This is a genomic window from Enterococcus sp. HY326, from assembly GCF_026157065.1.
Classification (GTDB): domain Bacteria; phylum Bacillota; class Bacilli; order Lactobacillales; family Enterococcaceae; genus HY326.
Genome location: NZ_JANLGQ010000001.1, coordinates 746,199 through 803,869, shown reverse-complemented (window position 1 = coordinate 803,869; position 57,671 = coordinate 746,199). Strand labels below are relative to the sequence as shown.

At 41.1% G+C, this 57,671-nt stretch carries 50 protein-coding genes, 1 pseudogene and 1 riboswitch (2 of these 52 cut by a window edge); of the genes and pseudogenes, 33 read left to right on the top strand and 18 right to left on the bottom strand.

What is annotated here, in order from left to right; genetic code table 11:
• Window positions 1-365, bottom strand: partial view of an endonuclease/exonuclease/phosphatase family protein gene (locus ORH16_RS03870; RefSeq protein WP_265456391.1) — the beginning only. 442 nt of this gene lie to the left of the window's left edge; only the first 365 of its 807 coding nucleotides appear in the window; it begins with the start codon at window positions 363-365; its stop codon lies beyond the left edge, outside the window.
• A 163-nt stretch (window positions 366-528) separates the two neighbouring features.
• Between ORH16_RS03870 and ORH16_RS03865 the strand changes: the two genes are divergently transcribed.
• Entirely contained in the window at window positions 529-1,584 is a 1,056-nt protein-coding gene (locus tag ORH16_RS03865; protein WP_265456389.1) for a P1 family peptidase, read from the top strand.
• 9 nt (window positions 1,585-1,593) lie between these two features.
• A complete protein-coding gene (locus tag ORH16_RS03860) occupies window positions 1,594-2,385 on the top strand; it encodes a serine hydrolase (RefSeq protein WP_265456387.1) in 792 nt (263 codons plus the stop codon).
• A 199-nt stretch (window positions 2,386-2,584) separates the two neighbouring features.
• Here the strand turns inward: ORH16_RS03860 and ORH16_RS03855 are convergent, their stop codons facing one another.
• From ORH16_RS03855 to rpsD, 4 genes are all read right to left on the bottom strand, one after another.
• Entirely contained in the window at window positions 2,585-4,105 is a 1,521-nt protein-coding gene (locus ORH16_RS03855; protein WP_265456385.1) for an ABC-F family ATP-binding cassette domain-containing protein, read from the bottom strand.
• A gap of 309 nt (window positions 4,106-4,414) precedes the next feature.
• The gene (locus ORH16_RS03850) at window positions 4,415-5,263 is read right to left on the bottom strand and encodes an aldo/keto reductase (protein ID WP_265456384.1); all 849 of its coding nucleotides are present in this window, start codon (window positions 5,261-5,263) and stop codon (window positions 4,415-4,417) included.
• A gap of 81 nt (window positions 5,264-5,344) precedes the next feature.
• Window positions 5,345-5,818: a GNAT family N-acetyltransferase gene (locus tag ORH16_RS03845; protein ID WP_265456382.1), complete on the bottom strand. Its 474-nt coding sequence runs from the start codon at window positions 5,816-5,818 to the stop codon at window positions 5,345-5,347.
• A 233-nt stretch (window positions 5,819-6,051) separates the two neighbouring features.
• Window positions 6,052-6,663, bottom strand: a complete 612-nt coding sequence (gene rpsD, locus ORH16_RS03840; protein ID WP_265456380.1) for a 30S ribosomal protein S4 — start codon at window positions 6,661-6,663, stop codon at window positions 6,052-6,054.
• 517 nt (window positions 6,664-7,180) lie between these two features.
• Here rpsD and ORH16_RS03835 point away from each other — a divergent pair.
• The 11 genes and pseudogenes from ORH16_RS03835 (at window position 7,181) to ORH16_RS03785 (ending at window position 17,950) form a co-directional block, all read left to right on the top strand.
• On the top strand, window positions 7,181-7,687 hold the full coding sequence (locus ORH16_RS03835; RefSeq protein ID WP_265456378.1) for a DNA-3-methyladenine glycosylase I: 507 nt from the start codon (window positions 7,181-7,183) through the stop codon (window positions 7,685-7,687).
• A gap of 214 nt (window positions 7,688-7,901) precedes the next feature.
• On the top strand, window positions 7,902-8,699 hold the full coding sequence (locus tag ORH16_RS03830; protein ID WP_265456376.1) for a formate/nitrite transporter family protein: 798 nt from the start codon (window positions 7,902-7,904) through the stop codon (window positions 8,697-8,699).
• Window positions 8,700-8,781: 82 nt separating this feature from the next.
• Window positions 8,782-9,423 carry a DNA alkylation repair protein gene (locus tag ORH16_RS03825; protein ID WP_265456375.1) on the top strand — a complete coding sequence of 214 codons (642 nt, stop codon included), beginning with the start codon at window positions 8,782-8,784 and terminating at the stop codon, window positions 9,421-9,423.
• A 31-nt stretch (window positions 9,424-9,454) separates the two neighbouring features.
• The gene (locus ORH16_RS03820; RefSeq protein WP_265456373.1) at window positions 9,455-10,231 is read left to right on the top strand and encodes a Cof-type HAD-IIB family hydrolase; all 777 of its coding nucleotides are present in this window, start codon (window positions 9,455-9,457) and stop codon (window positions 10,229-10,231) included.
• Between the two features lie 162 nt (window positions 10,232-10,393).
• Window positions 10,394-10,864 carry a DUF2975 domain-containing protein gene (locus ORH16_RS03815; RefSeq protein ID WP_265456371.1) on the top strand — a complete coding sequence of 157 codons (471 nt, stop codon included), beginning with the start codon at window positions 10,394-10,396 and terminating at the stop codon, window positions 10,862-10,864.
• A 10-nt stretch (window positions 10,865-10,874) separates the two neighbouring features.
• Window positions 10,875-11,078 carry a helix-turn-helix domain-containing protein gene (locus ORH16_RS03810; protein WP_265456370.1) on the top strand — a complete coding sequence of 68 codons (204 nt, stop codon included), beginning with the start codon at window positions 10,875-10,877 and terminating at the stop codon, window positions 11,076-11,078.
• Between the two features lie 185 nt (window positions 11,079-11,263).
• Window positions 11,264-12,061, top strand: coding sequence for a TIGR00282 family metallophosphoesterase (locus ORH16_RS03805; RefSeq protein WP_265456368.1), 798 nt, complete (start codon window positions 11,264-11,266; stop codon window positions 12,059-12,061).
• 19 nt (window positions 12,062-12,080) lie between these two features.
• Window positions 12,081-12,443, top strand: coding sequence for a YlbF family regulator (locus ORH16_RS03800; protein ID WP_265456367.1), 363 nt, complete (start codon window positions 12,081-12,083; stop codon window positions 12,441-12,443).
• A gap of 25 nt (window positions 12,444-12,468) precedes the next feature.
• Window positions 12,469-15,033: a DNA mismatch repair protein MutS gene (mutS, locus tag ORH16_RS03795; protein ID WP_265456365.1), complete on the top strand. Its 2,565-nt coding sequence runs from the start codon at window positions 12,469-12,471 to the stop codon at window positions 15,031-15,033.
• A 195-nt stretch (window positions 15,034-15,228) separates the two neighbouring features.
• The gene (mutL, locus tag ORH16_RS03790; RefSeq protein WP_265456363.1) at window positions 15,229-17,382 is read left to right on the top strand and encodes a DNA mismatch repair endonuclease MutL; all 2,154 of its coding nucleotides are present in this window, start codon (window positions 15,229-15,231) and stop codon (window positions 17,380-17,382) included.
• 14 nt (window positions 17,383-17,396) lie between these two features.
• Window positions 17,397-17,950, top strand: a pseudogene (locus ORH16_RS03785) (Maf family protein).
• A 45-nt stretch (window positions 17,951-17,995) separates the two neighbouring features.
• Here the strand turns inward: ORH16_RS03785 and treP are convergent.
• A complete protein-coding gene (gene treP, locus ORH16_RS03780) occupies window positions 17,996-20,008 on the bottom strand; it encodes a PTS system trehalose-specific EIIBC component (RefSeq protein WP_265456361.1) in 2,013 nt (670 codons plus the stop codon).
• A 336-nt stretch (window positions 20,009-20,344) separates the two neighbouring features.
• On the opposite strand from treP, the gene ORH16_RS03775 reads away from it, so the two are divergent.
• The 9 genes from ORH16_RS03775 (at window position 20,345) to ORH16_RS03735 (ending at window position 28,191) form a co-directional block, all read left to right on the top strand.
• Window positions 20,345-22,963 carry a glycoside hydrolase family 65 protein gene (locus ORH16_RS03775; protein ID WP_265456359.1) on the top strand — a complete coding sequence of 873 codons (2,619 nt, stop codon included), beginning with the start codon at window positions 20,345-20,347 and terminating at the stop codon, window positions 22,961-22,963.
• A gap of 16 nt (window positions 22,964-22,979) precedes the next feature.
• Entirely contained in the window at window positions 22,980-23,630 is a 651-nt protein-coding gene (gene pgmB / locus ORH16_RS03770; protein WP_265456357.1) for a beta-phosphoglucomutase, read from the top strand.
• A 17-nt stretch (window positions 23,631-23,647) separates the two neighbouring features.
• Window positions 23,648-24,361 carry a trehalose operon repressor gene (gene treR / locus ORH16_RS03765; protein WP_265456356.1) on the top strand — a complete coding sequence of 238 codons (714 nt, stop codon included), beginning with the start codon at window positions 23,648-23,650 and terminating at the stop codon, window positions 24,359-24,361.
• Between the two features lie 74 nt (window positions 24,362-24,435).
• Entirely contained in the window at window positions 24,436-24,879 is a 444-nt protein-coding gene (msrB, locus tag ORH16_RS03760; RefSeq protein ID WP_265456354.1) for a peptide-methionine (R)-S-oxide reductase MsrB, read from the top strand.
• Window positions 24,880-25,044: 165 nt separating this feature from the next.
• Window positions 25,045-25,647 (top strand): Holliday junction branch migration protein RuvA, encoded by a 603-nt coding sequence (gene ruvA / locus ORH16_RS03755; RefSeq protein ID WP_265456353.1) that lies wholly within the window; start codon window positions 25,045-25,047, stop codon window positions 25,645-25,647.
• Window positions 25,648-25,666: 19 nt separating this feature from the next.
• On the top strand, window positions 25,667-26,665 hold the full coding sequence (gene ruvB, locus ORH16_RS03750; protein WP_265456352.1) for a Holliday junction branch migration DNA helicase RuvB: 999 nt from the start codon (window positions 25,667-25,669) through the stop codon (window positions 26,663-26,665).
• Between the two features lie 14 nt (window positions 26,666-26,679).
• Window positions 26,680-27,264 (top strand): TetR/AcrR family transcriptional regulator, encoded by a 585-nt coding sequence (locus ORH16_RS03745; protein WP_265456350.1) that lies wholly within the window; start codon window positions 26,680-26,682, stop codon window positions 27,262-27,264.
• Window positions 27,261-27,722 (top strand): low molecular weight protein-tyrosine-phosphatase, encoded by a 462-nt coding sequence (locus ORH16_RS03740; protein WP_265456348.1) that lies wholly within the window; start codon window positions 27,261-27,263, stop codon window positions 27,720-27,722. Before ORH16_RS03745 ends, ORH16_RS03740 begins: the two co-directional genes overlap by 4 nt.
• Window positions 27,723-27,831: 109 nt before the next feature.
• Window positions 27,832-28,191 carry a hypothetical protein gene (locus ORH16_RS03735; protein WP_265456346.1) on the top strand — a complete coding sequence of 120 codons (360 nt, stop codon included), beginning with the start codon at window positions 27,832-27,834 and terminating at the stop codon, window positions 28,189-28,191.
• A 247-nt stretch (window positions 28,192-28,438) separates the two neighbouring features.
• Here the strand turns inward: ORH16_RS03735 and ORH16_RS03730 are convergent, their stop codons facing one another.
• Window positions 28,439-29,320: a LysR family transcriptional regulator gene (locus ORH16_RS03730; RefSeq protein WP_265456345.1), complete on the bottom strand. Its 882-nt coding sequence runs from the start codon at window positions 29,318-29,320 to the stop codon at window positions 28,439-28,441.
• A gap of 161 nt (window positions 29,321-29,481) precedes the next feature.
• Here ORH16_RS03730 and ORH16_RS03725 point away from each other — a divergent pair, with 161 nt between their 5' ends.
• The gene (locus ORH16_RS03725) at window positions 29,482-31,146 is read left to right on the top strand and encodes a malolactic enzyme (protein WP_265456343.1); all 1,665 of its coding nucleotides are present in this window, start codon (window positions 29,482-29,484) and stop codon (window positions 31,144-31,146) included.
• A 241-nt stretch (window positions 31,147-31,387) separates the two neighbouring features.
• Window positions 31,388-32,710 carry a 2-hydroxycarboxylate transporter family protein gene (locus ORH16_RS03720; RefSeq protein ID WP_416207830.1) on the top strand — a complete coding sequence of 441 codons (1,323 nt, stop codon included), beginning with the start codon at window positions 31,388-31,390 and terminating at the stop codon, window positions 32,708-32,710.
• Window positions 32,711-32,848: 138 nt separating this feature from the next.
• Here ORH16_RS03720 and ORH16_RS03715 read toward each other — a convergent pair whose 3' ends face one another.
• The 3 genes from ORH16_RS03715 to ORH16_RS03705 form a co-directional block, all read right to left on the bottom strand.
• Window positions 32,849-34,297: a glycoside hydrolase family 1 protein gene (locus ORH16_RS03715; RefSeq protein ID WP_265456341.1), complete on the bottom strand. Its 1,449-nt coding sequence runs from the start codon at window positions 34,295-34,297 to the stop codon at window positions 32,849-32,851.
• 25 nt (window positions 34,298-34,322) lie between these two features.
• On the bottom strand, window positions 34,323-36,203 hold the full coding sequence (locus tag ORH16_RS03710) for a beta-glucoside-specific PTS transporter subunit IIABC (RefSeq protein ID WP_265456339.1): 1,881 nt from the start codon (window positions 36,201-36,203) through the stop codon (window positions 34,323-34,325).
• Window positions 36,204-36,382: 179 nt separating this feature from the next.
• The gene (locus ORH16_RS03705; protein WP_265456337.1) at window positions 36,383-37,228 is read right to left on the bottom strand and encodes a PRD domain-containing protein; all 846 of its coding nucleotides are present in this window, start codon (window positions 37,226-37,228) and stop codon (window positions 36,383-36,385) included.
• A gap of 419 nt (window positions 37,229-37,647) precedes the next feature.
• Here ORH16_RS03705 and ORH16_RS03700 point away from each other — a divergent pair, with 419 nt between their 5' ends.
• The 4 genes from ORH16_RS03700 (at window position 37,648) to ORH16_RS03685 (ending at window position 44,498) form a co-directional block, all read left to right on the top strand.
• Window positions 37,648-39,138 (top strand): glycoside hydrolase family 1 protein, encoded by a 1,491-nt coding sequence (locus tag ORH16_RS03700; RefSeq protein ID WP_265456335.1) that lies wholly within the window; start codon window positions 37,648-37,650, stop codon window positions 39,136-39,138.
• A 186-nt stretch (window positions 39,139-39,324) separates the two neighbouring features.
• Entirely contained in the window at window positions 39,325-41,079 is a 1,755-nt protein-coding gene (locus tag ORH16_RS03695; RefSeq protein WP_265456333.1) for an HTH domain-containing protein, read from the top strand.
• 113 nt (window positions 41,080-41,192) lie between these two features.
• Entirely contained in the window at window positions 41,193-43,028 is a 1,836-nt protein-coding gene (locus ORH16_RS03690; protein WP_265456332.1) for a beta-glucoside-specific PTS transporter subunit IIABC, read from the top strand.
• A 12-nt stretch (window positions 43,029-43,040) separates the two neighbouring features.
• A complete protein-coding gene (locus ORH16_RS03685; protein WP_265456330.1) occupies window positions 43,041-44,498 on the top strand; it encodes a glycoside hydrolase family 1 protein in 1,458 nt (485 codons plus the stop codon).
• 118 nt (window positions 44,499-44,616) lie between these two features.
• On the opposite strand, the gene ORH16_RS03680 is transcribed toward ORH16_RS03685, so the two are convergent.
• From ORH16_RS03680 to ORH16_RS03670, 3 genes are all read right to left on the bottom strand, one after another.
• The gene (locus ORH16_RS03680) at window positions 44,617-45,858 is read right to left on the bottom strand and encodes a multidrug efflux MFS transporter (RefSeq protein WP_265456328.1); all 1,242 of its coding nucleotides are present in this window, start codon (window positions 45,856-45,858) and stop codon (window positions 44,617-44,619) included.
• A gap of 246 nt (window positions 45,859-46,104) precedes the next feature.
• Entirely contained in the window at window positions 46,105-46,983 is an 879-nt protein-coding gene (locus ORH16_RS03675; protein ID WP_265456326.1) for an alpha/beta hydrolase, read from the bottom strand.
• A gap of 186 nt (window positions 46,984-47,169) precedes the next feature.
• Window positions 47,170-48,090, bottom strand: a complete 921-nt coding sequence (locus ORH16_RS03670; protein WP_265456325.1) for an SDR family oxidoreductase — start codon at window positions 48,088-48,090, stop codon at window positions 47,170-47,172.
• Between the two features lie 239 nt (window positions 48,091-48,329).
• On the opposite strand from ORH16_RS03670, the gene thiD reads away from it, so the two are divergent.
• Complete coding sequence (thiD, locus tag ORH16_RS03665) at window positions 48,330-49,145, top strand: bifunctional hydroxymethylpyrimidine kinase/phosphomethylpyrimidine kinase (RefSeq protein WP_265456323.1); 816 nt, start codon at window positions 48,330-48,332, stop codon at window positions 49,143-49,145.
• Window positions 49,146-49,301: 156 nt separating this feature from the next.
• Window positions 49,302-50,189 carry a cation diffusion facilitator family transporter gene (locus ORH16_RS03660; RefSeq protein ID WP_265456321.1) on the top strand — a complete coding sequence of 296 codons (888 nt, stop codon included), beginning with the start codon at window positions 49,302-49,304 and terminating at the stop codon, window positions 50,187-50,189.
• A 48-nt stretch (window positions 50,190-50,237) separates the two neighbouring features.
• Here ORH16_RS03660 and ORH16_RS03655 read toward each other — a convergent pair whose 3' ends face one another.
• From ORH16_RS03655 to ORH16_RS03635, 5 genes are all read right to left on the bottom strand, one after another.
• The gene (locus ORH16_RS03655; RefSeq protein WP_265456319.1) at window positions 50,238-51,773 is read right to left on the bottom strand and encodes a helix-turn-helix domain-containing protein; all 1,536 of its coding nucleotides are present in this window, start codon (window positions 51,771-51,773) and stop codon (window positions 50,238-50,240) included.
• 69 nt (window positions 51,774-51,842) lie between these two features.
• Entirely contained in the window at window positions 51,843-53,198 is a 1,356-nt protein-coding gene (gene brnQ / locus ORH16_RS03650) for a branched-chain amino acid transport system II carrier protein (protein WP_265456317.1), read from the bottom strand.
• A gap of 178 nt (window positions 53,199-53,376) precedes the next feature.
• A complete protein-coding gene (locus ORH16_RS03645; RefSeq protein ID WP_265456315.1) occupies window positions 53,377-54,114 on the bottom strand; it encodes an amino acid ABC transporter ATP-binding protein in 738 nt (245 codons plus the stop codon).
• Between the two features lie 48 nt (window positions 54,115-54,162).
• Window positions 54,163-55,764, bottom strand: a complete 1,602-nt coding sequence (locus ORH16_RS03640; RefSeq protein ID WP_265456314.1) for an ABC transporter permease subunit — start codon at window positions 55,762-55,764, stop codon at window positions 54,163-54,165.
• An 81-nt stretch (window positions 55,765-55,845) separates the two neighbouring features.
• Window positions 55,846-56,018, bottom strand: a riboswitch (Lysine riboswitch).
• A gap of 156 nt (window positions 56,019-56,174) precedes the next feature.
• Window positions 56,175-56,483, bottom strand: coding sequence for a hypothetical protein (locus tag ORH16_RS03635; protein WP_265456313.1), 309 nt, complete (start codon window positions 56,481-56,483; stop codon window positions 56,175-56,177).
• Window positions 56,484-56,641: 158 nt separating this feature from the next.
• Between ORH16_RS03635 and ORH16_RS03630 the strand changes: the two genes are divergently transcribed.
• The 3 genes in view from ORH16_RS03630 to ORH16_RS03620 are tightly spaced (at most 19 nt apart) and all read left to right on the top strand, a layout consistent with a single transcriptional unit that may run on beyond the window.
• Complete coding sequence (locus ORH16_RS03630; protein WP_265456311.1) at window positions 56,642-57,340, top strand: NAD-dependent protein deacylase; 699 nt, start codon at window positions 56,642-56,644, stop codon at window positions 57,338-57,340.
• 19 nt (window positions 57,341-57,359) lie between these two features.
• Entirely contained in the window at window positions 57,360-57,638 is a 279-nt protein-coding gene (locus ORH16_RS03625; RefSeq protein WP_265456309.1) for a chorismate mutase, read from the top strand.
• A 2-nt stretch (window positions 57,639-57,640) separates the two neighbouring features.
• Window positions 57,641-57,671 carry the start of a transcription repressor NadR gene (locus tag ORH16_RS03620; protein WP_265456308.1) on the top strand. The gene runs 488 nt beyond the window's last position, so only the first 31 of its 519 coding nucleotides appear in the window; its start codon is at window positions 57,641-57,643; its stop codon lies beyond the right edge, outside the window.

Genomic DNA, 57,671 nt, shown 5'->3' with positions numbered 1-57,671 from the left:
AGGGCTTTGCGGCGGCGATGGTCAGCAAAGGCATAGTCGTTGGAAATTAAAATTTCTTTAGTTTGATTCACCGGCTGGCGGGAAAGAATGGCGAGCCCTTCATCATATTTATTAAAACCTAAATGCACTGGCACCCAGTGATACTCATAGAAAAGCTCTTTTTCAGCCAGGGCTTTAACTAAAAGCCCGCCAAAATTATCGGCCTTCAACTCTGTAGTCTGATTGTCATTTGTCCACAGCTGATTGACTTCCTGTAAAGCAATCAGGTCATAGGCTTCAGTAGCGATTTTCTCCGCTAAATAGGTCAACTTTTCCTGCTGATTTTCCTCCAACCAGCTGTGGGTGTTTAATGTCAGTAATTTCATTGATTTCCTCCGAAATAATGGGTTACACTAATTATACCAAATGTCAGAAGAAAAGAATTTTGAAATTTGCAGCGACTTTGCATTCGTGAGAGCTGATTTTTTTTTGAAAATCATATTCTAAGCTAGTCTGCGCCTAAAATTTTTTTGTAAAGAAGGAAATCATATGAAGCCATTAAACAATTTAATTACTGATGTGCCGGGGGTGAAAGTGGGCCATCAAACGATTTTGAATTCACAATTCAAAACGGGTGTCACAGCAATTTTGCCCCATACGGACAATCTTTTTTTAGAAAAATTACCGGCGACGGTTCATGTGATCAATGGCTTTGGTAAAAGTGCGGGATTGTTGCAGGTGGCGGAAATGGGCGTCTTGGAATCGCCGATTATTTTAACAAATACTTTTGGCGTCGGTACTAGTATGAATGCCTTGATTCGTCGAGCTTTAGCAGAAAATCCAGAGATTGGCGAGAGCACCGGCAGTTTTAATCCGTTGGTTTTTGAATGTAATGACAGTGTCCTCAATAATTTGCGGGGCTTGGCGATTGAAGAAGAGGATGTCACAAAAGCCTTATCAAAGGCGAGCAGTGATTTTTCTTTAGGTGCTAAAGGAGCAGGCACCGGGATGACCTGCTATGGCTTGAAAGGGGGCATTGGTTCTGCGTCCCAAGCGTTAGTGATTGATGGGCAGGAGTTCATCCTTGGCTGTCTTGTTTTAACTAATTTTGGTCAGATGAAAAATTTAGTGGTGGAACATTATCCAATTGGTCAAGAGTTGGCAGCTTTTTTTGAAGCACAACAGCAGGCAGAAAAGGGCAGTGTGATTGTAATTTTAGCAACTGACCTACCGTTAAGCAGTCGCCAGCTGAAAAGGATTAGTAAACGAGCCTCAGTTGGTATTACCCGCAGTGGTTCGTTTATCGGAAACGGCAGTGGTGAAGTGGTCTGCAGCTTTTCGACAGCTCATCGGCTGCAGCATTTTGAAAAAGCTGCGCTGATAACAAGAAGTGCCTTTAATGAAAATTATCTGGATAGCGTGTTCGCAGCAGTTGCTGATGTGGTGGAGGAAGCCGTGCTACGTTCGTTAATTCACGGAGAAACGATGGTGGATCGCCAAGGGGTACCTGTTTGGAATCTAATAGAAGCGATTGAAGAGCTGCAGAAAGCTAATTTTTCAGCAGCTAGATTTGCACTGTTAAATAAATTAAATAAATTGAAATAGGTGATGACAATGGAAAAAGCGTTGCAGACAGCAATTGCAAACTTAATTGCAACATATCAAGCCGAGCTGGAAATTGGCCTTTGGTTGGGGGATACTTCTGGTACAATCTATGATTTCCAAGGAGAAAAATTTTTTTCAGCCGCCAGCATGATTAAGCTACCTATTTATTTGCGTTATCTGGAAGCTTTTCGAGACGATGAGTTGAGTTCCGAAAAAGAAATTTTAGTTGAGGCAGAAAAAATTGTTGGCGGTGCCGGCTATCTGCAACTGCTGCCAACTAAAAAACATTGGCAGCTACAGGAATTAATGACAGCCATGATTGCCGTTTCGGATAATACGGCCACGAATCTTTTATTGGAAATCGCCGGACTAGAGTCAATGCAAACTTGGCTGCAAGCATTTTCCGGCATCCAATTGCAGCGTTTTTTGATGCGACCACTTCCCAGAAAAGAAAATCGCATGACGGCAACGGCAGCTGGCCAAATGCTACGGCGAATTTATCAATTCTCTGATAATCAAGCGCAGCAAGCAGGCGACCTCCAGCCTTTCTTAAAGCAGCAATTTCGAGAAGGGCTGCCGGGATTATTGGACGAGCAGGAAATTGTTGGCCTCAATATTTACAATAAAACCGGTCGTTTAGATAGAATCGAACATGACGCCGCCTGCTTTGACTATCAAGGGCAGCCAGTGTTTATCGCAGCCTTTACCCGTGATTTAACGGGACGGGGTCAAGGAATTATGTTTTTGCGGCAGCTAGGAGAGCTGGTCTTTAAAAACTATTTTGCTGATAAATCCAAATAGCTTTTACTGCGAGAAAAAGCCCATCAGCGGGGACTGATGGGCCAAGGAGTGAATGGAAGTCAGGGAACAATTAGGCTTCACTGACCAGCAGCTTGACGATACTGCATTTTGGGAAGCGTCAAGCTGCTCATGTTTTTGGGATAAGTATATCTTAGCGGAAAAATGTGAACTGTTTATGACACAATCTAAGAGACCACTATTAGCCTAAATCAATAATTCGGTCAACGAAGTCTTCATAAAATTGACTTTCATGGGAGACGACAATCAGCGTGCCGGCATATTTTTCCAATGCCTCCATCAGATTGACCTTAGTTTCTTGGTCGATGTGATTGGTGGGCTCATCTAGCATTAAGAAATTACTTTTAATCATCGTCATTTCAGCGATTTTAACTTTTGTCTGCTCGCCGCCGCTGAGAAATTTTAAGCCCTGCATCGCTAACTCGTTGGCTAGCCCAGCCCGGGATAACTGCCGTCGCAAGTCTTTGGTGGTCGCTTTTGGATAAATGTTGCTGAGATATTGCAGCGGAGTCTCCAATGGATTTTCCCACGCTAAATCTTGAGCGAAATAATCAATTTCCGTATGTTGAGGAAATTGAAATTCCCCTTTTAAGGGTTTAATTTGACCCAGTAAGGTTTTAATCAGCGTTGATTTACCAATACCATTAAAACCCCTTAAAGCAATTTTTTCCCCATAGCGAATCGTTAAATTAATCGGTGGCAATAGCGGCTTTTGATAGCCGATTTCCAGCTTGTCGGTTTCTAAAGCCAAAGTTGTGACAATCGGCTGATAAGGAAACTCGATATGAGGTTTCGGCGAATCACTCGGTGGTGTTAAGCGCTCGATTTTGGCCAATTGTTTTTCGCGACTCTTGGCCATCGTGGAGCGGGAGCCGGCTTTATACTTACGGATATAAGCCTCTGTTTTTTTGATATGATCCTGTTGGGCTTCGTATTGCCGTAAATACGTTTGTTGCTGCAATTCCTTTTGTTTTAGCGCTTGTTCAAGATTGCCGGTATATTTGGAGAGCTTGCCAAACTCAATATCAAAAATATGCGTGGTGATTTCATTGAGAAAATGTCGATCATGGGAAACCACGAGAAAGGTGCCGTCAAAATTTTTCAAAAATTCTGTCAGCCAAGCCACATGGTCATCGTCCAAGTGGTTAGTGGGCTCATCTAAAATCAAAATCTCTGGTTTTTCTAAAAGCATTTTTGCCAAAATTAATTTAGAACGCTGACCGCCACTGAGATTTTTTAATTGGGTATCCATGCCCAATACCTGCAAGCCCAAGCCATTGGCCAACTCATCGATCAAGAGATCCATCTGATAAAATTCTCCTTGATCCAATTCGTTTTGCAGCTTGCCGGCTTGATTGAGCAAATCATCCTCAAGGCTTTCTGCATAAGTAGCGTAAAGTTCAGCAATCTTAGCTTCTTTTTTAAAATCCTCGGCATAAGCCAGCTGTAAAAATTCTTTGATTGTCAGCTGCTCATCAACTTCAACATATTGGTCCAAATAGCCAAGGCGGGCTTTCCTTTGGAGGACAACCTGCCCGTCATCCGGCAATTGCTCGCCGGTGATAATTTTAATCAGGGTACTCTTACCTACACCGTTACGGCCCACCAGACCGACGTGTTCTCCGCGATTAATCTGCCCGTTTATTTTTTCATATAAGACTTTATCTCCAAATTGTTGGGTAATATCCACTAGTTTTAACATTTTTTATTTCCTGCTTTCATTTTTTTCTCGCAAAAAAGCTGCAGACAGTCATTGTCTACAGCTTTTAAAGTATATATTTCGTCATCGAAAGGCTGGCAAAACAAATAAACCTCTAACCAGGCTTCGATGAAGAAGGACTTTTCGCTCTTAACAATGCTTCATCTTTCAGTTGTTAAGAGCTGTTTTTCTCACGAATTTAAAGTAATAGTGTTTCATAGTTATTCCTCATTTCTCTGAGAAATTATAACACGGAGAAAATAAATGGTCAAAGTAAATGAAAAAAAGTTATGAAAATTTGAAAATTTTTCTTTAGAGCATAGCTAAAGGTTGTTTTTGGGTCGGTTTCGGAAAGAGTTCATCCAAGATAGCGAGTTCTGCCGCCGCTAACTTGACGGCGCCTGCCGCTAGATTGGCTTTGACATGCATTTCATTGCTGGATTGGGGAATCGCTAAGGTAGTACCATCGCGAATCACCCATGCTAATAGAATTTGAAAGATTGAGGCTTGGTGCTGCTCCGCAATTTTTTGCAATTGTGGCTGTTGAGTAAACTGGTTGCCTAAAGAATCTCCTTGAGCAACCGGTGAATAGGCAATTAAAGGCACGTTTTGCTTTCGCAACCATGGTAATAAATCAAACTCAATTCCTCGCTCGCCTAGGTTGTACAAAACTTGATTAGCCGCACAATTTTGACCACCGGGCACCTGCCATAATTCCTCCATATCGTCTGTGTCGAAATTGGAAACACCCCAAGCCTTAATTTTTCCGGCTTGCTTAGCTGCTTCCATAGCGGCAACTGTTTCTGCTAAAGGAATCGTACCCCGCCAATGGAGCAGATATAAATCTAGATAATCTGTCTCTAGGCGCTCTAAGCTCTGGTCCAAGCTTTTTGGCAACTCCGTCAATGAGGCGTTCCAAGGATAAACTTTTGAGATTAGGTAGACTTTTTCTCGAGGGAAATTTTGCAGGGCTTCACCGACTAAACGTTCTGAGTTTCCTTCTCCGTACATTTCAGCTGTGTCAATTACCGCAGCGCCACTGTCTAAACCACTACGCAAAGCGGTTAGTTCAGTTTGCCGCCTCTTGAAATCGTCTCCCATGTGCCACGTTCCCATGCCAATTGCTGGCAAAGTTCGCTGATTAAGTATCAAATTTTGCATTCTCTTTCCTCCTTATGGTTGCTGTTTTTAGTGTATCAAAGGGTGAGCCGGCTTTGACAGCAACTTGTCTTAGCCTGAAAATTATAAAGGCAATGTCATTAATAAAAGCTGACCGTATTCAGTGGTTAACGGTGGGAGGGTTTCAGTGAAGCCATGTTTTTGATAAAGCTTAATAGCCTTGCCGTTTTTAGAATTAACTCCCAAGATTAGTTCTTCAGCTGTAGGAAAATGTTCTCTGGTGAAGGCAGGTAAAAGTTTTAGGCTAGCATCTGCATAACCTTGTCCTTGAAAACGGCTGTCAGTGGAATAGCTTCGCAATAAAACAGCTTGCTGATTATCGGTGTAAATTTGCGGGCCAGGCCAGCTATGCAAAATCATAAACGTCGGAAAATTTCCTTGATCTTCTAAAAAAACAGGCAGACGGCTATCGTCAGCAGTCGCTTTTTCAATAGCATCTAAAGGTAGACCTGAAAAAATTAATTGTTCAGGGGGCAGGTGATAGTCGGCAATTTTTTCTGTCGGCACTAAAGCTGGCGTATAAGCGATTAATTTCATGGAAAGCTCCTTTAGGTGTATTTTTTTTCTTAAATTATGGGAGTTAGCTCTCATAAGATTCAAGTTTAAAAGCTGCTGAAGCTAGCTGTGAGGTGTGCCAGATTGTATTCACGAAACTAGCTTTAATCAGATTAGTTGCAGCAGGATTCTATTGGAGTCTTATTTGAGAGCCGAGTTAAATAAAAAAGCACAACCATCGAAATGATTGTGCTTGAATTGAATAGAACCAGAAATTATAATTTTTGGTTGTAGTATTCAACGACTAGAGATTCGTCAACTTCAGGAGTTAATTCGTCACGTTCTGGTAAACGCATGAATGAACCAGTTAAAGTATCGGCATCAAAAGTTACGAAAGCTGGGCGGCCTAAAGTCGCTTCAACAGCTTCAGCGATAACTGTTAATTTTTGAGATTTTTCACGGATTGAAATCACTTGACCTACTTCAACGTGGTATGAAGGGATATCAACGCGTTTACCATCAACTAAAACGTGGCCATGGTTGACTAATTGACGTGCTTGACGACGAGTAGTTGCTAAACCAAGACGGAAAACAACATTGTCTAAACGTTGTTCAAGTAAGATCATGAAGTTAACCCCATGTTTACCTTCTTTGATTTTGCTAGCTTTGATAAACAACGTACGGAATTGGCGTTCGTTCATGCCATACATATGACGTAGTTTTTGTTTTTCAGTTAATTGCATGCCGTATTCAGATTTTTTGCCACGGCTGTTTGGTCCGTGTTGACCTGGTGCATACGGGCGACGTGCTAATTCTTTACCAGAACCTGATAAAGAGATGCCTAAACGGCGAGATAATTTCCAAGATGGTCCAGTATAACGAGACATTAATAAATTCCTCCAAAAATTTAGTGTTGGAGTAAAATAATCTGAGGACTTCGCATTCGTGCAGTTTGTTCTTCAATCTTCGCCTTTTGCAGCCGCGGTTACACAATTGAACCCATGGACTTTCGTCGGGGCAACAAACTGGGGACGAGGTACTAATTCTCTGCTGCTTATTTTACACAAAATCTAGTATAGCTTAATTTCAACGCTAAAGTCAATCAAAAATTCAGCAAATGCTGGCTGTTTTATATATAATCATCCCAATTAATGCAGAAGCCGTAAACTCATCAACTATTTTAATAATTAGTCATCGTATAAGGTGCCAAGAGAAAGGTATCAGCACCGTCTTTGAGATCTTCTTTAGTCAGATTCAGCACCTTATCTAAAGAGGTAACCTTCTTTTGATTGAAGGGAACGACTTTTTTTGGGGGCCATGCTTTGACTTTCCTTTCGTGGAAAAGATTTTCTTTCATTATAAAATGAATTAGAATAATGGTACAGTTTTTTAAGGAGAAATGTGATGGAAAAATATGCATGGTATTCAAAACGCTTCGGTCAACCGGCTAAAGATGATGAGGAACTTTTTTTATTGCTGACAGTCGGCGTCTTTCAAGCTGGCCTTTCTTGGCAGGCAGCGGCGGGAAAGCGGGAGGCTTTTTTGCGAAATTTTGCCCAGCTGGATATTCAAAAAGTCGCTGGCTTTTTTCCGGAGGATATTGAAAAAATCATGGGTGATCCAGAAATGATTCATAATCCCCGCAAAATTCGTGCCGTGATTGCTAACGCACGGGCTATTTTGGCGCTGCGGCCTGAATTTGACAGCTTTCAAGACTATCTCTGGCATTTTACTGGTGGCGAGCCAGTGATTGAAAACTATCGGGCAATTGATAAAATTCCCAATACTCATCCTTTGGCAACGAAAATTGCCAAAGATATGAAGCGACGGGGCTTTCAATTTGTCGGACCGATTTTAACCTGCATGTTTTTAAAGGCGGGGGGCTTTATTCAAGATGAGGTTAGCGGGTGAAAAAGCTGACTGAAATCTGATGATTTTATTAGAAGAACTGAGTGAAATTTTCAAAACCTTTCATTAACCCTTTACAAACGAGCGGTCACCGATTAAAATGTGAAAGGATGTTTTTAAGCTCAAATTGAATTTTTGCAGCGTCACTCTTGGATAACCCATAAAAAGCAGCGGATTTCAGCAGCGTTTGAAGACCAGCTGTATAAGGAGAAAAAATATGAACCCCGTATCGCCCCTCTTTGAGAAGATTGATTCTTCCATCGAAAAAAAAGTTGATTTATTTCAAAATGATTTTGCCCGTTATTGCTTGCGTGCAGTCTTTGCCTGTCTCTTTTTAGGTTTAGGAACTGCTGTGGCGTTTTACATTGCAATGAACGGTGAAGCCATCGCCCCTGGACTTGGCAAAATGCTGTATGCCTTTATGTTCAGCTGGTCGTTGGTGATGATTTTATATATGAATGCTGAGTTGGGCACCTCTAACATGTTGTATATGACAGTTGGAGTCTTTCGCAAAAAGATTTCTGCTTCTTTGGCATTGAAAATTCTTTTTACTTGTATTTTCTTTAATCTGATTGGCGGTGTAATCGTCGGCTTTTTAGTGGCGCAAACAGGCCCTTTTCAACACTTAGCCAGCGACAGCTATTTCTTCCATTCAATTTCGTCTAAATTAGGTAAAGAAACGATTCAAATTATTGTAGAAGGAATTTTTGCGAATATCGTCGTGAACACAGCTGTGTTAATTAGTATGCGGATGAAGGACGACGCCGGTAAATTAGGCGCCATCATCTTTATTATCTTCATCTTTGCTTATTTAGGCTATGAGCACGTTATCGCTAATTTCCCGGCCTTTAGCTTGGCTATCTTCACTTCCGGTGGCGTTTTAGAAAACCTTTCAGTGGTCAATGTGCTCCACAACCTGATTTTCGCTTTAATCGGTAATTATATCGGTGGCGGATTGGTGATGGGATTAGGCTTTGCCTGGTTGAATAAATCAAAAACCAATTATTTAGATTAATTTAGTTAAGACTTGGAGCTTGCCCCAAGTCTTTTTTTCGTTCACTCTGTTGACTTTTTGACATCTTAAGGAGGCAATTATATTGGAAAAACTTGTTTTTGAAAAGGACGAGGCACAAGCCCTGCCGATGGCTAAGTATATGAAAAATTTATTTCCCTTTGCCGGTGTTGCTGCGCCGAAACGAAAAAAACTTGAGGGGCCTTTTCTAAAGGCCAGTAAACAATTGACCAATCAAGAATTGCTGATACTGATTGCTGAAACATATCGACAAGAGGAACGGGAGTATCAGTATTACGCCATTGATTTAGCTTTAGCGAATCTGAAGCGGCTGACAGTTGCTGATTTAAAAACGCTGCTGCCTTTATTAGCTGAAAAAACTTGGTGGGACAGCATCGATGCATGGCGTAAAGTCTATGGAGATTGGGGCAAAGGCAATCTTGCTGAGCTAGAGTTGATTTTTAACTGGTTTTACAAACATGAAAATTTCTGGTATCGTCGAGTGGGGATTAACCTGCAGCTACTATATAAAGAACAAACAAACTTAACATTATTAACGCAGGCGATACTGGCAGATCAAGCAACCGATGAATTTTTTATCCAAAAAGCGATTGGCTGGTCTTTGCGAGATCTCAGTAAGACCAATCCCCAGTGGGTCCACAATTTTTTGAACGAACAGCAATTGAGTCCCTTGGCTGTCCGTGAAGGCAGCAAATACTTAAAATAAAATTTGAGACATAAAAGGAGAACATACTTCCGTGACACGAAAACTTTTTGCATTTGATATCGACGGCACCTTGCTTAACAGCCAAAAACAACCCCTCGACAGCACCAGAGAAGCCTTAGCTGAACTGCACCGCCAAGGCCACTTGGTTTTGGTTGCCACCGGCCGCAGCCGCTATTTGGCCCAAAATGTGATTCGTGATTTAGGCTTCACGAATTATATTATCTGCAATGGCGCTGGCGCTTTTTTAGATCATCAACAGATTTACAAACATCTACTGGATCAAGAGGCGTTGGAGCGTTTAGTTCAATTTATGTCGGAAAAAGAAATCGGCACTTCCTTTGTCGGCTTGGACGAAAGCCGTAGCTACCAAATTTTCAATCCTACTGAGATGGAAGCTGCGATGAATTCCTTTGGCTCAACGACACCGGAACTTGCGCCGGATTATTTAAAAAATGGCGAAATCTATCAAGCCTTGGCTTTTTATGAAACAGCTCGGGACGGCGAATTTGACGAACTATTTCCAGAATTTCGCTTTGTCCGTTGGCACCCTTATAGTGTCGATATCGTGCCGAACACTGGCTCGAAGGCGCAAACCATTGCTTACATGGCGGAGCGTTTAGGAATTGCTCCGGCTGATGTGATTGCCTTTGGTGACGGCAATAACGACAAAGAAATGTTAAAGGCCGCTGGCGTTGGCGTGGCGATGGGAAATGCCGATGAAGATGTACAGGTGGTAGCCGACTTGGTGACGGCAACAAATGATGACGACGGCATTGCTAAAGCGTTGAAAACTTTAGCATTACTATAATATATCACCGCTAGAAACTTTCAATAAAATAAAAATGCTACTTGAGAAATGTTTGGCTCAAGTGGCATTTTTTGTTTAAAAAAGTTTAAACATATCGAAAAACGATAAATAAATATTGAAAAACATGATAAACTGCCTTTACAAATTAATTGAGGTGAGTAAATGAAATTCAAATATCTAGTTTTAAATTTAGCATTGGTTGTAGTGGGAGTTGTGGCAGCACTTTTTTGTGGGCTGTTGTCTGTGCAAGTATTTACTGGCGGCGCAATTCAAGCGCCTGTTTCAACCGGCTCACTGCTGATTAGCGTGTATCTCAGTTTTTTTGCAGGCGTCTATGTGCTAATCAAGCTGCATCAAATTCTGCAGCTGATTCAAACTGATGCAGTGTTTACAGAAAAAATTATTCCATTGGTTAAAAAAATTCGACGGGGGATTTTGACTGTCAGCTGCCTGTTTTTAGGTAGCCTGCCTTTTTTCTATCAAGCAGCGCAAAGTGAAGATGCACCAGGCCTTGTATTGATCGGCATAGGGATAGTAGCGATTCCCTTTGTGATTTATCTGTTTTCCGCCATTGCTGAAGAATTATTTTTAAAGGCTTTGAGCTTGAAGACAGAGCAAGACTTTACGATATGAGGTGGCAAAAATGGCAATTCAAGTAAACCTCGATGTAATGTTGGCGAAAAGAAAAATGAGTGTCACAGAATTATCAGAAGCAGTGGGAATTACAATGGCCAATCTTTCTATTTTGAAGAATGGCAAAGCTAAGGCGATTCGTTTCAGCACCTTAGAAAAATTATGTGAAGTTTTAGAGTGTCAGCCGGGGGATTTGTTGGAATACGAAAAGTGACTCTTGTGGTGTTTGTGAGTTTTTATCACAGATGTAGATTTTACCAAAATCTTTCTTTTATCCGCAAAAACTACTATAATAGGAAAAGGTGAAAAAGGGATAGCGGTTCTTTTTTCAATCATCAAATGAGGATGGTTTCGTTGTATTTTCTGAAGCGTTTCGTTTGAAGGAGAAGGGGAAGCATTTTGCGAATATTATTTATTGGTGATGTCGTCGGCGCACTTGGTCGCCAGACGCTAACCACCTATCTACCCAAGTTGAAACAGAAATATCATCCACAGGTAACGATTGCCAACGGAGAGAATGCGGCGTCAGGTCGGGGCATTACGGAAAAAATTTATAAAAAATTTTTGCAAGACGGCGTCGATGTGGTGACGTTGGGTAATCACACTTGGGACAATAAAAATATTTTTGAATTCATTGATAGTGCTAAAAAGATGGTGCGGCCAGCCAATTTTCCTGAAGCGGTGCCCGGTATGGGCATGGTGTTTGTCAATGTCAACGGTGTGGAATTAGCTGTTATGAATTTGCAGGCCCGTTCTTTTATGGTGGATTTAGATGACCCGTTTAAAAAGGCTCAGGAATTAGTCGCAGAAGCCCGCAAAAGGACCTCCTTGATTTTTCTTGATTTCCACGGAGAAACGACTAGTGAAAAACAAGCGATGGGTTGGTTTTTAGATGGCAAAATTTCTGCGTTAGTTGGAACCCACACCCATGTGCAAACCAATGATGCCCGCATTTTACCACAGGGCACAGCCTTCTTGAGTGATGTCGGCATGACTGGTCCTTATGATGCCATTTTAGGCATGAAAAAAGAACCAATTATTGAAAAATTTCTGACGGCCTTGCCGCAACGCTTTGAAGTGGTTGAAGAAGGCCGCAGCATAATGGGCTGCTGTGTGATTGATTTAGATGACAACACCGGCAAAGCGAAAAAAATTACCCCTATCCAAATTTCCGAGGACCATCCTTTTACAGAATAATGGAGAGAAAGAAGTTCAAATGTTAGAAGACAAAGCCCTGCAAGCAGAGTTAGATAAGTTGACGGCCCTGATTGAGGAAAACGAAATTATTATTCGCTTTCGCCAAATTGAAAAACGGGTCAATGATAACCAGCAGCTAGCCAAGCTGGTGGAAGAGATTAAAGAAGCACAAAAAGCTGCCGTTCAATATGAACATTATGACAAGCCAGAAGCCAAAAGACAGGCGGTTGCTTTAGCCGACCAGCTGACTGCGGAGTTTGACAATCATCCCCTGGTGATTGCCTACCGGGAGCAATTGGTGGAGGCTAATGATTTATTGCAGCACTTAACCCATAAAATTCAAAAATCCGTCAATGATGCTCTTGAGGAGTCAGCGGAATAAAAATAGAAATGAAGGAGTTTTTTGAATGCCTCAAAAAACGAAAAATACTCCGATGATGGAACAATACTTAAGCATCAAGGCTCAATACCAGGATGCTTTTTTGTTCTACCGTTTAGGAGATTTTTACGAAATGTTTTACGAAGATGCCGTTAAAGGTGCCCAGATTTTGGAATTAACCTTGACTAGCCGCAATCGCAATGCTGATGATCCAATCCCCATGTGCGGTGTGCCTTATCACTCGGCCCAAGGCTATATTGATACTTTAGTGGCTCAAGGGTATAAAGTTGCCATCTGTGAACAGATGGAGGACCCTAAAGAAGCTAAAGGCATGGTCAAACGGGAAGTCGTGCAACTGATTACACCGGGAACAGTCATGGACAGCAAGGAATTAAACGCCAAAGAAAATAATTTTTTGACGGCCGTCATTTATGAAGCAGCCAGCGGCTATGGCTTTGCCTATGCAGATTTAACTACTGGTGAATTAAAAACCGCTTTTCTAAAAGATGAGGAAAGTGTTATCAATGAAGCTAGCGCATTGCAAACCAAAGAAATTGTTCTAGGCTCAGAAATTCCGGAAAAATTAGAGCAGGATTTAACCAATCGCCTGAATTTGATTTTTTCAAAGCAATTAGAAACTGTCGACAATGCGGAATTATCTTTTTTAACAGCAGATTTAACGCAAGCCTTAGAAAAAGAGGTGACGGGTAAATTGCTGACCTATCTGTCTTTAACGCAAAAGCGCAGTTTAGGGCATTTACAAAAGGCAGTAGAGTATCAGCCGGATCATTATTTAAAAATGGATTTTTATTCCAAATTTAATCTGGAATTAAGCCAAGCCATTCGCAGCGGCAAAAAACAAGGGACCTTACTCTGGCTGTTGGATGAAACGAAAACGGCAATGGGGGGCCGCCTCTTAAAACAATGGCTGGATCGGCCCTTAATTCAAGAGAAACAAATTTTCAGTCGACAAGAAATGGTTCAGTCGTTAATCAGCGCTTTTTTTGAACGGGCTGACTTGCAACAAGCCCTGACAAAGGTTTATGATTTAGAACGCTTAGCCGGCAGAGTCGCCTTTGGCAGCGTGAATGGTCGTGATTTACTGCAACTAAAAACTTCATTGGAACAGATTCCTAAAGTTCGCCTGCTGCTAGAAGGCATCAACCAAGGGGAATGGAATGATTTGTTAGTGTCATTGACCCCGATGGATGATTTAGTGGACTTGATTAATCAAGCCATCAATGAAGATGCACCGCTGCAGATTACCGAAGGAAATATTATTAAAGATGGTTTCAACGAGCAATTAGATCAATATCGGGAAGCCATGACCAATGGCAAAACTTGGCTGGCAGAATTAGAGGCAAAAGAACGGCAAGAAACCGGCATTAAAAATTTGAAAATCGGCTTTAATCGAGTCTTTGGGTATTATATTGAAATTACCAAGTCAAATTTAGCCAATTTAGAAGAGGGCAAATACGACCGCAAACAGACCTTAGCCAATGCTGAACGCTTTATCACGCCGGAATTGAAACGGTTGGAAACCATCATTTTAGAAGCCGAAGAAAAATCAACGGATTTAGAATATCAAATTTTTACCGCCGTCAGAGAAGAAGTCAAAAAAGAAATTCAGCGCCTACAAAAGCTAGCCAAAGCTGTTAGTTCTGTAGATGTGCTGCAAAGCTTTGCGACCATCTCAGAGCGTTATCAATATGTACGCCCCACTTTAAAGAGTGCGTCGCAAAAAGTTGCCATTGTCGATGGCCGCCACCCAGTGGTCGAAAAAGTTTTAGGACATCAAGAATATATTCCCAATAGCGTCTTGATGAATCCCGAAGAAATGATTTTATTAATCACTGGACCCAATATGTCCGGTAAAAGTACCTATATGCGACAATTAGCCTTAACCGTAATTATGGCTCAGATGGGTTGCTTTGTGCCGGCGGAATCTGCCGAGCTGCCGATTTTCGACCGGATTTTCACCCGGATTGGTGCCAGCGATGATTTAATCGCCGGCCAGAGTACCTTTATGGTGGAAATGATGGAGGCCAATCAAGCGTTGCGCCATGCTACGCCGAATAGTTTAATTTTATTTGACGAGTTGGGACGGGGAACGGCGACTTATGACGGGATGGCGTTGGCTCAAGCCATCATCGAATATATTCATAAAAATGTGCGGGCGAAAACTTTATTTTCAACCCATTATCATGAGTTGACCGCCTTGGATGAAAAATTACCGCAGCTAAAAAATGTCCATGTTGGGGCAGTAGAAAAAGATGGCGACGTAGTCTTCTTGCATAAGATGATGGATGGCCCTGCTGATAAAAGCTACGGGATTCATGTGGCTAAAATTGCCGGGATGCCTCAAGAATTATTAAGTAGAGCAGCGACCATTTTGACGGCTTTAGAGTCAGAGGAAAAGCCGACGATTGCGCCAGTCAAGGCTCCAGAGGACGGACCGTTTCAGATGGATTTATTCAGTGAAGTTTCTACAGAAGAATTAGGTGTTTTAGATAGTCTGAAAAAAATCAATCTGTTGGAAATGACCCCGATGGAAGCCCTCAATAAATTATTTGAGCTGCAAAAAAGAATTTAAATTTACAGAGGGGGCTGTGACATTAGTTAAAACAGAGCCGGATTTTTCGAACGGTATCTAGTGAAAACCACTAAATATTGTTAATTTGCGATTCGGACCTACTGGACCGCAGGAGCAAAAATAATATAGTTTGGGATTTCATCTGTTAAAAAGACTACTGTCACAGGCCCTCCTATTAAGAAAAGAGGAATTGCGATGGCTAAGATTCAAGAACTTTCGGAAAGCTTAGCAAATCAAATTGCGGCTGGTGAAGTGGTAGAACGACCGGCCTCAGTCGTCAAGGAATTGGTTGAAAATGCGATTGACGCCGGCAGCAGCCAAATTGATATTTTGGTGGAGGAAGCTGGCTTGAAATTAATTCAAATCACCGATAACGGCGAGGGGATTGCCAATGAGGATGTGGAGAATGCGTTTAAGCGCCACGCCACCAGTAAAATTCATAGCCGGGACGATTTATTTCGCATCCGCACGCTAGGGTTTCGCGGCGAGGCATTGCCGAGTATCGCCTCTGTTTCTGAGTTGACGATTGAAACGGCGGTGGCGGATAGCAAAGAAGGCAGTTTTGTAAAATTAAAAGGCGGCCGGATTGAAGAACACCGGCCAGCGCCTTTGCGGCAAGGGACCAAGATTTCAGTCAGTAATTTATTTTTTAATACGCCGGCCCGTTTAAAATATGTTAAATCTCTGCAGACGGAATTAGCCAATATCGGCGACATCGTCAATCGTCTAGCTTTAAGCCATCCGCAGATTGCCTTTCGCCTAGTCCATGACGGCAATAAAATGCTAGCAACCACTGGCAACGGCGATTTAAAACAAGCGATAGCTGGTATTTATGGCATGACGACAGCCCGCAAAATGTTAGCCATTGAAGCAGATGATTTAGATTTTCAAGTGAAGGGCTTTGTTTCGCTGCCGGAGGTCACCAGAGCCGGTCGAAATTATTTGTCGACGATTATTAACGGCCGCTACATTCGCAATTACGCTTTAAATAAAGCAATTGTTAATGGTTATGGCTCGAAATTAATGGTGGGGCGTTTTCCGATTGCCGTCATCGAAGTGACGATGGATCCTTTGTTAGTTGATGTCAATGTCCACCCCACCAAACAAGAGGTGCGGCTGTCTAAAGAAAAGGAATTGACCGATTTAATTTCTGGAGCCATTAGAGAAGCGCTGCAGGAGGTTAATTTAATTCCCAGCGCAGCTGACAATCTGCGCTTTAAGAAAAAAGTAACGGATCAACCAAAATCAGAACAAATTGAGATGGAGCTATCGGCAACTCCCGACAGCCATCCCAATCGTAAACCAAGTTCTTTGGCCTATGACCCGGTGACCGGCAGCTTTTATGTTAAACAACCTGTATCTGCTGAATCAACGGAAAGCTCTAGCGAAAATACTAGTGAAGCTTCTAGTGAAAGCTCTGAAGCATATCATCAGTCACCAGAAATTGCTGAAAACTATCCACCTTCAGATTATCAAATTTTCGACAATGGGGTGACGCAGGAGACTGGTGGGGAAGTGCCAACCTCAGATGAGGGCCATTTTGAAAATCCTGCTGAACAACCGCTGCCGCAAGAAGAACAAGCTAGCATTAATGCTGATGATAAATTAATAGCAGATGAATCTGCAGCCCAAGTTGACGAAGAAGTGTATGAAGAGGATTTGAAGCTGCATCCCGAATTTGATTTTGCTCAGCAGGACAGCAGTCGTCTGTTGGATCAAACGATTCAACGGTTGGAAAAGGAAGCAACCTTGGCAAGCGGCTTTCCGATGCTGGAATATTTTGGACAGATGCATGGCACCTATCTATTTGCTCAAAGTAAGGCCGGTCTTTACATCATTGATCAGCACGCCGCTCAAGAACGGATTAAATATGAATATTATCGGGAAAAAATTGGTGAAGTGTCTAATGACCAGCAGGAGTTGTTGATTCCTTTTGTTTTGGATTATCCCAATAGCGATGCCCTCAAACTAAAAGAAAAGCTGACTGTCTTAGCCGATGTCGGTATTGAATTAGAAGAGTTTGGCCAAAATAGCTTTATCGTGCGGGCTCATCCGACTTGGTATCCCGCCGGTGAGGAAGAAAGCATTATCAGAGAAATGATCGACATGCTGTTGTTAACAGGCTCCGTCAGTGTCAAGAAGTTTCGGGAGGCGACAGCCATTATGATGAGCTGTAAAAGATCAATCAAAGCCAACCACTATTTAAACGAAGCCCAAGCACGGGTCCTATTACGGGATTTAGCAGAATGTCAAAATCCCTATAATTGTCCCCACGGCCGACCAGTTTTAATTCATTTTACAAATTCAGATATGGAACGGATGTTTAAACGCATTCAAGATCCTCATTAATAAGGAGTTTTACTATGGATATTATATTAGCTTCCCAATCTCCTCGGCGAAGAGAATTATTAGCTTGGCTAGTGCCGGCCTTTTCAGTGATGCCGGCTGACATTGATGAAGAAGTCAAAGATCAGTATGCACCAGTTGACTATGTAAAAAAATGGCAGAGGATAAAGCGGCGGTGATTGCCGCCAAACACTCTGATGCCTTAGTGATTGCCAGTGACACGATTGTGGTGATTGACAATCAAATTTTAGGCAAACCCGTTGATCGGTCGGCTGGCTTTGCTATGCTGAGACAATTAAGCGGTCGGACTCATGATGTGTATACGGCGGTGACCATGCGCCAAGGTGATAAAATTTTTCATGAATTAGCGACAGCCAAAGTTATTTTTTATGAATTAACAGATCAAGAAATCAATCGCTATTTGGACACTGGTGACTATGCAGATAAGGCCGGTGCCTATGGTATTCAAAGCTTAGCGGGAACTTTTGTTCAAAGAATTGACGGTGATTATTACAGCATTGTCAGTTTTCCAATTGGTGTTGTCCAGAAAATGCTTAATCAATTTAACTAAAAAAATGGCTCGTTGCGGGATTAGTGCAACGAGCCATTTTTATCTTTAGCTATTGATTTCTGCTTCGCCTAATTCTTCGCCGGCTGTGACAGTACCGACTTCAGTTAAGACTAAACGATCAATTTTTTCAGCATTGGTTAAGGCAACAACAATTTCGGTTTTCTTACCGGCCGCTTCAACAGCCTCCCGATTCATAACTGCGACTTTTGTTGTTGGGGTGACAGTGTCGCCCTCAGCTACTAAAATGTCAAAGGGTTCGCCGTTTAATTCAACAGTGTCTAAGCCCATGTGCAATAAAACTTCAGCGCCGGTTTCAGTTAAAATACCAATGGCGTGTTTTGTGCCAAAGATAGAAGTAATTTTCCCCTTGACTGGAGCGTATACATCGTCATCAGTTGGTTGAATGGCATAACCATCCCCCATCATTTTTTGTCCAAAGACAGGGTCAGCAACTTTGGCCATTGGAATAATTTTTCCAGAAGCTGGCGCATAAAGAATTTCAGTTGCTGTCTCAGTACTGGTTGGCATGCTAGCGGTAAAGCTAGCAGCATTTGGATTGCTGCCGTTTGCACCAGCGCCAGCCGTTGCCAATTCATCGACATACAGCTCACCAGTTTTTTCATCGACAGGATCAAGTTTATTGAAGATTCCCTGACGACGGAAGAAAAGTGTTAGAGCAATTGGAACAACAACAGCAATCAGCATTGCGATGGCGAAGGCAATCATTCCGCCGCCTTCTGTTGTATTAATCGCCAAAATTCCTGGCAGACCGCCGACACCGATAGAGTTGGCCCGGACGCCCATTAAAGTCGCAAACATTCCCGCTAATGCAGAACCTGTCATGGCAGCGACAAATGGATAAACGTATTTCAAGTTAATCCCAAACATTGCTGGTTCAGTTACCCCTAGATAACAAGAAATTGTTGCTGGAATTGAAATTTGTTCTTCTTTTTTATTGCCCCGGTGAGCGAAAATAATCGCCAAGACCGCAGAACCTTGCGCAATATTTGATAAAGCAATCATTGGCCAGAGATTGGTCGTGCCAAAATCAGCTACCAATTGCATATCGATGGCATTGGTCATATGATGCAAACCAGTGATAACTAGCGGTGCATACAAGAAGCCAAAGACCGCTCCGAAAAGCCAATTCAATGAAGAAGTTAGGCCAGCATTCACGATGCTTGAAATCCATGAGCCAATTGTCCAACCGATTGGGCCTAAAATAACGTGGGCCGCAAAAATAGTTGGGAGTAATGAAAGCAACGGTACAAAAATCATCGAAATCGCCTGTGGAATATGTTTTCTAAAGAAAATTTCCAGATAGGCCAAGAGGAACCCGGCGAGCATTGCTGGAATGACTTGTGCTTGGTAACCAATCATTTGAATTTGAGCAAAACCGAAATCCCACACAGGAATATCAGCCGCAGCTGTGCTGGCAACAGAATAAGCATTTAATAATTGCGGTGAAACTAAAGTAATCCCTAAAACAATTCCTAAGATTTGCGTGGTGCCCATCTTCTTAGCGATACTCCATGTGATACCAACAGGTAAGAAGTGGAAAATGGCTTCCCCTGGTAACCATAAGAAACTATTAACCCCCGCCCAAAATTGGGAGTGCTCGACAATTGTACCGCCTAATGAGTCAAACGAAATTCCTTCTAACACATTTCGGAAACCTAAAATTAGCCCGCCGACGATAATCGCAGGAATAATTGGTGTGAAAATTTCTGCCAATACACTGATTGCCCGCTGGACCGGATTTAAATTTTGTTTAGCGGCAACTTTTCCTTGTTCTTTAGAGACACCTTCGATACCGGAAATTTCTTTAAAATCATTGTAGAAAACGGAAACATCATTTCCGATGATTACTTGGAATTGTCCAGCATTGGTGAACATCCCTTTAACTGAGTCAATTTCTTCAATGGCGTCTTTATCGGCTTTGGCAGGATCGTTTAAAACAAAACGCATTCGAGTTGCGCAATGGGTGACAGCGGCAATGTTTTCTTTCCCTCCGACTTCCTTTAGCAACTTCTCAGCATCTACTTGATACTTTCCCATGTTCTTGGCTCCTTTCAAAATTAGCTTGTATAAGCAAGTTGTCTTGATGGATTTATAATAGCATCCGCAAAGAGAATAAGCAAGCGTTTTCTGTAAAATTGTTTTTGCGGTTAAAAATTGCGGCTGATACTTCTAAATAACGTTGCTTATACTAAAAAAGCTATTCAATTGTTAATTAAATAAAATGTTAAGCGTTTTCAAAAAATGTTTTAATCACGAAATTTTAGAAAAAATAGCCTAACAAGTGTTTTTGATAAAATTTAACTGCTCCCCTTGAAAAAGTTTACATTTCAATTTATAATCGAATTAACTTGTATATACATGGAAGGTGATAAAATGAAAAACTTAACCATCACAGAAATCGACGAGCAATTTATTTTGACACTGGCGACAGACAAATATGTTTTTTCAACTGATAGTACAGCAAGCGATATTCTTGCTTCAATAAAAGCTTCACAGCCAACTTTAGCAATAGAAGTGATTCATCTTGATTTATCAAATGAGTTGGGGAGACTTCAAACTAAAGCTAAATCATTAGCTAAGGAATTATCAGAGACCTTAAATGTTCCGTTAGTTTTTGTCAGCCAGCAGGAGGAAACAGAAGATGTCTGGCAGTTTAACTATTATGATTTAAAAAAAGGGAAAGAAGAATATTCAATCGAATCCATGCTGACTGTCGGCAATGGCTTTATCGGGCTGCGGGGGACGACTCCGGAGATGACCATCAGCGATGATTTTTATCCGGCGACTTATTTAGCTGGTGTTTATAATGAAACTAAATCAGTTGTCGAGGGTCAAGAAATTACCAATGAAGATTTGGTGAATGTCCAAAGCATGCAGGGCTTGTCCTTTGCAATTGATGGTGAAGTTTTTAATTTTACTCAAGGCCAGATTTTGGAAATGGAGCGCACGTTGGCGTTGAACAGCGGTTTATTCACCAGCCGCATGATTTATGAAAATCAAAAGGGGCAGCAAGTTTTAGTCACTACTGAAAAAATTGTCAGCATGGCGCAGCGTAATCTCTATAGCCTGCGCTATCAAGTCACACCATTGAATTTTTCTGGCGAGATTACGATTTTTGCTGAAGGCAACGGCGTTATTATTAATTACAATGTGGCCCGTTACCGCAGTTTGAATCAACAGCACTTAGAAATTGATGAAATCAGCGGGACAGGGACTAATGCAAAAATTATTGCCCACACTAGTGATTCTAATATTACGATTCACCAAGAAAGCAAGTTGAAAAGTTTACCTGAGACAACATGGGAGACAGCTATTTCAGAAAAGAAAATCCAACAGACAGCCAAATTCACAGCAGCTCAAGGGGAGACCCTGAACGTTGAGAAAACAGTTTTTGTCGAAATTTCGACCGCTAAAAAAATTCAGCAGCCAACAGAATTTCCTAATTTTTCCGAAGTTTTCCAAGCTTCAAAAAAAGCTTGGGAAAAATTGTGGGACCAAGCTGATGTCAAAGTGGCGGGGGACTATATGTCGCAAAAACTATTGCGACTGCACACCTTCCATCTGCTGGCTTCTGCTTCACCACTTTCTGCCAAGGAAATTGACGCTTCGGTAACTGCTCGCGGCTTGCATGGTGAAGCTTATCGTGGACATATTTTTTGGGATGAATTATTTATTTTGCCGTTTTACATTATGCATTTTCCAAGTGCTGCCAAACAATTGTTGCAATATCGGTATGATCGTTTACCGGAAGCTAAAAAATTGGCGGAACAGGCCGGTTATCAAGGGGCGATGTTCCCGTGGCAGTCTGGTTTAACCGGTGATGAGCAATCCCAGGAAATTCATTTAAATCCAGTCAGCGGTGATTGGGATGAAGACCACAGTCGCTTGCAGCGGCATGTTTCTCTAGCCGTGGCCTATAATTTTTGGTTGTATTATCAAAATACGCTGGACCAAGAATTTATGATAGAAATGGGTCTTGAGATGCTGCTGGAAATTGCGAAATTTTGGCTGAAGATTGCTGAAAAAGATCATGATGGGCGCTATAATATTAATGGCGTGATGGGTCCAGATGAATTCCATGAGGCTTATCCGCATCAAGAAGCTGGTGGTCTAAACAATAATGCTTACACCAATATGACAGTGGTTTGGCTCTTTGAAGAAATCGCAAAACTTTTTGCAGAATTGCCAGCTACTGCAGTGGCGGAGATTCGGCAGAAAACTGATTTTTCAGCTGCAGACAGTAAACAAATGGAAGAAATTTGTCACGGCTTGAATTTAGAAATTAACGAAACTGGGATTATCGCTCAATTTGCGAATTATTTTGAGCTAAAGGAAGTCGATTGGGATTATTACCGGGAGAAATACGGCAATATTTATCGGATGGACCGAATTCTGCGGGCTGAAGGCGAGTCGGCTGATGATTATCAAGTAGCCAAGCAGGCGGACACCTTGATGACTTTTTATAATTTTAGTAAGGAACGAATTGATCAAATCTTAGCAGATTTAGGGTATAATTTACCAGAGGATTACTTAGAAAAAAATCTGGATTATTATTTAGCCCGCACCTCCCATGGCTCGACCTTGTCGCGAGTAGTCCATGCGCAACTGGCGGAAATAATTGATAATCAAGATTTAGCTTGGCAATTATACCAAGAGGCTTTGTATTCAGATTATCGGGATATTCAAGGGGGCACCACCGCTGAGGGGATTCACGCCGGTGTGATGGCGGCGACTTTGTATATCACGTTAACCACCTTTGCGGGACTGGATATTCGCCAAGATAAATTAATCCTGCAACCAAAATTACCAAAGGGTTGGCAAGAATTACAATTTAAAGTTAAACGGCGGGGGATTCATTTCAGTATCACCATCCGTCCAGAAACCACGACGATTTTAGCCGACCAAGATGTTGAAGTTGAGTTCAATGGGAAACAAATCTTTTTAACCGGCAATCAAGCGACAACCCTTGATTGTTTAGCAATGACTAATTAATATTGGAGGAATACTCGTGAAAAAAGGTTTTGTATTTGATTTAGACGGCGTAATCACTGATACGGCCAAGTATCATTACATCGCTTGGAAAAATTTGGCGGATAAAATCGGTATTTCAATTGACTTAGAATTCAATGAACAATTGAAGGGTATCAGCCGTATGGATTCTTTAAATCGGATTTTGGCTCATGGTGGTAAAGAAAATGACTTTACTGAAGCGGAAAAAGCCGAACTAGCAGCAAAAAAAAATACCGAGTACGTTGCATTGTTACAGGGTTTAACCGAAAAAGATTTACTGCCGGGTGTGGCTGAGTTTTTAGCAGAGGCTCAAAAATTAAAGGTGCCGAGTGCGATTGCTTCCGCTTCTAAAAATGCGCCATTTATTTTAGAAAAATTAGGTGTTGCCGCTGATTTTGTAGGCATCGTTGACCCAAACACGTTGAAAAAAGGCAAACCAGATCCAGAAATCTTTATTCGGGCGGCTGAAATTTTAAATATTCAGCCTGAAGAAGCGATTGGCTTTGAAGATGCTCCGGCTGGTATTGAAGGGATTAAAAAGGCCGGCATGTTTGCCGTCGGTGTATTGGCTAGCGAACCTTTGACGGGTGCTGATATTACTGTGCACCGTTTAGATGAATTATCAATTCCAGACTTGCTGAAAAAATAGGGAAAGGAGCTGCGGGGATGAATAAGTTCAATGAAATATTTTTAGACCTGGAAAAAAAGATTTTAGCCGGCGATTATCCCCCACAAAGTCTGCTCCCTAGTGAAAATCAACTGATTAAAATCTATGGTGTCTCCCGTGAAACGATTCGTAAGGCGCTGACCCTGTTAACCAACGCCGGTTATATTCAAAAAAAGCAGGGCAAGGGTTCGATTGTTTTAGATATGAATCGCTTTGATTTTCCGATTTCTGGTTTGACCAGCTTTAAAGAGTTACAGGAGAGCCAACACATCCCCAATGAAACGATTGTCGTGGAATTAGGCGAGGTATTAGTTCGCCAAAAATTGGCCGATGTGACCGGCTGGCCCAAGGGAGCTGAGGCGTGGAAATTAATTCGCCAAAGAAAAATTGGCGGAGAAGCGGTTATTTTAGACCGGGATTTTCTGTTAAAAGAAGCCATCCCGCAATTGCCGAAGGAACGGGCGCAGGATTCAATTTACGAATATTTTGAAAATGAATTGAATTTGGATATTGCCTATGCCCAAAAAGAAATCACCGTTGAGCCTGCCAATGAAGAAATGCAGGAGCTGATGGATTTAGGCGAGGATACCCATGTGGTGATTGTCCGCAGTTTAGTTTTCTTAGAGGATACCCGCTGTTTTGAATATACCGAATCGATTCACCGCTTAGATAAGTTTCGATTTGTCGAATTTGCCAGACGCCGCAAGGGCTGAGCATATGGTTCGCAATTTTTTCTGATTGGCATTATGATTAGCCCATCTAAGGCTTCCAGAAAGAGATGATTAAAATGAAAAAAGAAGAATTAGACCAAGCAAAACTTAAAGAAGAACTATCAGATATTTCTTATGCGGTCACCCAAGAAAATGCAACGGAACGACCATTCACTGGTCAATATGATGACTTTTATGAAAAGGGCATCTACGTCGATATTGTCAGCGGGGAACCTCTATTTAGTTCAACGGATAAATACGATGCCGGTTGCGGTTGGCCAGCCTTCAGCAAGCCGATTGTCAAAAAAGGCGTAAAAGAAAAAGCTGACTTCACCCATGGAATGCATCGTGTGGAAGTTCGCAGCCAAGAAGGCGACTCCCATTTGGGACACGTCTTTAATGATGGCCCAGTTGATCAAGGCGGTTTGCGCTATTGCATCAATTCTGCAGCCTTGAAATTTATTCCTGCTGATAAAATGGCGGCGGAAGGCTATGGCGAGTATTTAGATTTAGTTGGATAAGGTGTTAAACTGTCAGAGATATATTCTCTGGCAGTTTTTTTGCAAAAATATGTAATTTTTCTGTCTTGATAACCCACTCCAAACTCGCTGCGTTTTATGCTACAATAAAAAGCGAACGTATGTACTAGCAAATGCAAATTTAGTTAGCAGCAGGAAGGACAAAATATGTACGAATATTTAAATGGTGTGGTGACGTATATCAGCCCACTGTATTTAGTTGTGGAAAATCAAGGAATCGGCTATCAGATTGCGATGGGTAATCCTTATCGTTATAGCAGTCAGCTGAATGGTCAGGTGAAAATTTATTTGCATCAGGTGATTAGAGAGGATGCCCAGTTATTATATGGTTTTGAAAATCTGGAAGAAAAGCAGCTGTTTTTAAAATTAATCAGCGTTTCTGGGATTGGTCCGAAAAGTGCACTGGCTATTTTAGCCAATGATAATCACAGTGGCTTGATTCAAGCGATTGAAGCGGACGATGTCACTTACCTGACGAAGTTTCCTGGGGTTGGTAAGAAGACTGCTCAGCAAATGATTTTAGATTTAAAGGGCAAACTTGGAGAATTAGTTGCTGATTTTCCGGTTGAAAAAAAACCGACAGCTGTTAATGCAGCTGATTCTGCTTTAGTGGAGGCGTTGGAAGCTTTGGCGGCATTGGGCTATAGTGAAAAAGAGGTTAAGCGAGTAGCAAAATTATTGCCGGAGACTGTCGGACAAACTACCGACCAGTATCTACGAGAAGCGTTGAAATTACTTATGAAAAAATAAAAGGAAGGGAGCGGCATAGATGGATGAACGAATTGTTTCGCCTAATACAAATGACAATGAAGAAATCATTGAAAAATCTCTGCGGCCACAGTTTTTAACCCAGTATATCGGTCAAGATAAAGTGAAGCAGGAATTGACGATTTACATTGAAGCGGCGAAAAATCGGGAAGAGGCCTTGGATCATGTGTTGCTATATGGTCCGCCGGGGTTAGGGAAAACTACGATGGCCATGGTGATTGCCAATGAAATGGCTGTCAACATTCGCACCACTAGCGGGCCGGCAATTGAACGCCCGGGAGATTTAATTGCAATTTTGAATGAATTGCAGCCTGGGGATGTTTTATTTATCGATGAAATTCATCGTCTACCACGGGTCGCAGAAGAAATGCTTTATTCTGCGATGGAGGATTTTTACGTGGATATTATGGTGGGCCAAGGTACGACGGCTCATCCAGTACATTTTCCACTGCCACCGTTTACTTTAATCGGTGCGACCACACGAGCTGGCATGTTGTCAGCACCTTTGCGGGATCGCTTCGGAATTATTTGCCATATGGAATATTATGAAGATGCAGACTTAAAAGAAATTGTTCTGCGTTCGGCTGATATTTTTCAAACGGAGATTGTCGAAGAGGGGGCCTATGAAATTGCCCGCCGCTCCCGTGGTACCCCGCGGATTGCCAACCGCTTATTAAAACGAGTGCGGGATTTTGCTCAGGTACAAGGTGATGGTATTATTCATCGCAATATTGCCGATCAGGCACTGACCCTTTTACAGGTGGATCAAGCCGGCTTGGATTATGTTGACCAGAAATTATTGAAAACCATGATAGAATTATATGGCGGCGGTCCGGTGGGGCTAAGCACGTTGGCGGTGAATATCGGTGAGGAAATGGAAACTGTTGAAGATATGTACGAGCCCTTCTTGATTCAAAAAGGTTTTTTACGCCGCACGCCTCGAGGTCGAGTTGTAACGGATTTTGCTTATCTGCATTTTGGCTTGCAGGCCAATTCTTAAAAATAGGAGGCTTTATGGCGACTGCGACGAAACAAGACTTAGCCAAGGCATTATTGAAATTAGCCCAAGCTGAACCCTTTAAAAAAATCAGTGTCCAAAAATTAACTGAGGCTGCCGGCATTAATCGGCAAACTTTTTATTATCATTTTTCTGATAAAAATCAGCTGCTACGCTGGGTCTACCAAGAGGATTCACTGCATTTTTTAGATGCCGCTGAGGTGAATATTGATAATTGGGAAGAACAAGCGTTAAAAATGCTGACAGCGATGAATAGCAATCAAAATTTTTATCAGCATACCGTCAAAGATAATGCTGAGATCTTGGTGCAGGAATTTATCACCGTGATTCATCAGCTCTTTATTAAACTCTTTGAAAATATGGATGTCGAACATGAGCTGTCTGCAGAAGACAAGCAGTTTTATGCCCGGTTTTTCTCCTATGGCTGTTCTGGGATTTTGACCAGCTGGATTTTAGAAGGTTTTCAGGAAACGCCGTTAGAAATTTCTGTACAGCTGTTTCGTTTAGCTAAGGATACCGAATTTTTCTCCTATCGCCTGTATGCCAAAGAACAATCTGATGAAAAGTGGGGATCTATATGAAAGTAATTTTTGTCTGTCTTGGCAATATTTGCCGTTCACCGATGGCCGAGGCTGTCTTTCGCCAGAAGGTGACAGAAGTAGGCTTAGAGGATGTTATTGAAATTGATTCAGCAGCTACTAGCAGCTGGGAGGCCGGTAACAGGCCGCATTCTGGCACACAAAAGGAATTGCAAAAACACGGGATTGATTATTCAGGGATTGTCTCTCGTAAAATCACAGCCGCTGACTTTGCTGAGGCCGATTTTATCATCGGCATGGATGACATGAATTTGGCGGATTTGGCTGAGTTGAGTCAGCCGGAGTTTCAAGATAAATTCTTTATGATGTTGAGTGTTGTTCCCGGAAAGGAAGAACAAGCGATTGAAGATCCTTATTATACTGGAAATTTCCAGCTTACTTACCAATTAATTGAAGAAGCTAGTGAAAAGTGGTTGGAAAAAATCCAAAAACAATTATAAAAAGCGTTTTAATGGGGCTTTAACCCCAAAATAAATAGTGAATATTGAAAATATGCATTTTTTTTGGTAAAATATAAGAGTGTTGCCTTTGTTTAAGGAGGTTGTTTTGATGGCCAATAAAGAAAACCCAAAAAGAAAATTAGCCATGCTCTTGTCTAAAAGTAAGCTGAGCGCTTTTTTAGATGAGTCAGTCAGTCAAGCTGAACAAGAAGTAGCCCAGGAAAACATTGTGCGCCAATTACAATTGGCGGCCTCACAAAAAAGTACCGTGGTGCTGCGCTTGCAGGAGGATAACTCTGACATTTTTGAAACGGTCTCTGGGTGGGTGGCCAGCAAAACTGTCGGAAAAGAACATGTGATGTTAAAAGTTGCTGGTGATCAACAGCAGATTCGGATGATTCCGATTCCTCATATCAAAAAAATCAGCATGCTCTCCCCAAATGGTGAGCGGCATAAAGCGTCAAAATGAAATTGATTAAATTAGTTTAAAACGATAAGTGTTGCGGAAAGCTCTTTAAAAGAGACTTCTAGCAACACTTTTTTTGTAAATAGCAACATTTTTTTAAAGGAGTAGCAGCTTAGTGAATTTGGCTCACTACTCTTTTTTGCTGGCAAAATAATTATTTTTCTTGAAAGTCACTGTTAAAAATGACAGTCTGTGACAAATTTAGTCCCGTAGCATCCCGTAAAAAAAGCCGCCAAAAGTGGCAGCTTATTTAATAGGGATAGTTGCGAATGAGTTTTAAAATTTTAACTAGTTCTGGAGAGTGGACGGGATTATGTGGTAGTACCAGAGAGATCATAAAAGTGGGCTGCGGATAGTCGTCAATTGCTAAAGTAACCAGTTCATCGGTGTCTTGAATGGCAATTTCCGTTAAGAAACTGATGCCGACTTGCTCCTTCAGCATCCCTTTAATAATATTCAAATCACTGGTTTGATACACAATATCCGGAGTGAAGCCTGCCTGCTTGGTTAATTTTTTAAAACCAGTTAGATGAACAAAATGCTCGTTGAACATGATGAATTTCTCATCTTTTAAGGCACTAAAGGAGACGCTAGTTTGTTTGGCTAGCGGATGATTTTTACTGACAACAATCATAAAGCGTTTTTCAGCTAATAATTCAATATCCAGCTGTTCGTCTAAAATTGATTGGGTGGAACCAATCAAGGCCGCATCTAGCTTGCCACTTTTCAACAGGCGGTACATATCTTGAGACCCGCCATTATTTAGATTGATTGCTTCCATCAAATTTTGCGAAAAAAGCTCCACTGAAATCTTAGGAAAGTAGTAGTTGCCGATGATATTCGGCAGACCGATTTCAAATTTTTCTTTTTTCAAGCGGTTGATGTCGAGTTCTGCTAAAGTCAGCTGCTCTAAAATAGTACGAATGTGACCGTCCAAAATTTTTCCAGCAGTTGTAATTTGAATGGCATGATGAGCTTGGTCACGAAAGATTAATTGCGTTGCGTATTTCTCCTCTAATCTTTTTACTGCATAGGTTACGGTGGGCTGACTCACCTGAAAATAAGTAGCTACCTTGGTGAAATTTTTTTGAATCACCAATTGATGGAAATATTCCAGATCCCGTAAATGCATAATGTGCCAGCTCCTCATATAAAATTAATTTATTATAACGCCCTTTTTTGACTATAACAAATTCTTTTTTTTATACTCATTTATGTAATCGAGAAGATGAAAATTTTCAAAAATATTTTCAAGCACAATAAAAACCGGAAATTATTTAGGAGGAACCAGCAATGTTAACTGGATTAAATTTATTAAACAATCCCTTTTTAAATAAGGGCACAGCCTTTACAGTGGCAGAAAGAAAAGAATACGGAATTACCGGCATGCTGCCAAGTCAAGTACAAACCTTGGAACAGCAAGCTGTTCAAGCTTACGGACAATATTTAAGCAAACCATCTGACTTAGAAAAAAGAATTTTTTTGATGAATCTCTTCAACACCAATCGCACATTATTTTATAAATTAATGGGACAACATTTGGTGGAATTTATGCCAGTTGTCTATGATCCAGTTGTGGCCGATTCCATTGAACAATACAATGAAATTTTCTTGAAGCCACAAGATGCTGCGTTTCTTTCAGTTGATTCACCGGAGGATATTAAAGCGGGCCTTGCTAATGCTGCTGATGGTCGGGATATTCGTTTAATCGTAGTCACGGATGCAGAAGGCATTTTAGGAATGGGAGACTGGGGTGTCAATGGTGTGGATATCGCCATTGGTAAATTGATGGTTTATACAGCCGCAGCCGGTATTAATCCGGCGCAAGTTCTGCCTGTTTCTATTGATGCTGGGACCAACAACCAAGAATTGCTGGACAACCCTTTGTATTTAGGCAATAGCCATGCCCGCATTGAAGGGACAGAATACTATGATTTTATTGATCAATTTGTGACAGCAGCGACAGATTTATTTCCAGAACTGCTTTTGCATTGGGAAGATTTTGGTCGGGGCAATGCAGCGACTATTTTAGAAAAATACCAAGATAAAATTACGACCTTCAACGATGACATCCAAGGAACAGGAATTGTCGTGTTAGCGGGTGTTCTTGGTGGTTTAAATATTTCAGGTGAAGCCCTAGCAGACCAAATAATTTTAACTTTTGGCGCCGGTACAGCTGGCGTTGGGATTGCTAATATCTTATTAGATGAAATGGTGCGTCAAGGCGTGCCTGAAGACGAGGCCCGCAAACATTTTTATCAAGTCGACAAGCAAGGGTTATTATTTTCGGACACTGCTGGCTTAACACCTGGCCAAATTCCTTTTGCTAGAAAACGCAGCGAATTTGCTAACGCTGCTGAATTAACTAATTTGGAAGCTGTTGTTAAAACAATTCAGCCAACGATTATGATTGGAACGTCAACACAACCAGGAACATTTACTGAAGCAATTGTTAAGGAAATGGCCGCTAATACACCTCGGCCAATTATTATGCCTTTATCAAATCCGACAAAATTAGCTGAAGCCAAAGCGGTGGATTTAATTGCTTGGTCTGATGGCAAGGCCTTAGTCGGCACGGGAATCCCAGCCAAAGATGTGGAGTATCAAGGCGTGACTTATCAAATTGGTCAAGCTAATAATGCATTAATGTATCCAGGTTTAGGCTTGGGCTTAATTGCTTCCACAGCGACTCGGGTTACAGCGGAAACTATTTCTAAAGCTAGCCGGGCACTAGGCGGGATTGTTGATGTCAGCCAACCAGGAGCTGCAGTTTTACCACCAGTTTCCAAAATAACTGACTTTTCGCAAATTATTGCTGAAGTTGTCGTGGAATCAGTTTTAGCGCAGGGCTTGAACCGAGAAGAAATTTCTGACGTTAAAGCAGCCGTTACAGCTAGCAAATGGGCGCCAGAATATGATGACTTAAGCCAAGAAAAAGTCGCTGAATTAATTAAATAATAATCAACAAGTTATCTGGGCTGTGCCGCAAGTATTTTACAAAATGATGAAGGGAATTCGCTTGGATTTGTCTTTGTGATTCAAACTAATTTACGAGACAGAGGGAATGTGGGTACCTGAGATTTAATGGAGGCTCTCATCGCTACTTAACAATAGTGGGTAAAATATTCAACAAATTTATTTTGTCTTTACTTGTAGCGCAGCCAGCACATCACTTGCTTAGGGAAAGAGGATTTTGTTCATGTTACAAGAAGGAACCAAAGGCGTCATGGGGACGACTGGTAAAGAAACAGGCATCTGGGGAATTAAAATCAGCGGCGTTAGTTTACCGCTATATCTAGTAATGCTGGCAATTTTAGTTGTAACTATTGCCTTAGGAAAATTACCAACAACAATGATGGGGCCGATTGCCGTTTTAGTATTGTTAGGAAATTTATTTCATTTTATCGGCAACAAGCTGCCAATTGTCAAAACTTATTTAGGTGGTGGCTCGGTCTTTTGTATTTTTGCTTCGGCGGCGCTAGCAACGTTTGGAATTTTGCCAAGCTATGTGGTGGATGCAACAGAAGGCTTCATCAATAATATGGGCTTTTTGGATTTTTATATCGCTGCTTTAATTACCGGTTCGATTTTAGGTATGAGCCGTGATTTACTCATCAAGGCTTCGATTCGATTTATTCCGGTAGCTTTGATATCAATGGTGGTAGCTTTTTTTGCAGTCGGTTTGGTGGGAATGTTAATCGGCAACGGCTTTGCTGATTCTGTTTTATATGTTTCACTGCCAGCGATGGCAGGTGGCGTGGGTGCTGGAGCAGTACCATTATCAACTATTTATGCCAATTTTTTAGGTGTTGATTCAGCAGATATTATTTCCCGTTTGATTCCGGCAACAGCGATGACCAATGTGATGGCAATTATCGGGGCAGCTTTAATTGCCCGGGCCGGTGAATCCGCACCAAAATTGAACGGTCACGGTAAGTTGATGGAAAAGGGGAACCTTGATAATACTAAACCAAAAGCAGTCAAACCGGAAATCAGTCAATTAGGCGTTGGCTTGATGGTGTCGGCGGTGTTCTTTCTTTTGGGACAAGTCGGTAATTATTTCTTTCCGCAAATTCACGCCTATGCTTTTATGATTATTTTTGTAGTGATTTGTAAGGTGACCAATATTTTACCGCAGTATTATGAAGACAGTGCAGTGATGTTTAATAATTTAATCGTTAAAAACCTGACAGCGGCGGTTTTAGCTGGCATTGGGATTGCGCTATTAAACTTAAACGTGTTGGCTTCTGCCTTAACATGGCAATTTGTAGTGCTATGCATAACCAGTGTGGTAACAATTTCAGTTGTGGCTGGTTTTGTCGGCCGGTTGTTTGGTTTGTATCCAGTGGAATCCACTATCACCGCCGGTTTGTGTAACAACTCAATGGGAGGCACTGGAAATGTCGCCGTTTTGTCTGCTTCAAATCGAATGGAATTAATCGCCTTTGCTCAAATGGGAAATCGTCTCGGTGGGGCGCTTGTCTTAATTTTATCTGGCTTTTTAATTCAATTGTTCTCATGATGTAAAAAGGCTAAAGTATTTTCACTTGTGTAATGGAGTTGCCGCAGATTTTTTTGAGGCAGCTTTTTTTTCTAAAAATACAAATAAAAAAACCGCCAAGTAGGGTTTCAGAAACCTGACTTAGCGGAATTTTTTTGATTAGTTATTACTTAAATCATCACCATTTGTAGCGATGACTTTTTGATACCAATCAAAGGATTTTTTCTTAGAGCGGTCCAGTGTTCCTTGGCCTTCATCATCTAAATCAACATAGACAAAGCCATAGCGTTTGCTCATTTCCCCTGTGGAAGCACTGACTAAGTCGATACAGCCCCAAGGTGTGTAGCCGATCAAATCAACGCCGTCTTCAATCGCTTCAGCCATGGCTGCGATATGACGTTGCAAATAGTCAATCCGATAGTCGTCAACGATTGAGCCGTCTGCTTCGATTTTATCATAAGCGCCTAAGCCATTTTCAACGATAAAGCAAGGAACTTGATAGCGATTGTAGATTTCATTTAAGGCAATGCGCATGCCTTCAGGGTCAATTTGCCAACCCCAGTCGCTGGCTTCCAAGAAAGGATTTTTCACGCCGCCTAAAAGATTACCGGCAACTTGAGCGTTGTCTTCAGATACAATATCGACAACAGCTGACATGTAATAGCTAAAGCCAACATAATCAACAGTATGTTCTTTAATCAAAGCAAAGTCTTGGTCTTCGATTTCTAAATCCGCCCATGTGATGCCGTGTTCTTTAAAGAAACGATTGGTGAAGGCCGAATATTTACCTCGGACTTGCACATCCGCACAGTAGAAGTTAAATTCTTGATTTTGTTTGATTGTTGCCATTTGGTTAATCGGATTTGAATCCATGCTGTAAGTAGTTGCGTAGATAATCATACAGCCGATTTGCAAATCAGGATTTAACTCATGGCCAATTTTGACCGCTTTGGCACTGGCAACAAATTGATTGTGCCAGCCTTGGATGATGCTCTTGAAATCTTTGGCGCCGGTTTTATTAATTAAGCCTTGGCTTAAAACAGGAGCATGGAAGGAAGAATTGATTTCATTGAAGGTCATCCAATATTTTACTTTGCTGTGGAAACGAGTTAAGACAGTGTTAGCATATCTTTCGTAAAAATCAATCAATTGGCGATTTTTCCAGCCGCCGTAAGTCGTCGCTAAGTTTAAAGGCATTTCATAATGGGAGATTGTGATAACCGGTTCGATGTTGTATTTCAAACATTCGTCGATTAATTCATCGTAAAATTTCAAACCAGCTTCGTTGGGCTCCATTTCATCCCCTTGAGGAAAAATTCGTGACCAAGCGATAGAGAAACGGTAGCATTTGAAGCCCATTTCCGCAAACAAAGCGATATCTTCTTTAAAACGATCATAGTGGTCAATACCCCGATGGTTGGGATAAGTATATTTGCTTTCGTCGATACTCCAGTCAAAGTCATCGCTGGCTAAAATAGCTAAACGCTCTTTGCCTCCAGGCATTGCGTCAGCAACAGATAAGCCTTTGCCGTCGCGGTCAAACGCGCCTTCTAATTGATTGGCAGCCGTTGCGCCGCCCCATAGGAAATTCTCTGGAAATTTTGACATTGATTGACACTCCAATTCTTTATTTTTATTTTACTGTAAACAGTAATTGGTCCCCAAAATCGATATCGCCGTTGGTTTTAGATTGGACAACATCTAAATAATCCGCCGAGTTTGTGACTATCACCATTGTAACAGTATTTAAGCCACTTTCGGAAATTTTATCTTTGTCAAAGGTGACTAATAAATCGCCAGCTTCAACATGGTCGCCGACTTTAACGGCTGCCTCAAAGTATTTGCCGCCAAGGGTAACAGTATCAATCCCAACGTGAATTAAAATTTCAGCGCCATCGTCGGCAACAATTCCAATGGCATGTTTCGAATCAGGTAACACAGTAATTTCACCGGCAACTGGTGCAACAACTTTGCCTTCACTAGGTTCAATGGCAATTCCTTTGCCCATAATTCCAGATGAAAAAGTTTGATCAGGTACCGTTTCTAAGGGCACGATATTGCCTTTTAAAGGTGCAACAATAAATAAATCATCGGCCAATTCAGTCGCTGTTTTAGCAGTTGGTTCAGTTGTAACGCCATCTTCATCTTCGACATCTTCAAAGCCAAAGACAAGAGTTAGAACAAATGGCAGAACAATTGCCAAAGCAAAGCAGCTGATGGCAACAATCAAATTGGTTAAGCTTGAGCTATCAGAGAAGACCGGAAGAGCGAAGAGACCGATAATTCCAGAAAGTCCAAAAGCACTTAAAGTGAAGTAGCCGCCAACACCGCCTAAAATAGCGGCAGAAATCATCGCAAAATAAAATGGTTTTTTGACCTTCATATTAATCCCGTACATCGCCGGTTCAGTAATCCCAAAAATTGCAGAAAGACCAGCAGAAAAAGCTAATTGACGGAAGGCTTTATTTTTCGTACGAATCCCAACGGCAAAAGCAGCGCCACCTTGTGCAGCATTACTGATGAGCATTGCCGGTTGGACCATTGAATCGAAACCAAAAGAAGAAATGCTTTGAACGACAACTGGTGTAAAGGCGTAGTGCATGCCAGTCATAATGATTAACGGCATAAATCCAGCCAGTAAAGCACCAGCTAATGGACCAGCCACGTTAAACAACCAAACGAAGAAGTTGGCTATGACTTGACCAACGTTAGTGCCTAGTGGTCCCACAACCCAAAGAGTGATAGGAACCGTAATTAAAAGCGTAATCATCGGTGTAAACATAAAAGTTAAGGTATCAGGCATAATTTTCTTGACGCCTTGATGGACATATTTCAATAGAATAACTGCTAAAATAATTGGAATGACACTAGAAGAATAATTAACGACCGGTAAAGCAATGCCAAAGAAATCAAAGCTAGCCGTTTCAGTAATTCCTCGTGCAGCATCTAAGAAAGTCGGATACATCATGGCACCGGCAATCGCAAGAGCCAAAAATTCACTAGTTTTCAGTTTGCGGGCAGCTGTCACCGCTAAGAAAAATGGCAGGAAGAAAAAGACGCCATCGCCAATGGCATACAAAACGGAATAGGTTTCACTTGTATCAGACAACCAACCTAAAACGACAAACAGTGAAGTGAAACCTTTTAATAAACCGGCACCGGCTAAGGCTGGGATAATCGGTGTAAAAATACCCGACATGGTATCCATCACTAAAGATAAAATCCCCTGTTTTTGGCCAGATTTGGCTCCATCGCCAGAGCCGCCACCGACAATTTTGTCGACTTCTTCAAAGGCATCGCCAACTCGATTGCCGATAACAACTTGAAATTGGTCACCGGAAAATTGCGCCCCCATGACTCCGTCGATTTTTTTGATTTCATCAATTTTGACTGCATCTTTGTCGTTTAAGTTAAAACGCAAACGGGTAACGCAGTTCCAAGCAGTGGCAACATTTTCTTTGCCGCCGACATTTTTAATTACATCTTTTGCTAAATCTTGATAATTTACTGCCATTATCTTTTCTCCTTTAAACATGACTTTATATAGTAAAAGGCGCGCGCCCTTATTACTCGTTTTTGAATAAAAAAATACCCAAATAAATTGAGACTGACAGCATAAGCTTGTGCAGTAACAATTTTATTTGGGTAATGCCTGATCGAATCAGTAACAATCCTTAATAAAATAAGCAATATTTAGTTTTCTTGAATGACTCTTTGAATATGCAGAGTCAAATAGAGCATCTCATCTTCAGAAAGCTGCCAGCTTTTTTCAGCCGCCAGATACCGGCTGACCTTTAGGGCTGCTTGATAAGATTTTTTATATTTTTCCTTGACCACATCTAAAATTCCGCTGGCCTGCAGGACATCATTTTCCTCATGATTAATCTTTCGCAAAATGAAATAACGTAGGTGGGTGATAAAGCGGGAGTAGCTCAACGAATCTTCCTTCAATTCTAAATGCAAATGATAGCTGATAATATCTAAAATCCGCTGAATAATCGCCGTCATATTGGCGGCTTCATCGGCTTTGGCAAAGTTGCTGCTGGCGTTTAAAAAATGATATGTCAGATAGACTTCTTCGGCCGGCGGTAATTGCACGTCGGTCTCGGCCTTGACTAAGGCAATCGTTTCTTTGGCCAACTGGTATTCCTTAGGATAAAATTTCTTGATTTCAATTCTGGTGAAATCTTCAGCGTCGGCCACCGTAGCCCCTCGAACAATAGCGTATTGTAGATGGTCTGCTAGAGCGAAAAAATTAGTGGTGGGGAAGGTTGTCCCCATTTCCTGATCCGTTAAACCGGTAATTTTAGTCGTAACCGCTAAAATTTTAGGGTCAATTTCGTTTACAGCCTGAGCGATTGCTGTGTAGCTAGCCCCAGGTTCTTGATCGGCGATAAATTTTTTCTCAATCAAACTTTCATCCACTGCATCGCCGGCTTTTTTATTAAAGCCGATGCCATTGCCTAGGATAATATACTCTTTATGATTGTCATCTTCCACGAGGGCGACATTATTATTGATCTTTTTTAGATATCTCATAAAGTTCTCCCCAAAAAAAATGCCTAAATAAACTATGCGCTTTGATAGTCCATTTAGGTTATGCCTGATCGAATCAGTAACAATCCAGAATTATTTTTAAAACAATAAAAATAATATAAACCCTTTTGAAACCGATGTCAATAGTTTTGCTGAAATTATTTAGCTGATAACCTTTTGGCAGTGGTATTCGTGAAGTCTGATTATTCATGAGCTTTTTGATTAACTGCAAAGATTTTGCAAAAGCCTTAGTCATAACTGACTGAGCATATAAAAAGTCTATAAATTCACCTATTTTCGTAAGGCCAGTGACTTGTTCACAAAATTTCTTTTATACAAAAGAAAAAAAGAGTATGGAAAGAAGGGTATTTTCCTAATAAGATAGATGTAAGAAAACGATTTCTAAATCGAGGAGGAACAAGATGACAACGACAAATGTATTTCCGGAGAATTTTTTATGGGGGGGCGCCGTAGCAGCTAACCAAGTGGAGGGTGCTTGGCTCGAAGACGGTAAGCTGCCAAATGTCACGGATACCTTGATTGGTATTATGAATACCAAACCCAGCATCTCTTGGAATGAAGAGCAAGGAATTTGGGAATTAAATTTAGAAAAAGACCGGGCCTTTTTATCCCATGAGGCCGTTGATTTTTATCACCGCTTTGAAGCAGATATCAAATTGATGAGCGAGATGGGCTTAAAGGCTTTTCGCACGAGTATTTCTTGGGGACGAATTTTCCCTCGGGGCGATGAAGAAACTCCAAATGAAGCAGGTTTAGCTTTTTATGATCGTTTGATTGACACTTTATTAAACTATCAGATGGAACCTGTGATTACTCTTAGTCACTATGAAACACCTTTTGCACTATTGGCGGAATATGGCGGCTGGCAAAACCGCCAATTAATCGAATTCTTTGATCGCTATGCCAGCATTATTTTTGATCGTTACAAAGGAAAAGTTAAATATTGGATGACCTTTAACGAAATTAATAATGCCTTTAGAATGCCTTACGCAGCTGCCGGAGTGATTAAATTTCCAGCAACTGACCCCAATGAGCCAATTACAACCTTAACTAAAAAAGAAATTTATCAAGCTGTCCACCATTTGTTTGTGGCCAATGCCTTAGCAACGAAGCGCATGCAAGCGACTGACCCAGATGCATTGATGGGCGTGATGTGCAGTTTTTCTTCACTGGCAACCTATCCGATTGACTGCAACCCTGCCAACGTCTTCGGTGCCTTAGAATTTAAACGCAATTCCTATTTATTTTCAGACGTTATGTGTCGCGGCCATTATCCTGGTTACGTTAAACGGATTTGGCGTGAAGAAGATTGCGCACCAGAAATCGCTGACGGCGATCTAGCGTTGTTAGCGGATTATACCTCGGATTATATTGCTTTTAGTTATTACCGGAGTACGGTTTTCAGTGTTGACGCAGAAATGCGGGTGGATACTGGCGGTGCTAAGGGCTTTGACAATCCCTTCTTAACGGAAAAAGCGCCTGAACCATGGAATTGGCCAATTGATCCTTTAGGCTTGCGTTATGTGATGAATGAGTTGACTGACCGCTATGAGCTGCCATTATTTATTGTTGAAAATGGCTTGGGCATTGATGAAGGCCCGGATGAAAATGGTCAAATTTTAGACACGGAAAGAGCCCGCTATCTAAAAATGCATATTGAAGAAATGGCCGAAGCAATTCAAGACGGCTGTGATGTGATTGGCTATTTGTGGTGGGGCCCGATTGATATCGTTTCAGCTGGCACTGGTGAAATGAAAAAACGCTACGGCTTTATCTATGTCGACCGTCACAATGATGGCTCTGGTAGCTTTGACCGCTTGAAGAAGGCCAGCTTTGATTATTACAAACAAATCATCGATACCAACGGACTGGATTTAACCATTAATTTTTAACGAACTGTCAAAAAGATGATATATAGGACCTGAACTATCCTTAAATTTTCCTACTGTGGAGCTGATTACTTCATATCAATCAGCTCAATAAAGAAAATTTTTCTGTGGTAGTTCAGGTCTTTTTGCGGCAGCCTATTTATTTCCCAGCGGAATTTGACTAAAATGACAACGAGAGGAGTGGTCTCGATGAATTTAACCCGTCGCCAATTGGAGCTGTTGGTGTATTTAGCTAACACCAATCTATGGCTGACTAGTGAAAAACTAGCTGAACAGATTCACACAACTAAAAAAACGGTTCAGGCAGAGATTAAAGATATGTTGGATAGCCATCCTGAAGATATTCAAATTGAAAGTAATAAACGCAAAGGCTATCATCTGGTGTATTTAGCGCCAGAATTGCAGACGCAAATTGTTATGGAAGTCAAAAAACATAAGATGTACTCCAGCATGAATTTCCGAGCATCAACGATGATTATTTATTTAATTTTTCAAGAGGAGTATGTCAGTATGCAACAGCTGGCAGATACGTTTTTTCTTTCTAAGACGGCAGTATCTAATGAAGTCAAAACGATTCAGCGCTGGGTCAACCGCAATCCTAATCTGGAGCTAGAAGTCTCCAACCAAAAAGGCTTGATGATTCATGTCACAGAAGATATGCGACGAATTTTTGCTTCGATGGTGGGAACGCAATCGGTGTTATTGGAAAGCCGATTACCCGCAGATTTTATTGAAGAAGTGCTAGCGCTGATTCCTCCAATCCAAAAATTTTTGCAGGAAATTTTGATTGAAGCCAATTACATAGTTTCCGGCGAGGATTTTTTGCGGTATGCCCGCTATCTTGCGCTGACCATTGCCAGAGGCCGACGCCAATATTCTTTAGAAGTGTTTCCCATCAATACATTGTTGGTTCCGGTTGTCGAAAAAATCGTGGCAGCGATAGCCACTGAATGCAACTATCAAGTAACTGCGGATGAACACCGTGCTTTAGGTAACAGGCTATTGGAACTCAATTACCTTTTCTTAGATAATCAAGAAAATTTAGTGATTGCCCAAAAACTATCGAAGTTTGAAGGAGCGCTCATTGATTTTTTAGCACTGCCCACGGAAAAATTATTTGTCCGTAGCGATGCTTTGGTGATGCATATCCAGCAGATGGAATTACGAATGACAGCCGGTCATAATGTTTTAAATCATTTCGCCCAAAAGACATTGGCGAATTATCCTCTAGAGGCCTATTTAATCCGGCGGTTTTTCCCAATATATTTTGATTTGCGGCCTAATTTAGCTGAGCTTTCCTATTTAGTTTTGTATTTAGCAGAAAGTTTAGAAAGCTATCGCAGTGGGGAAACGCTGCTGGTAGTTAGCAATCAATCCTTTAGTATTTTAAATGCATTAAAACGAAATTTAGAGGACGCTTTGCAGCGGAAAGTTCGCCAAGTTCAGATTGAACCAGTATATCTCTTTGAAGCCCGCTTAAAAGAGCAACAGCAATTTAGTCTAGCCTTAACCACAGAACAAGAAATTGTCTTTAATTATCCCGGCTTCAATTTTATTCCCAGTGTTCTGACGGAAAATGAATTGAATGAGCTGAGCAATGAGTTGTATCAGCAAATAAATGAAAAAGAAGAAGCCTTTAAACAGGATTTTTTAGCGAAATATTATAATCAGGAAAGCCAGATTGTCGTTAAGAAAAAAGTCGCGGATTTACAGCAGCTAGTGCCGGCGACAAAGGATTTAATCACCCTGCCGATTACGGCAAAAGTCTTGTTTGCCTGTGAAATCAAAGATAGCGGTACGACTCAGATTCGCCAATACCAACTGCAGGAGGCAATCGTCTATCAGCAGCGGAAGATTCAGACGATTATCCATGTTTCCTATGTTAAAAATTCCTTGATACTGCCGGAATTTTCCGCCATCAGTGAATTGCTAAGCGACCTCTAGCGTTCAAGCAATTTCCTTTTTAGTGGCGATTTATCTTGAATGGCGGAAAGTGCGGTTCCTCCTTATACTAGCAATATAGAAAACGGATACAAGTTATCGAGGAGGAAACAAAAATGGGATATGAAGCATTAGCAAATGATATCTTGAAAAATGTCGGCGGAGAGGAAAATGTTAGTAATCTTTACCACTGTGCAACGAGATTGCGCTTTACTTTAAAGGATCAAAAGCAAGCAAAAAAACAAGCGATTGAAAATCTTGACGGTGTGATTACAGTTGTTGAAGCCGGTGGGATGTTTCAAGTTGTTATTGGCAATACGGTTAATGATGTCTATGAAGCAATTACTAAGATATCAAATTTAGGAGCAGCCAGTACCGAAGAAGAGGCGCCTAAAGAAAAGAAAAATTTGTTGAACTCATTTATTGATATGATTGCCGCTGTTTTTGCGCCAACCTTAGGCGTGCTTGCCGGCAGTGGATTAATCAAAGGGGTTTTGGCTTTACTGACAAGTGTTGGTTGGCTAGCAACAGATAGTGGAACGTATGTTGTTTTAAATGCAGCAGCGGATGCTTTTTTCTACTTCTTACCAATTTTCTTAGCCTATACAGCAGCCAAAAAATTCAAAACAGATATTTTTATTGCGATGGTTTTAGCGGCCGCTTTGGTTTATCCAACAATTACCGCCGCCTATACAGATGGCGCTGCTATCAGTTTTTTAGGTCTGCCGGTTTCTCTGGCTAGATATTCCAGCACCGTCATTCCGGCTATTTTAGCCGTGTATGTCTTGTCGCATTTAGAACGCTTCACCCGTAAGAGATTACACGAAAGCGTGCGGAATTTATTAACGCCATTTATTTGTTTGATTATCATGGTGCCACTGACTTTGATGGTGGTTGGTCCAATTGCCAATTCCGCCAGTGAGTTAATCGCAAACGGTTACTTAGCCGTTTATAATTTTAGTCCGATTTTATCAGGCGCCGTTATCGGTGGCTTTTGGCAAGTCCTAGTGATTTTTGGGTTACATTGGGGGATGGTGCCAGTTATGACCAACAATATTGCTTTTTACGGTCGAGACACATTGGGACCTGGCTGTATGACAGCCGTCGCAGCACAAGCCGGAGCTGTCCTAGGCGTTTTCTTAAAAGCCAAAGATAAAAAAGTAAAAAGTTTAGCCCTGTCTTCCTTTATCAGTGCCCTCTTTGGAATTACCGAACCGGCCGTTTACGGAATTACTTTGAAATATAAAAAACCTTTTTACATCGCTTGTATTGTCGGTGCAATCTTTGGTGGTGTGGCAGGAGCGGCCGGTGCCGGCGCTTTAGCAGTTGCTACCCGCAGTATTTTGTCCTTCCCAATTTATATTGGTCAAGGCTTTGTCTGGCTAGTTGCCAGTTATTTCTTAGCAATGCTAGCAGCCTGCGTCTTAACCTTCCTCTTTGGTTATAAAGACGAAGCAGCTGTTGAAGAAGAAAAAATGATTTTAGCTAGTGAACAAGCACTAGTTTTAGAAAAACCAGCTCAAGGTCAAACAATTGCCCTATCAGAAGTGAACGATCCAACCTTTTCAAGCGGTGCAATGGGAGAAGGCTTTGCTGTTATCCCATCAAGAGGCGAAGTCTATAGCCCAGCTGCCGGAAGGATTACCTCAATTTTTCCAAGTAAGCACGCCATCGGCATCACGACTCCCCAAGGGGCTGAAATTTTACTGCATATCGGGATTGATACGGTGAATTTAGCTGGTAAATATTTTGAAACAGCGGTCACAGAAAATATGCAGGTGCGGGCTGGAGAATTATTGGTCACCTTTGATTTAGAAAAAATCAAAGAAGATGGCTATGACCCAACAATTATGGTGATGGTTACCAATAGCGGGGACTTTGAAACCATCGAATTTGTCGATGAAAATCAAAGTGTTGTAATCGGTGCTGATTTTGGCGAACTTTTAGTATAAGGAGCAAAAGACATGACAAAATTTCCAAAAGATTTTTTATGGGGCGGCGCCACAGCCGCCCATCAAGTTGAGGGCGGCTTTGACGAAGGTGGTAAAGGTTTATCTGTTTCTGATGTGTACACCTTTGACAGCACACTACCTAAAGAGCACTGGACGGATCAATGGCATCTGATGACGCATCAACAAGTTGCAGAAGCACAAGATCCCCACAGTAAAAAATATTATCCGAAACGCCACGGCAATGATTTTTATCATCATTTTAAAGAAGACATTGCCCTCTTTGCGGAGATGGGCTTCAAATGTTACCGCACGTCAATTGCTTGGACTCGGATTTTTCCCCATGGAGATGAAACAGCACCTAATGAGGCAGGCTTAAAATTTTATGATGAGATGTTTGATGAATTATTAAAACACGGTATTGAACCGGTAGTCTCATTGTCCCATTATGAAATGCCTCTATATTTAGTTACTGAATATGGCGGTTGGCCTAACCGCAAAGTAATTGATTTTTATCTAAATTTTGCGATAGCCGTTTTTGAACGCTATAAAAATAAAGTGAAATACTGGCTGACCTTCAACGAAATCAATTGCGTGAAGCATCATCCCTATGTCAGCGTTGGGGTGATTGAAGAAAATCACCCGAATTTAGAACAGGCCAAATATCAGGGTGCTCATCATCAATTCGTGGCGAGTGCCTTAGCAACTAAAGCCTGCCATGAGATTATTCCTGATTCAAAAGTCGGCTGTATGATTAGTTATCAATTGTTGGTGCCTTATTCCTGCGACCCAGACGATGTACAAAAAACGGTTGAGAGTCAGCGCACCTCCCTCTTTTTCTCCGATGTACAGGCTCGAGGATATTATCCGGCTTATACTAAACGGATGTTTGAAGAAAAAGGGGTCGAACTGGCAGTCGAAGTTGGCGATGAAGAAATTTTACGCCAGTATCCGGTTGATTTTATTTCCTTTAGCTATTACATGTCTTCGGCTGTGTCCGCCCATCCGGAAAAATTAGAACATGCAGAAGGGAACTTGATTACCGGTGGAATTAAAAATCCGTATCTGCCTAGTAGTGAATGGGGCTGGCAGGTTGATCCTAAGGGGTTGCGAATTGCTTTGAATCAATTATATGATCGTTATCAAAAGCCTTTATTCATTGCTGAAAATGGCTTAGGGGCGATTGATGAAATCCAAGCGGATGGTAGTATTCAAGACGATTACCGCATTGATTATCTCAGACAGCACATTGAGCAGATGCAAGAGGCGATTCATGATGGCGTCGATTTATTCGGCTATACTTCGTGGGGCTGTATTGATATTGTCAGCGCCTCAACTTCTCAGATGTCAAAACGCTATGGCTATATCTATGTCGATCAAGATGATGAAGGCAACGGTACTAAAAAAAGAAGCAAGAAAAAATCTTTTGATTGGTACAAAGAAGTGATTGCTTCCAATGGTGAGAATTTATAGAATTCTCACGGGAACCAAAATATCTTAAAAAAATTGACCTCACCTCAACTAGTTTTTTAGTTGAGGTGAGGTCATTTAAATTATTTAGAAATAAATAGCCGAAGTTTTCCGTTTGCATCTAACCATGATGAAAAGAATCATCCTTGCCAATTTCTTTAGTGTTGCGCCGCACTAATAGATAATTGACAAAAACTAAAAGAGAAGTTGAAATAAAGACACCTCGATAGCCGAAAACAGAGGAGACACTGGAGCCTAGCATCGGACCAATCACATTGCCGCTAGCCTGAAAAGATTGATTGTAACTGAAAATCCGGCCAGCAGCTTCATGGGGTGAATATTTCGTAATCAAGGACTGAACTGCTGGCAATAGACAGGCGTCGGAAATACCTACGAGAAATCGTAAGAAGCCTAATTGCCAAACATTTTGCACGATGGCCATTGGCAGGTAAACCAGCATGGCAAAGATTAAACCAATCCCTAAAATTTTCTCACTGCCGATGCGATCTCCTAAGCGGCCAAAGCGGGGGGCGGCAATCAAGGTAGCAATCCCGGGGATCGAAGCGATAATCCCGCTGACCAAAGTCACATTGCCGCCACCCAACAGCTGTCGAATATATAAGCTGATGATCGGACTGATGGAATTATTGGAGGCCTGGATAATCATCGTGGTAATAAACATTCCGATAATTAGATGGGGATATTTTAATTCTTTAAAAATTTGTTTTGCCGGCAACATATTGTCTTTTTTGACAGGAGTAAATTTTTCATGGACAAAGACCAAGCTTAAAATAAAGACTAAAAATAAAATTGTGCCAGTGATGAAAAAGGTATAGCGGTAACCGACAATTGAGGCGATGACACCGCCGATTAAAGGACCCAATAAAGTTCCAGAAACTTGCCCTGTGGTTAAAGTACCTAAAACTTGGCCACTTTTTTCCCGCGGCGTTCCTGTAGCAATCAAAGCTGTCGCATTGCTGATATAGCCGGAAAAAATCCCCTGCAATAAACGTAACGCAATCAGCTGGTAGACATTGGTCACTAAGCCCATCAAGCCAATTACGATGGCCATGCCTAAAGAGGTCCGCAAAAGCATCAGCTTGCGGCCTTTTTGGTCAGCTAAACGGCCCCAAAACGGTGAGACAATCGCCGTCACTAAAAACGTTGCAGAAAAAGTAATTCCGCTCCAAAAATTCAATTGCGCAGCAGAATAATCCCCTAAAGTATCAATATATAAAGCCATAAAGGGCATGACTAAGCTGAAGGCAATCCCCGCCATAAAAGTCCCAAACCATAAAACAATTAAGTTTTTTAGCCATGGTGGGCGTTTACGGAAGATTTTTCTTTTGACTGATTTTAACAAAAAAGTGGCCTTCTTTCTGATCAATAAGTTGTAAAAAGTTGTTGTGAAATGTCGCCAGTAGATGGAGCTAGTCACTGACTTAAACTAGAAAATGCGTTAGAAAATATGCAATCAGCAAAATCTGATGCCATACTTTTCAATCAAGGATAATCCAAAATAATCTAGAGGAAAAGGGTAACGGCCCGAGCACATCCGCAAACACGCTAAAGACAGCGGAAATCGCTGCTCTCCGCTGTCTTATACTAGCTATAGATATTCTTTAAAGAAAGTCAGCTCATCGTCATTGCACAGCTTAGCAATGGCGCTTTTTTGATCAATATGAAAGACGTGACCTAATTCCGAGCCATCTGGGTTTTCATAAATTTTAGTTTCCGTCGTCACTCCTTGAGCGCTTAGAACAGCCGCCAATGGTTGAACCAAATCTTTTAGGAAATCATGGGAGGCTGACATGATATAAGCCGGTGGGAAATTTTTAGTGATGAAGGGTTCTATTGGAAATTGCTGTAAAATCGCTTCGGTTGGTTCATCACCAAAATAAAATGGGAACTGAGCTGTTAAAGGTTCTTGTCCCCCTAAGAAATAAACGCCGCAGTTTAAGGCAACAGCTTTAGGCTTAACTTCTTCCGCTGTAAAATTAAATAGCTTGGCGTACTCTGAATTGGTGACAAAGGTCGTATACTGCTCGACCAATTGTGCACCAGCACTGTCCCCTAGGATAAATAATTGCTGCATATCCAAATGGTAATCTAAACCATTTGCTAACAGCCAATTCATTAAGTTGTTAATATCTTCAATTGGGGCGGGATATTGACTAGCAGGAGCCAGCCGATAGTTAAAATTAACTACAGCAAAGCCCTGAGTTGCTAAATACATCGCATAAAACCGATACAATTCTTTGTCGCCGTAAACAAAGCCGCCACCATGAATGGAGACAATTGTCGGCAGCAGATTTGTCGTACCCTTTGGATAATAAATATCAAAGGTATTTTCAATACCATAAGGGCCATAGGATAAATCTTTAACTTTGACTAAGGAATCTGGCTCTACTAAGCCAGCATCACGCTTAGCATCGGCTTCTTTCATTAAAGGAATTAATTCTAACGGGTTAATTTTTTCTTCACTCATAACAGCGCCTCCAATTAATTTGATACTTCTATTGTATAACAAAGCCCTTTAAATGACTGACAGTTTATTAAAAAAAACTTTGAAAATGACGAAGAAAAACCCGGCTGAGATATTTTTTGCGGCCAAAACTTAGAAAAAAACTAGTTTTGGCAGGAAAAACTCTTCCGGGTTTTACTTATTACAATTTTAACTGTGACTGTAAGCCGCTGGTCGAGTGGCAGAGCGATACTCTTCAGCAAATTCTTTAACAAAGTCAGCTAATTTAACTTGGCCTTCAGTGACTTCATCTGGATGGGCTTTTAAGTCAGCATAAAGTTTTTCTGGTTGGCGTTGATAGTCATTCATCTGAATCAAGGCTTCACTGAATTCTTCTGACAAGCCATTTTTCAACAGACCTTCTTTGACCTGTTGATCGGAAATAACCAAGTAATGGAGGCGAGGCAAATGCAATTCAGTTTTCAAAGCTTCGGCAAATTCTGCACCAGAGAAGCTGTCGCTGACAACATAATGCACAGTTTTACCAGCAGGTAACTCTGTCATCAGGTGATAAATTTCAGCCGCAATATCTTGAGGCGCCACCCAATTTTGTTTTACATCAGCTGGGATGTTGGAAAACAATGCCTGACGTTCGATAATACTTGGCAAATGGCTGTAAAGATTTTGATAAAATCCGACAGGTCGCACAAAAGCAATCGAAACGTCTTTTAACTGTCGCAATTCAGATTCAATCAAGTTGTAGGCATAAAGGGCCCCAGCTTCGCTACCGGCATCGGCTCCAACACTGCTAAGATCAACAACTTGTTTAACCCCGCTATCAGCAAGGGCTTCCCGGAAAATCCGGCCTTGTTCCGTAGTGTGTTCAAGGAAATTATCTCCGTGGGGACCTCCCGCAATCATCAAATAGACTAAGTCAGCTCCAAAAAAAGCTGTGCTTAAAAATTTCTCATCTAACATATCACCAACTAAGCCTTGAGCTCCCAAAGCAGCAATCGCTGGCAGGCGGTCTTCGTTGGAGGTAATGACAGTAACGTCATGTTTATCGGCAATTAATTGGGGAATGACTAAACTATTAATAGTTCCTAAAGAACCTAACATGGTAATTTTCATACGTCTTCGCTTCTTTCTATTTTTCGCTTTTTCATTTTTTCCCTTTTAAAAAAACTTTTTGAAAACAAACCAAGTATAGGGTGAATTTAGCAGAATGTAAAATAGATTGATTGGATTCTTAATGAAGATTAATAAATAACTGCTCTTTCTAACAAAATCATCTGCCTGCTGAGCGTTTCAACGGCTTTTTAGTCAAATTCCGGTATAATGAAAGGTAGAAAAACTTTAGGAGGCAACTTATGGAAATCCAATATCCCCAAGCATTAACCATTGCGGGTTCAGATAGTGACGGCAGTGCAGGTATGCAGGCAGATTTACATACATTTTTCGCACGGGAGGTCTATGGAGCATCGGTTTTAACAGCCTGCGTTGCAGGAAATTCATATGGAATTGCCGCCAGCATCAATTTGCCGGCAGATTTTATCGACAAAGAATTTGAATTATTAGCAGAAGATTATCAAATTCGTGCCAGCAAAACCGGTATGCTATCAAATAGCGAACTGATTGAAACCGTCGTAAAAAATTATCAACAGTATGACTTTGGGCCCTTAGTTGTCGATCCGGTGATTGTCACTAAGCATGGCAATCTTTTATTAGAAGAATCAGCGCTAATTGCTTTAAAAGAAAAATTAATTCCACTAGCAACAGTTATCACGCCTAATTTTTATGAAGCAGAAAAATTAACAGGTCGCAGCTTAACAGCTGCTGAAGATTTTGTTTTAGCCGCTAAAGAGATTCAAAAATTAGGCGCCAAAAACATTATCATTAAAGGTCGTCATGATGATCCGCAGCAAAAAGAAGTTTTAGACTATGTTTTATTGGAGTCCGGCCGTGATTTTTGGCTGTCGGCTGAATACCATGCAACCGACCGGATCAATGGCACAGGGGATTCATTGTCTGCCTGTATTGCCGCTGAATTGGCTAAAGGGACTGAAATTGAAATGGCTATCCGCATTGCCAAAGACTTCGTTAACACCGCTATCAGCCAAGAAATTTTTGTCGGGCATAAATATGGCCCAATTAATCATTGGATCGCTGCAAAAAAAGTTCAATAAAGTAAAAGAACTTCAACTATTTTTTTGAAAAAGTAGTTGAAGTTTTTTTGATACAAACTATGACGAACAACATCTGCAATTACTTGCAGATAAAATAAGGAAGTGCTATTATCAGTTAAACATGAAAATGAATTCATATAAAAAGAGGCAAATAAAATGACAGATGCACAACAACCGCAGCAAATCAAGCGAGCGTTTAAAATTGGTATCGTAATTAATTTAATTTTTGTAGCAGTGGAGGCAGCTTTTGGTCTTACAGCGAATTCTTTATCGCTGATTGCCGATGCTGGTCATAATCTAAGCGATGTCTTAGGACTGTTGGTTTCTTGGATTGCTTTACTGCTGAGTCAGCGACAACGAGATAAATTTCGCACGTATGGTTATAAACGCAGTTCGATTTTGGCGGCATTATTTAATGCTGTCATCTTATTAGTGGCAGTTGGCGGCATTATTTTGGAGGCTTTGCAGCGTTTCAGCAATCCGCAACCTGTGGCAGAAAATGACGTGATGCTAGTGGCTTTTATTGGAATTTTAATCAATGGCGGGACAGCGCTGCTCTTCATGAAGGGCCAACAGCGGGATTTAAATGTCAAAGGGGCCTTTTTACATATGGCCGCCGATACGTTGGTTTCTGTCGGCGTCGTGATTGCCGCTCTAATAATAAAATTAACAAATTGGTTTTGGTTGGACCCAGTGATGAGTTTACTCATTGCGCTGGTAATTTTTAGCGGCACTTGGGGCTTATTAAAGGAATCTTTAAACCTTTCCCTTGATGCTGTTCCAAAAGAAATTGATTTAGCGGCAGTGGAAGCATTCATTTTACAACAGGCGACAGTCGTCGATTTGCATGATTTGCATATCTGGGCGATTTCGACAACAGAAAATGCACTGACGGTCCATGTCTGCCGTTCGACCTTGGCAGAGAACAATCAATTTCTGGCAGAGCTTGATCACCAATTAATAAAAAAATTTCCTTTAAATCATATTACAATTCAAGTCGAGCTAGGTAAACTTGCCGATGAATCTGTTAGCCATAGTATTTAAAAAAGAACCCACTAACCGTGATGGCTAGTGGGTTCTCTTTTGTAACGCTTAGTCTTTCGAAGCTTCGGCATTTTCAAAATGAATCTGCAAATTCTTCTCGTTGTAAATGCGACGCAAATATTGATACAACTGCATCAGCTGGTCTTCACCGCCGGAATGATCCCAGAAGTAAACTGGCAATTGCGGATGTTTTTGTTTCAAGAGTAAAGAAGAACTCAAAATCAAATCGTAGTCATAGCGGTTGCCAGACTGATAAGTTTCTGTTTCGACAAAGCGTAAATCATCCAAGAATTGGTAAACCCATTTGACTAAGACAAAGTTATGCTCCATTGCTAAACCAATCTTAATTTTGTGAGAGAATTCCAAGGAGTTGTAGTATGGTAAAAGAATATTTTTATAAGATTTCACCATATAAGGTTTTACCTTTTTAACAAAAGCGTATTGATCCTTGTCTTCTGCGTGGGTGAAAAATTCGTCAATCTTTTGTTCCAATAAATACTCAGCATGTTCTTGCTCTTTAGCAGGGACGACCAAAGTTTGAATATTTGGAATCGGCTGCTCGGTCACATAGAAGGTAAAGCCAATATTTAATAAGTTCCCAATAACTAGCGGGCTGTCCAAAACATTTGGCTGATTTTTAAATAAATCTTCCTTGATAAAGTTTAAAAACTCTTGATTCAAGCTGTAAATCGGATTTGGCCGAGTTGAAAAATCATAAATCGTTTGTTGCAAAGTGGCTTCGTTTTCCATTGTATAGAAGGGAACATAATGGGCTAAGAAGAAGACAAAGCTAGTTTCTGCTTTTCTTTGTTTAGGCGTCATTTTGATATTTAGGTCTTCTGACAAGGCATCAATCTGATCGAAATCATAATAAGAATTTTTCTTCATCAGGAAGTCATAGCGCTTATCGTATTTAACAAAATTACCTTTTTGGATGCGGGCTAAATACAGTGCTGCAAAATAGCGAATTTCCATTTGACCAAAGTAGCTAAGACTCAATGGGAAAAATTCTGAAACGCCGTCAACCAATTCTTCCACTCGGTCTAAGTCAGTGTTAAAGGGAATTTCAATTCCTCTTGTGCCTAACCAGATTAAGTTAAACAACATTACCCGCACAAGGCGTTCGTCGCCAACTAAATTCGCTTCAGTATAAGTTAAACGCAGATTGTACTGTTTCAAATAAGCTTTTAATTTTTCCATTTTACGGGAAACAGTCGAACGGCTGACAGAATAAGTATCACAAAAATCGACAACATTTGGATGTTCTTCATTTAAAAAGTAAATGATGAACTGGAAGGGCACACTTTTTTTCAATAAATAGTAGCGGTATTCGTCGACAGTTGAAGAAAGATTAAAGCAATTGACCTTACCAGCACCCAATAAAATACTTTTGTGCTGCGGGTTCAACTCCAATAATTCTTCATCAATTTCAGTGAGGTCAATCACGGCCTGCTGATAGTTTAAATTCATATCTTCAGCCAATTGGGAAATGGCATAGCTTTCACGACTGATTTGCATAAGGTAACGGAAAATTCGGTAACGGATTAAGGTAGATGAGTCAAACATTATTTCTTCATATAGCATGTCAGTTCCTCCTTTAATTCACTTTCATTTTAATAGAATCTGATAAAAAAGTCAGTTATCAGGTATTTTCTACGTTTTTTTTATTCTTTTGTTAAAGTTTAAGTCTAATATAAAACTAATTATAAATCCAACGACAGCTGGAATTATCCAACCCATACCAATGTTGAAAAAGGGTAAGTAATTGCTACCAAAATTTATAATACTTTCAATAATTGACCAATTTGAAATCCAAGCAGGTGCAGCATTTAAGCCGTCAATAATAGCAGCGAACAACGTGAAATAAGTGGTCATTTGGTAAACCAAGCGACGGTAACCAATTAAGGGTTCCAGTAGTGGCAGTAGGATTAAAACAATTGCCAAAGGATAGAGAAACATCAAAACTGGTGTCGAAAATTCAATAATTTTCGTCAGGCCGACATTTGCGAAAAGACAGGGTAGGAAGCTGACAACTAAGATGTAAAAGTTATAAGACCTCTTAGGAAATAAATCGGCAAATGTTTCAGAAAACGAGGTAATCAGACCGATAGCAGTTTTAAGACAGGCGGTGATGACAATCAGCGCTAAAATAAAACTACCTAAGCCCCCTAAATAATAATTAGCCACTTGAGCCAGTGCGATTCCGCCATTTTCACTGACGGCAAAGCTGCCTAGGCTCATCGTTCCCAAATAGGCTAATAAGGTGTAGATAACGCCCATCAAGATAATGCTGATGGCCCCTGATTGAATCGTGTACTTCGCAATTGTTGCTTCCTTTTTAACGCCTAAATTTTTGACAGTCGAGATAATCACAATCCCAAAGGCTAAGGCTGCTAAAGCATCTAAAGTATTATAGCCTTGCGTGAAACCGGTTGAAAAGGCTTCGCTTTGATAGCTGCCTTGAACAGCGGCATCCGTGATGCTGCCCAAAGGATTTACAAAAGCTAATAGCAGTAAAAAACCTAATAGAATCAAAAAAATCGGATTTAAAAATTTGCCGACGTACACTAAAATTTTGGTGGGCTTGCGGGCAAACCCCCAGGCAATCAAGAAAAAAATGACACTAAATAAAGCTAATACTAAAGGTTGTTGCTGGGCATTGATAAATGGGGCGATTCCAATTTCAAATGAAGTTGTTGCTAAACGGGGTAATGCAAAGAAGGGACCGATAACTAGATAAAGCAGAACGGTGAAAATTTTTGCATAACGCTGATTAACTTTGCTGGCTAAGTCATAGACATTGCCGCTGCCACTAATTGCCAAAGCGATGATTCCCAGAAACGGCAGACCGATTCCTGTCACGAGAAATCCCAGGTTGGCACTAAAAACATTGGCGCCAGCCTCTTGTCCTAGATGAATCGGAAAAATTAAATTACCAGCACCGAAGAAAAGACCAAAGAGCATCGAGCCGATAAAAAGCTTTTCCCTAAAGGATAACTTGTGTTCCACGTATATTCTCCTTAATTTTTAAAATACTAAAGACAAAAATAACAAAACAATCAAAAATATTCAATAAAAATATAATTAGAAATTAACTGTTACTTTTAACCTTGATTGCTTTGGAAGTATATCATTTTTTAGCAAAAAAATAAAAAGATATGGCTTAACATATCTTTTTATTAAATATTTAATCCTCAAGAATCCGCTGTAGGAAAGCCTTCGTCCGCTCGTGACGGGGGGTGACAAAAATATCTTCAGGAGTGCCTTCTTCTGCAATAATTCCTTGGTCCATAAAAATCACCCGGTCGGAAACATCTTTTGCAAAAGCCATTTCGTGGGTGACAATTACCATTGTCAGGCCAGTGTGGGCCAAAGCCTTCATGGTTTTTAAAACTTCTCCCACCATCTCTGGGTCAAGGGCTGAAGTCGGTTCGTCAAACAACAGCACATCAGGATTCATGGAAAGCGCTCGGGCAATGGCTACCCGTTGCTTTTGACCACCGGAGAGCTGACTAGGCTTCGCTTTAACAAAGCGAGCCATCCCGACTTTATCTAAATTTTCTAAAGCAATTTTTTCGGCCTCCGCTTTAGGACGCTTCAAGACAGAAATTTGACCAGAAGTACAGTTGTCCAGCACATTCATATTGTTGAATAAATTAAATTGTTGGAACACCATTCCTAAATGGGTCCGATATTTTGGTAAGTCATAGCCGGGAGTTAAAACATTTTCCCCGTGAAATAAAATTTCGCCGCTGGTAGGAATTTCTAACAAATTGATACAGCGTAAAAGAGTTGACTTACCTGAGCCGGAGGAGCCGATAATTGTCACGACTTCTCCTTTTTGAATATCTAAGTGAATATCCTTTAAGACTTCATTTTTACCGAAGTCTTTTTTTAAGTGATTAATTTCAATAATATTTTCCATAGCTTACTCCTTCTTAGGAAAAAAATCTATCAGCAGTTATCAAAGCTCTTATTTATCTGCTTCAATTAAGACATCAGTGTTTTCAGCAGCTTCATAGCTGTCGGGACCATCCATGCGTTTTTCCACCACTCGTAAAATCCGGGTAATAGTAAAGGTCAAAACAAAATAAATCACACAGATAATGGCATAGGTTTGGAAGAACATATAATTTGTTCCAGCGGCAGATTTTCCTTGGAAAAATAATTCTGTCACAGAAATAATACTCAAGACAGAGGTATCTTTAATATTGATGACAAATTCATTGCCAGTCGCTGGTAAAATATTGCGCATCACTTGAGGCAAGACGACCTTCAGCATCGTTTGACGATGGGTCATGCCGATTGCCTGAGCGGCTTCAAACTGACCTTTGTCGACTGAAAAAATACCGCCACGAACGATTTCTGACATATAAGCCCCCGTGTTTACGGAAACAATAATTAGAGCAGCAACAGTTCGATTCATATCTAAATTAAAGGCTAGAGCCATTCCATAATAGAAAACAGCTGCTTGTACAATCATCGGGGTTCCCCGGAAAATTTCAATATAGGCCGACAATACCCAGCCGAAGAATTTTTGCAGGCCTCGTTTAATTTTATTTGCCGCTAAGGGAGTTGTCCGATAAACACCGACTAAAAGACCAATAAAGGTGCCGACAAAAGTTCCAATAATTGCCAGAAAGAGTGTCATGCCGGCCCCTTGTAAAAAGAGGGTGCCGTTTTGGCGAATAATCCGCACAAAAGCATTTTCATTGTTTCCGTCTGTGCTATTATCTTCAGCGGTGGCTGGTTGGGTTTCAATCGCATTGTCCATAATGTCGATTCGTTCATCTTCTGAGATGCCCGCTAAGATTTGATTAATCTCCGCTAGGTAAGGAGAATTTTTTTGTAATCCCACCGAGACTTGGACATCTTCTGGATTCACATTGAAGCCTTGACCGTCCGCAAACTCGACCATTTTTAAATCAGGATTAACCTCTTGTGCGGTAACCCCTTCTGGTCGTTCGCTGACATAGCCGTCAATGGTGCCGGACTCTAAGGCCACTCGCATAGCGGCAAAATTATCATAGGCCGTCAGTTTTTCAACATCTGGAATTTGATCAATCACATCATAATGAAAGGTGCTCAGCTGAGCGGTAATTCTAGCACCAGCAAAATCCGCTAAAGACGTAGCTGTGGCATAGCGGGTATCATTGCGGGTGACAATGACCAAATCTGATTCGTAATAAGCATCAGTGAAATCAATTTCCTGGCGCCGTTCTTCAGTCGGCGACATGCCGGCAATAATCGCATCAATCACACCAGATTGTAACGATGGCAATAAACCGTCCCACTCAGTTTTGACAATCACGAGCTCTTTTCCTAAACCCGCAGCAATTTTCTTGGCGATTTCGACATCATAGCCGCCAGCATATGAGCTGTCGCCGGAAATCGGCACGGCACCATTGGCATCGGTTTGCTGAGTCCAGTTAAATGGGGCGTAGCCTGCCTCCATGCCCACCCGAAACTCACCGTTTGTAACCGCAGTCTCGCTTGTGGAGGTGGTGGCATTGGCAGCTTGCGGCCAAATTATCAAACACAGCAGCGCCGTCAACAGTAAATAAAATTTTTTCATAAGTATATTCCTTCCCTTAATTCCTCACGACAAAAAAACAGCCTAGCTAAATTGACTAGGCTGTATACATCTTCATGAACCGACATCCATAGCACAACTTAGCAATTTGCTAAGACAGTTCGCAAATTATTCATTTGCGCCCCAACATCAGCTTGATGAGTCAAGATGATATTTCGGCGGCCTTGCCTAGCTCTGCTTCATAGAAAACTCATTTCTCCACAGGATTAATCAAGTCCGCAACCTCTACCTTAATAAGGTGTGTCATATTTAATTGTTATGGGCAAGTGTATGGTGAATTCAGAAAAATGTCAATGTTTTTTTAAATTTCTCTGAGAATCCTGTAGCGGCCAACAATTTTCAGTACAAAAAAACAAGAATTCCAATGAAAGAATTCTTGTCTTTGTTTTTCATTAAGCTGTTGCTTCTTTTGGTTCGCGGCCTAAGATTGCGTAAGCCAAAGCGATGACTAAGAGGATACCGATTAGCACCCAGATTAAGCTTGAATATTGAACAATAGCGAAGTATGACCGCCAAGTACGGAAAACAAACATCGTTACGCCCAATGCAATAACGGAAACAACATTTAAAAAGGCGAAAACCCAAAGATTTCCATTTTCTTTGCGGGATAAATAAAAAATACCGAAGAATAAACTTAATGCGATCCAAGCCATGTTTATAAGGATTAGACCCCAATAAATAATGTATGCCAATGCTACCATTTGATTCACCTCACTTTATATTCCGTAAATAGTTTATCACGTTCCCTTGAGATTGTCATGGTGAAAAAATAAACAAAGAGAAAACTTTGTAAGAATTCTCAGCAGAATATCACTTTTCCGAAAAATTACGCTATACTAAGGAAAGATGAGGTGATGAGGTGAAAACGATGACAATCAAGGAAAGTATTGCATTGATGCGACAGGCGGAAAACATCACGTTTCTAACCGGCGCCGGAGTTTCCACACCTTCGGGAATTCCAGATTATCGTTCGCTGCAGGGTGTCTATCAGGGGATGACCGCACCAGAGTATTTATTAAGTCACACGGCTTTAATCCAAGAGCCGGCAAAATTTTATGAATTTGTTCAATTATTGTATCATCCAGATGCCAAACCTAATGTGATTCATCAAAAAATGGCGGCCTTTGAAAAGCGCAAACCGACGCGGATTGTCACTCAAAATATTGATGGTCTCCACAGTAAAGCTGGCAGCCAACAATTAGTTGAGTTTCATGGCAGCTTGTATCACTGCCATTGCCGCAAATGTCGCTTACCTGTCTCATGGCAAGACTATCTTATTAGCGATGTCCATGAAAATTGTGGCGGGCAAATCCGACTAGAAGTTGTCTTATATGAAGAAGGTTTTCAAGAGGCTGTCATTGAAAATGCCTTGCAGGCTGTGGCATCAGCAGATTTAATTGTGATTGTGGGCACGACTTTTCAAGTGCATCCATTTTGTGATTTGATCAACGGCAAGACGCAGCAAAAGGTTTTGGCGATTAATCAAACACCTTTAGGGCATCCATTGATTGATTATTTCTATCAAGGAGCAGCCGAGGAATTATTTAAACAAGTCTAAAAAAGAGAGGACGCACTAAATGAAGGCAGAAGAACTACGGGAACAGCGGCAAAAAATTGATGCTATCGATCAAGAAATTGTCGCTTTATTGGAAAAGAGAATGGCAGTGGTCAGCCAAATCGCCGCTATTAAAGGCGACAGTCAGGTTGTCTATGATCCCGCCAGAGAAGCGGTGGTTTTAGAGCAGGTGGCGGAGCTGGTTCAGCAAAAAGACTATCAAATGGCAATTCAACAGACTTTTAAAGACGTGATGAAACACTCCCGCAATTACCAAAATCAACAATTAAAGCAGGGTTGACAATGAATGATGGACAAAGAAGAAAAGAAATGA

Bases quoted from the DNA above. Each gene is read 5' to 3' on its own strand.
- ORH16_RS03865 (WP_265456389.1), top strand. From the start codon at position 529: ATGAAGCCATTAAACAATTTAATTACTGATGTGCCGGGGGTGAAAGTG.
- ORH16_RS03860 (WP_265456387.1), top strand. From the start codon at position 1,594: ATGGAAAAAGCGTTGCAGACAGCAATTGCAAACTTAATTGCAACATAT.
- ORH16_RS03855 (WP_265456385.1), bottom strand. From the start codon at position 4,105: ATGTTAAAACTAGTGGATATTACCCAACAATTTGGAGATAAAGTCTTA.
- ORH16_RS03850 (WP_265456384.1), bottom strand. From the start codon at position 5,263: ATGCAAAATTTGATACTTAATCAGCGAACTTTGCCAGCAATTGGCATG.
- ORH16_RS03845 (WP_265456382.1), bottom strand. From the start codon at position 5,818: ATGAAATTAATCGCTTATACGCCAGCTTTAGTGCCGACAGAAAAAATT.
- rpsD (WP_265456380.1), bottom strand. From the start codon at position 6,663: ATGTCTCGTTATACTGGACCATCTTGGAAATTATCTCGCCGTTTAGGC.
- ORH16_RS03835 (WP_265456378.1), top strand. From the start codon at position 7,181: ATGGAAAAATATGCATGGTATTCAAAACGCTTCGGTCAACCGGCTAAA.
- ORH16_RS03830 (WP_265456376.1), top strand. From the start codon at position 7,902: ATGAACCCCGTATCGCCCCTCTTTGAGAAGATTGATTCTTCCATCGAA.
- ORH16_RS03815 (WP_265456371.1), top strand. From the start codon at position 10,394: ATGAAATTCAAATATCTAGTTTTAAATTTAGCATTGGTTGTAGTGGGA.
- ORH16_RS03810 (WP_265456370.1), top strand. From the start codon at position 10,875: ATGGCAATTCAAGTAAACCTCGATGTAATGTTGGCGAAAAGAAAAATG.
- ORH16_RS03800 (WP_265456367.1), top strand. From the start codon at position 12,081: ATGTTAGAAGACAAAGCCCTGCAAGCAGAGTTAGATAAGTTGACGGCC.
- mutS (WP_265456365.1), top strand. From the start codon at position 12,469: ATGCCTCAAAAAACGAAAAATACTCCGATGATGGAACAATACTTAAGC.
- mutL (WP_265456363.1), top strand. From the start codon at position 15,229: ATGGCTAAGATTCAAGAACTTTCGGAAAGCTTAGCAAATCAAATTGCG.
- treP (WP_265456361.1), bottom strand. From the start codon at position 20,008: ATGGGAAAGTATCAAGTAGATGCTGAGAAGTTGCTAAAGGAAGTCGGA.
- ORH16_RS03775 (WP_265456359.1), top strand. From the start codon at position 20,345: ATGAAAAACTTAACCATCACAGAAATCGACGAGCAATTTATTTTGACA.
- treR (WP_265456356.1), top strand. From the start codon at position 23,648: ATGAATAAGTTCAATGAAATATTTTTAGACCTGGAAAAAAAGATTTTA.
- msrB (WP_265456354.1), top strand. From the start codon at position 24,436: ATGAAAAAAGAAGAATTAGACCAAGCAAAACTTAAAGAAGAACTATCA.
- ruvA (WP_265456353.1), top strand. From the start codon at position 25,045: ATGTACGAATATTTAAATGGTGTGGTGACGTATATCAGCCCACTGTAT.
- ruvB (WP_265456352.1), top strand. From the start codon at position 25,667: ATGGATGAACGAATTGTTTCGCCTAATACAAATGACAATGAAGAAATC.
- ORH16_RS03745 (WP_265456350.1), top strand. From the start codon at position 26,680: ATGGCGACTGCGACGAAACAAGACTTAGCCAAGGCATTATTGAAATTA.
- ORH16_RS03740 (WP_265456348.1), top strand. From the start codon at position 27,261: ATGAAAGTAATTTTTGTCTGTCTTGGCAATATTTGCCGTTCACCGATG.
- ORH16_RS03735 (WP_265456346.1), top strand. From the start codon at position 27,832: ATGGCCAATAAAGAAAACCCAAAAAGAAAATTAGCCATGCTCTTGTCT.
- ORH16_RS03730 (WP_265456345.1), bottom strand. From the start codon at position 29,320: ATGCATTTACGGGATCTGGAATATTTCCATCAATTGGTGATTCAAAAA.
- ORH16_RS03725 (WP_265456343.1), top strand. From the start codon at position 29,482: ATGTTAACTGGATTAAATTTATTAAACAATCCCTTTTTAAATAAGGGC.
- ORH16_RS03720 (WP_416207830.1), top strand. From the start codon at position 31,388: ATGTTACAAGAAGGAACCAAAGGCGTCATGGGGACGACTGGTAAAGAA.
- ORH16_RS03715 (WP_265456341.1), bottom strand. From the start codon at position 34,297: ATGTCAAAATTTCCAGAGAATTTCCTATGGGGCGGCGCAACGGCTGCC.
- ORH16_RS03710 (WP_265456339.1), bottom strand. From the start codon at position 36,203: ATGGCAGTAAATTATCAAGATTTAGCAAAAGATGTAATTAAAAATGTC.
- ORH16_RS03705 (WP_265456337.1), bottom strand. From the start codon at position 37,228: ATGAGATATCTAAAAAAGATCAATAATAATGTCGCCCTCGTGGAAGAT.
- ORH16_RS03700 (WP_265456335.1), top strand. From the start codon at position 37,648: ATGACAACGACAAATGTATTTCCGGAGAATTTTTTATGGGGGGGCGCC.
- ORH16_RS03695 (WP_265456333.1), top strand. From the start codon at position 39,325: ATGAATTTAACCCGTCGCCAATTGGAGCTGTTGGTGTATTTAGCTAAC.
- ORH16_RS03690 (WP_265456332.1), top strand. From the start codon at position 41,193: ATGGGATATGAAGCATTAGCAAATGATATCTTGAAAAATGTCGGCGGA.
- ORH16_RS03685 (WP_265456330.1), top strand. From the start codon at position 43,041: ATGACAAAATTTCCAAAAGATTTTTTATGGGGCGGCGCCACAGCCGCC.
- ORH16_RS03675 (WP_265456326.1), bottom strand. From the start codon at position 46,983: ATGAGTGAAGAAAAAATTAACCCGTTAGAATTAATTCCTTTAATGAAA.
- ORH16_RS03670 (WP_265456325.1), bottom strand. From the start codon at position 48,090: ATGAAAATTACCATGTTAGGTTCTTTAGGAACTATTAATAGTTTAGTC.
- thiD (WP_265456323.1), top strand. From the start codon at position 48,330: ATGGAAATCCAATATCCCCAAGCATTAACCATTGCGGGTTCAGATAGT.
- ORH16_RS03660 (WP_265456321.1), top strand. From the start codon at position 49,302: ATGACAGATGCACAACAACCGCAGCAAATCAAGCGAGCGTTTAAAATT.
- ORH16_RS03655 (WP_265456319.1), bottom strand. From the start codon at position 51,773: ATGCTATATGAAGAAATAATGTTTGACTCATCTACCTTAATCCGTTAC.
- ORH16_RS03645 (WP_265456315.1), bottom strand. From the start codon at position 54,114: ATGGAAAATATTATTGAAATTAATCACTTAAAAAAAGACTTCGGTAAA.
- ORH16_RS03640 (WP_265456314.1), bottom strand. From the start codon at position 55,764: ATGAAAAAATTTTATTTACTGTTGACGGCGCTGCTGTGTTTGATAATT.
- ORH16_RS03635 (WP_265456313.1), bottom strand. From the start codon at position 56,483: ATGGTAGCATTGGCATACATTATTTATTGGGGTCTAATCCTTATAAAC.
- ORH16_RS03625 (WP_265456309.1), top strand. From the start codon at position 57,360: ATGAAGGCAGAAGAACTACGGGAACAGCGGCAAAAAATTGATGCTATC.